The 51617-nt window shown below is 63.4% G+C and carries 45 protein-coding genes; 19 read left to right on the top strand and 26 right to left on the bottom strand.

Annotation, left to right across the window (positions count from 1 at the left end):
- Positions 1–256: 256 nt before the first annotated feature.
- Positions 257–1840: a peptide chain release factor 3 gene (locus ACSVIK_RS20995; protein ID WP_442446150.1), complete on the bottom strand. Its 1584-nt coding sequence runs from the start codon at positions 1838–1840 to the stop codon at positions 257–259.
- Between the two features lie 368 nt (positions 1841–2208).
- Between ACSVIK_RS20995 and ACSVIK_RS20990 the strand changes: the two genes are divergently transcribed.
- From ACSVIK_RS20990 to ACSVIK_RS20980, 3 genes are all read left to right on the top strand, one after another.
- Positions 2209–4734 carry a PepSY domain-containing protein gene (locus tag ACSVIK_RS20990; RefSeq protein ID WP_442446149.1) on the top strand — a complete coding sequence of 842 codons (2526 nt, stop codon included), beginning with the start codon at positions 2209–2211 and terminating at the stop codon, positions 4732–4734.
- Between the two features lie 445 nt (positions 4735–5179).
- Positions 5180–6343 (top strand): type III PLP-dependent enzyme, encoded by a 1164-nt coding sequence (locus tag ACSVIK_RS20985; protein ID WP_442446148.1) that lies wholly within the window; start codon positions 5180–5182, stop codon positions 6341–6343.
- Between the two features lie 187 nt (positions 6344–6530).
- The gene (locus ACSVIK_RS20980) at positions 6531–7418 is read left to right on the top strand and encodes a PA4780 family RIO1-like protein kinase (protein WP_442446147.1); all 888 of its coding nucleotides are present in this window, start codon (positions 6531–6533) and stop codon (positions 7416–7418) included.
- Between the two features lie 1070 nt (positions 7419–8488).
- Here the strand turns inward: ACSVIK_RS20980 and ACSVIK_RS20975 are convergent.
- From ACSVIK_RS20975 to yaaA, 17 genes are all read right to left on the bottom strand, one after another.
- Positions 8489–9670: an AAA family ATPase gene (locus ACSVIK_RS20975; protein ID WP_442446146.1), complete on the bottom strand. Its 1182-nt coding sequence runs from the start codon at positions 9668–9670 to the stop codon at positions 8489–8491.
- Between the two features lie 24 nt (positions 9671–9694).
- Complete coding sequence (locus ACSVIK_RS20970; RefSeq protein ID WP_442446145.1) at positions 9695–10063, bottom strand: hypothetical protein; 369 nt, start codon at positions 10061–10063, stop codon at positions 9695–9697.
- On the bottom strand, positions 10060–10893 hold the full coding sequence (locus ACSVIK_RS20965; RefSeq protein WP_442446144.1) for an SDR family oxidoreductase: 834 nt from the start codon (positions 10891–10893) through the stop codon (positions 10060–10062). Before ACSVIK_RS20965 ends, ACSVIK_RS20970 begins: the two co-directional genes overlap by 4 nt.
- 237 nt (positions 10894–11130) lie before the next feature.
- Positions 11131–11595, bottom strand: coding sequence for a multidrug transporter (locus tag ACSVIK_RS20960; RefSeq protein WP_442446143.1), 465 nt, complete (start codon positions 11593–11595; stop codon positions 11131–11133).
- Positions 11596–11734: 139 nt separating this feature from the next.
- Positions 11735–13171 carry a mannose-1-phosphate guanylyltransferase/mannose-6-phosphate isomerase gene (locus ACSVIK_RS20955; RefSeq protein ID WP_442446142.1) on the bottom strand — a complete coding sequence of 479 codons (1437 nt, stop codon included), beginning with the start codon at positions 13169–13171 and terminating at the stop codon, positions 11735–11737.
- A 97-nt stretch (positions 13172–13268) separates the two neighbouring features.
- On the bottom strand, positions 13269–13916 hold the full coding sequence (locus tag ACSVIK_RS20950) for an alginate O-acetyltransferase AlgF (protein ID WP_442446141.1): 648 nt from the start codon (positions 13914–13916) through the stop codon (positions 13269–13271).
- Positions 13917–13938: 22 nt separating this feature from the next.
- Entirely contained in the window at positions 13939–15072 is a 1134-nt protein-coding gene (locus ACSVIK_RS20945; RefSeq protein ID WP_442446140.1) for an alginate O-acetyltransferase, read from the bottom strand.
- A gap of 14 nt (positions 15073–15086) precedes the next feature.
- Entirely contained in the window at positions 15087–16553 is a 1467-nt protein-coding gene (locus ACSVIK_RS20940; RefSeq protein WP_442446139.1) for an MBOAT family O-acyltransferase, read from the bottom strand.
- Between the two features lie 198 nt (positions 16554–16751).
- Positions 16752–17828: a mannuronate-specific alginate lyase gene (locus tag ACSVIK_RS20935; protein ID WP_442446138.1), complete on the bottom strand. Its 1077-nt coding sequence runs from the start codon at positions 17826–17828 to the stop codon at positions 16752–16754.
- 8 nt (positions 17829–17836) lie between these two features.
- Positions 17837–19267, bottom strand: a complete 1431-nt coding sequence (locus ACSVIK_RS20930; protein WP_442446137.1) for an alginate O-acetyltransferase — start codon at positions 19265–19267, stop codon at positions 17837–17839.
- A 12-nt stretch (positions 19268–19279) separates the two neighbouring features.
- The gene (gene algG, locus ACSVIK_RS20925) at positions 19280–20812 is read right to left on the bottom strand and encodes a mannuronan 5-epimerase AlgG (RefSeq protein WP_442446136.1); all 1533 of its coding nucleotides are present in this window, start codon (positions 20810–20812) and stop codon (positions 19280–19282) included.
- An 11-nt stretch (positions 20813–20823) separates the two neighbouring features.
- The gene (locus ACSVIK_RS20920) at positions 20824–22266 is read right to left on the bottom strand and encodes an alginate export family protein (RefSeq protein WP_442446135.1); all 1443 of its coding nucleotides are present in this window, start codon (positions 22264–22266) and stop codon (positions 20824–20826) included.
- Between the two features lie 14 nt (positions 22267–22280).
- Complete coding sequence (gene algK / locus ACSVIK_RS20915; RefSeq protein ID WP_442446134.1) at positions 22281–23657, bottom strand: alginate biosynthesis TPR repeat lipoprotein AlgK; 1377 nt, start codon at positions 23655–23657, stop codon at positions 22281–22283.
- A 10-nt stretch (positions 23658–23667) separates the two neighbouring features.
- Positions 23668–24831: a PilZ domain-containing protein gene (locus tag ACSVIK_RS20910; protein WP_442446133.1), complete on the bottom strand. Its 1164-nt coding sequence runs from the start codon at positions 24829–24831 to the stop codon at positions 23668–23670.
- A 26-nt stretch (positions 24832–24857) separates the two neighbouring features.
- Positions 24858–26339, bottom strand: a complete 1482-nt coding sequence (gene alg8 / locus ACSVIK_RS20905; RefSeq protein ID WP_442446132.1) for a mannuronan synthase — start codon at positions 26337–26339, stop codon at positions 24858–24860.
- A 52-nt stretch (positions 26340–26391) separates the two neighbouring features.
- Positions 26392–27702 carry a GDP-mannose 6-dehydrogenase gene (algD, locus tag ACSVIK_RS20900; RefSeq protein WP_442446131.1) on the bottom strand — a complete coding sequence of 437 codons (1311 nt, stop codon included), beginning with the start codon at positions 27700–27702 and terminating at the stop codon, positions 26392–26394.
- A gap of 627 nt (positions 27703–28329) precedes the next feature.
- Positions 28330–29109 carry a peroxide stress protein YaaA gene (gene yaaA, locus ACSVIK_RS20895; protein ID WP_442446130.1) on the bottom strand — a complete coding sequence of 260 codons (780 nt, stop codon included), beginning with the start codon at positions 29107–29109 and terminating at the stop codon, positions 28330–28332.
- A gap of 478 nt (positions 29110–29587) precedes the next feature.
- Here yaaA and ACSVIK_RS20890 point away from each other — a divergent pair, with 478 nt between their 5' ends.
- From ACSVIK_RS20890 to moaE, 4 genes are all read left to right on the top strand, one after another.
- Positions 29588–30979, top strand: a complete 1392-nt coding sequence (locus ACSVIK_RS20890; protein WP_268178832.1) for a PhoH family protein — start codon at positions 29588–29590, stop codon at positions 30977–30979.
- A 191-nt stretch (positions 30980–31170) separates the two neighbouring features.
- Entirely contained in the window at positions 31171–31647 is a 477-nt protein-coding gene (moaC, locus tag ACSVIK_RS20885) for a cyclic pyranopterin monophosphate synthase MoaC (protein ID WP_442446129.1), read from the top strand.
- Positions 31644–31886: a MoaD/ThiS family protein gene (locus ACSVIK_RS20880; protein WP_268178830.1), complete on the top strand. Its 243-nt coding sequence runs from the start codon at positions 31644–31646 to the stop codon at positions 31884–31886. Before moaC ends, ACSVIK_RS20880 begins: the two co-directional genes overlap by 4 nt.
- A gap of 28 nt (positions 31887–31914) precedes the next feature.
- On the top strand, positions 31915–32370 hold the full coding sequence (gene moaE, locus ACSVIK_RS20875; RefSeq protein WP_442446128.1) for a molybdopterin synthase catalytic subunit MoaE: 456 nt from the start codon (positions 31915–31917) through the stop codon (positions 32368–32370).
- Between the two features lie 198 nt (positions 32371–32568).
- Here the strand turns inward: moaE and ACSVIK_RS20870 are convergent, their stop codons facing one another.
- Together ACSVIK_RS20870 and ACSVIK_RS20865 are read right to left on the bottom strand one after the other, a co-directional pair.
- Positions 32569–32733 carry a hypothetical protein gene (locus tag ACSVIK_RS20870; protein WP_442446127.1) on the bottom strand — a complete coding sequence of 55 codons (165 nt, stop codon included), beginning with the start codon at positions 32731–32733 and terminating at the stop codon, positions 32569–32571.
- 68 nt (positions 32734–32801) lie between these two features.
- A complete protein-coding gene (locus tag ACSVIK_RS20865; protein ID WP_442446126.1) occupies positions 32802–33125 on the bottom strand; it encodes a Rieske (2Fe-2S) protein in 324 nt (107 codons plus the stop codon).
- 656 nt (positions 33126–33781) lie between these two features.
- Here ACSVIK_RS20865 and ACSVIK_RS20860 point away from each other — a divergent pair.
- From ACSVIK_RS20860 to ACSVIK_RS20850, 3 genes are read left to right on the top strand one after another with little or no spacing between them, the layout of a single operon-like run.
- The gene (locus tag ACSVIK_RS20860; protein ID WP_442446125.1) at positions 33782–34816 is read left to right on the top strand and encodes a FecCD family ABC transporter permease; all 1035 of its coding nucleotides are present in this window, start codon (positions 33782–33784) and stop codon (positions 34814–34816) included.
- Positions 34816–35583, top strand: coding sequence for a heme ABC transporter ATP-binding protein (locus tag ACSVIK_RS20855; protein ID WP_442446124.1), 768 nt, complete (start codon positions 34816–34818; stop codon positions 35581–35583). The genes ACSVIK_RS20860 and ACSVIK_RS20855 overlap by 1 nt, the downstream gene beginning before the upstream one ends.
- A gap of 20 nt (positions 35584–35603) precedes the next feature.
- The gene (locus ACSVIK_RS20850) at positions 35604–36488 is read left to right on the top strand and encodes a ChaN family lipoprotein (protein ID WP_442446123.1); all 885 of its coding nucleotides are present in this window, start codon (positions 35604–35606) and stop codon (positions 36486–36488) included.
- Positions 36489–36752: 264 nt separating this feature from the next.
- On the opposite strand, the gene ACSVIK_RS20845 is transcribed toward ACSVIK_RS20850, so the two are convergent.
- The 4 genes from ACSVIK_RS20845 to ACSVIK_RS20830 form a co-directional block, all read right to left on the bottom strand.
- On the bottom strand, positions 36753–37538 hold the full coding sequence (locus tag ACSVIK_RS20845) for a Crp/Fnr family transcriptional regulator (protein WP_442446122.1): 786 nt from the start codon (positions 37536–37538) through the stop codon (positions 36753–36755).
- Between the two features lie 105 nt (positions 37539–37643).
- On the bottom strand, positions 37644–37916 hold the full coding sequence (locus tag ACSVIK_RS20840; RefSeq protein ID WP_442446121.1) for a TfoX/Sxy family protein: 273 nt from the start codon (positions 37914–37916) through the stop codon (positions 37644–37646).
- A gap of 46 nt (positions 37917–37962) precedes the next feature.
- Complete coding sequence (locus tag ACSVIK_RS20835; protein WP_442446120.1) at positions 37963–38307, bottom strand: pentapeptide repeat-containing protein; 345 nt, start codon at positions 38305–38307, stop codon at positions 37963–37965.
- An 81-nt stretch (positions 38308–38388) separates the two neighbouring features.
- Positions 38389–39951, bottom strand: a complete 1563-nt coding sequence (locus ACSVIK_RS20830) for an AAA family ATPase (RefSeq protein WP_442446119.1) — start codon at positions 39949–39951, stop codon at positions 38389–38391.
- 114 nt (positions 39952–40065) lie between these two features.
- Between ACSVIK_RS20830 and mrcB the strand changes: the two genes are divergently transcribed.
- Genes mrcB through ACSVIK_RS20815 form a run of 3 tightly spaced genes read left to right on the top strand, consistent with a single transcriptional unit; the run spans position 40066 to position 43443 of the window.
- Positions 40066–42384 carry a penicillin-binding protein 1B gene (gene mrcB / locus ACSVIK_RS20825; RefSeq protein WP_442446118.1) on the top strand — a complete coding sequence of 773 codons (2319 nt, stop codon included), beginning with the start codon at positions 40066–40068 and terminating at the stop codon, positions 42382–42384.
- A 40-nt stretch (positions 42385–42424) separates the two neighbouring features.
- Entirely contained in the window at positions 42425–43117 is a 693-nt protein-coding gene (locus ACSVIK_RS20820; protein WP_442446117.1) for a tetratricopeptide repeat protein, read from the top strand.
- Positions 43117–43443 (top strand): YqcC family protein, encoded by a 327-nt coding sequence (locus ACSVIK_RS20815; protein ID WP_442446116.1) that lies wholly within the window; start codon positions 43117–43119, stop codon positions 43441–43443. Before ACSVIK_RS20820 ends, ACSVIK_RS20815 begins: the two co-directional genes overlap by 1 nt.
- A gap of 216 nt (positions 43444–43659) precedes the next feature.
- On the opposite strand, the gene ACSVIK_RS20810 is transcribed toward ACSVIK_RS20815, so the two are convergent.
- Positions 43660–44091 carry a DUF4124 domain-containing protein gene (locus ACSVIK_RS20810; protein ID WP_442446115.1) on the bottom strand — a complete coding sequence of 144 codons (432 nt, stop codon included), beginning with the start codon at positions 44089–44091 and terminating at the stop codon, positions 43660–43662.
- A 402-nt stretch (positions 44092–44493) separates the two neighbouring features.
- On the opposite strand from ACSVIK_RS20810, the gene ACSVIK_RS20805 reads away from it, so the two are divergent.
- Both ACSVIK_RS20805 and ilvN read left to right on the top strand, forming a co-directional pair.
- Complete coding sequence (locus ACSVIK_RS20805; RefSeq protein ID WP_442446114.1) at positions 44494–46218, top strand: acetolactate synthase 3 large subunit; 1725 nt, start codon at positions 44494–44496, stop codon at positions 46216–46218.
- A 1-nt stretch (position 46219) separates the two neighbouring features.
- Positions 46220–46711: an acetolactate synthase small subunit gene (gene ilvN, locus ACSVIK_RS20800; protein ID WP_442446113.1), complete on the top strand. Its 492-nt coding sequence runs from the start codon at positions 46220–46222 to the stop codon at positions 46709–46711.
- Positions 46712–46765: 54 nt separating this feature from the next.
- On the opposite strand, the gene ilvY is transcribed toward ilvN, so the two are convergent.
- On the bottom strand, positions 46766–47647 hold the full coding sequence (gene ilvY / locus ACSVIK_RS20795; protein ID WP_442446112.1) for an HTH-type transcriptional activator IlvY: 882 nt from the start codon (positions 47645–47647) through the stop codon (positions 46766–46768).
- A 123-nt stretch (positions 47648–47770) separates the two neighbouring features.
- Here ilvY and ilvC point away from each other — a divergent pair, with 123 nt between their 5' ends.
- The 4 genes from ilvC to msrQ all read left to right on the top strand — a co-directional run bounded on the left by ilvC (position 47771) and on the right by msrQ (position 51443).
- Positions 47771–48787 carry a ketol-acid reductoisomerase gene (gene ilvC, locus ACSVIK_RS20790; RefSeq protein WP_125875246.1) on the top strand — a complete coding sequence of 339 codons (1017 nt, stop codon included), beginning with the start codon at positions 47771–47773 and terminating at the stop codon, positions 48785–48787.
- A gap of 137 nt (positions 48788–48924) precedes the next feature.
- On the top strand, positions 48925–49740 hold the full coding sequence (gene pssA / locus ACSVIK_RS20785) for a CDP-diacylglycerol--serine O-phosphatidyltransferase (RefSeq protein WP_442446111.1): 816 nt from the start codon (positions 48925–48927) through the stop codon (positions 49738–49740).
- A gap of 66 nt (positions 49741–49806) precedes the next feature.
- Complete coding sequence (gene msrP / locus ACSVIK_RS20780) at positions 49807–50817, top strand: protein-methionine-sulfoxide reductase catalytic subunit MsrP (RefSeq protein ID WP_442446110.1); 1011 nt, start codon at positions 49807–49809, stop codon at positions 50815–50817.
- Entirely contained in the window at positions 50817–51443 is a 627-nt protein-coding gene (gene msrQ, locus ACSVIK_RS20775; RefSeq protein ID WP_442446109.1) for a protein-methionine-sulfoxide reductase heme-binding subunit MsrQ, read from the top strand. The genes msrP and msrQ overlap by 1 nt, the downstream gene beginning before the upstream one ends.
- Positions 51444–51617: the final 174 nt, after the last annotated feature.

Genomic DNA, 51617 nt, shown 5'->3' with positions numbered 1-51617 from the left:
ATTCCCGGCAGGTTTGCTTGCCGAAAAGTGTCCACCATGTCCCCGCACACCTGTCCACCATGTGTCCGGTCCATACACCCGTCAAAAGTGACTCGCCCGGGAGGGCGAAACCAAAAACATCAACAAAAACGCGGCAATTCGGAACAGGCATAAGAACAACCAACACCTTATTGCCAAACCGGTATCAACCGGGCATGTAAGGAATCTGAAAAAACGGCCCGGGCTCACCCAGCCTGGCACGACGGGCCGTTTTCTATCAGTGGTGCTCGCGAGTCGCGCGGAATTTCACCTCCGGCCAGCGCTCTTCCATCAGGCTCAGGTTGACCCGGGTCGGCGCCAGGTAGGTGAGGTGACCACCGCCGTCCACGGCCAGGTTCTCGTAGGCCTTGTCCTTGAACTCCTTGAGCTTCTTCTCGTCGCTGCACTCGATCCAGCGCGCCGACCAGACGTTGATCGCCTCGTAGGCACACTCCACCTTGTATTCCTCCTTGAGGCGGCTGGCGACCACGTCGAACTGCAGCACACCCACCGCGCCGAGGACGATGTCGTTGTTGCGCTCGGGGAAGAACACCTGGGTGGCGCCTTCTTCGGCCAGTTCCTGCAGGCCCTGGCGCAGTTGCTTGGATTTCAGCGGATCCTTCAGGCGCACGCGGCGGAACAGTTCCGGGGCGAAGTGCGGGATGCCGGTGAAGCCCAGGCTCTCGCCTTCGGTGAAGGTGTCGCCGATCTGGATGGTGCCGTGGTTGTGCAGGCCGATGATGTCGCCGGCATAGGCTTCGTCCAGGTGCTCACGCTCGCTGGAGAAGAAGGTCAGCGCGTCGCCGACGCGCACGTCCTTGCCCAGGCGTGCGTGGCGCATCTTCATGCCCTGGGTGTACTTGCCCGAGCAGATGCGCATGAAGGCGATGCGGTCGCGGTGCTTGGGGTCCATGTTCGCCTGGATCTTGAACACGAAGCCGGAGAACTTCTCCTCGGTCGGCTCCACGCTGCGCTCGTTGGCCGCACGGGGCAGCGGGCGCGGCGCCCAGTCGACCACGGCGTCGAGTACGTGGTCGACGCCGAAGTTACCCAGCGCGGTGCCGAAGAACACCGGGGTCATCTCGCCCTTGAGGAAGGCCTCGGGTTCGAACTCGTGGCAGGCGCCCTGCACCAGTTCCAGCTCCTCGACGAAGCGCTCGTACATGTCGCCGAGGTGGTTGCGCGCCTCGTCGGAGTCCAGCTTCTGGATGATCCTGGCTTCGGTGCGCTCGTGGCCGTGGCCTGGGGTGTAGACGATGATGTAGTCGCCGGTCAGGTGGTAGACGCCCTTGAAGTCCTTGTAGCAGCCGATCGGCCAGGTGATGGGCGCGGCCTTGATCTTCAGCACCGCCTCGATCTCGTCGAGCAGCTCGATGGGGTCGCGGATATCGCGGTCGAGCTTGTTGATGAAGCTGACGATGGGCGTATCACGCAGGCGGCACACGTCCATCAGGGCGATGGTGCGCGGCTCCACACCCTTGCCGCCGTCGAGCACCATCAACGCGCTGTCCACGGCGGTCAGGGTGCGGTAGGTGTCTTCGGAGAAGTCTTCGTGGCCGGGGGTGTCGAGCAGGTTGATGATGTGCTCGCGGTAAGGGAACTGCATCACCGAGGTGGTGATGGAAATGCCGCGCTGCTTCTCCATCTCCATCCAGTCGGAGGTGGCGTGGCGGTCGGACTTGCGCGACTTCACCGTGCCGGCCACTTCGATGGCCTTGCCCATCAGCAGCAGCTTTTCGGTGATGGTGGTCTTACCGGCGTCCGGGTGGGAAATGATGGCGAAGGTACGGCGCTTGGCGACTTCGGCGGCCTGGGTGGTCATGAATACGTGCCTGGATGGAATCGTTGAGAGCGCCTCAGGTGCTGTACGAAAGATGCCTGCGCTCGGTGAGGCTGCGTTAAAAACAGCCTCAGAATGCTCATTTACAGCACGTAAACTCCGCTTCTTCGCCTGTTTTTGCCTTGCCTGACCTTCGCTCGACGACCTTTCGTACAGAACCTGGCGCCCGGAAAACTGCCGATTATACCGATAACTGCATGCTCTGGCCGAGGGGCGCCGATCGGCTTGCGCAGAAGGCTTTGGCAGGTGACTCGCGATGCGTAAAAAACACGTAAATGAATGGTTATGAAAATTATTCTTATATAGAGTAGCCGCCCGTCGTGGAGGGTCAGGTCGAGGGTGGCTCCGTCGTGTTCAAGAAAATCGTCTTCCAGTTGCACTGGTTGTTTGGCATCAGCGCCGGTCTGGTGCTGGCCATCATGGGTGTCACCGGTGCGCTGTACAGCTTCGAGGGCGAGATCACCCGGGCGCTGAATGCCGAGCACTGGCAGATTCGGCCAAGCGAGCAGGGGCCCCTCGAACCTGCTGAACTGGTGGCGCGGATCGAGGTGGCCAGCGCTGATCGTGTCACCGGGCTATGGCTCGACAACCGCCACGACGGCCCCGGTATCGCGTTCCTGATGCCCCTGCCAGGTGAGCGGCGTGGCCCGCGTGTCACGTTCGATCCATACACCGGGCGGCTGCTGGGCGAGCCTATCGGAGCGCAGTTCTTCGGCTTTGTGCTGCAATTGCATCGTTTCCTGGCCATGGGCGAAGTGGGCAAGCAGATCACCGCTGCCAGCACCCTGGCGCTGCTCTTCTTCTGTTTGTCCGGGCTGTATCTGCGCTGGCCGCGCCAGGCATTGAACTGGCGTACCTGGCTGACCCTGGACTGGAAGAAGAAAGGTCGCAGCTTCAACTGGGATCTGCATGCCGTCGCGGGTACCTGGGTGTTGCTGTTCTACCTCTGCGCCGGGCTTACTGGTCTGTACTGGTCCTATGACTGGTACCGCGAGGGGCTGACGCGAATGCTCGCCGATACGCCGTCGCCACAGCGTGGTAAAGGCCGTGGTGAACGTGAGGCGTCCAACGGCCCCGCCCCCGAAGTCGATTACGACCTGCTTTGGCAGGGTATCCAGCGGGCCGCCGGGCCCAAGCTGGTCGCCTGGAACCTGCGCCTGTCGCCAGTGGCCGGGCAGCCGGCGACCGTCTTCTACATGCTCGATGGCGCCGAGCACGTGCGAGCTTTCAACCAGTTCCTGATCGACCCGCAAACCGGGGCCGTCAGCCAGCACGAGCGCTATGCCGACAAGAGCCTCAAGGCGCAGTTGTTGACCAGCGTTTATTCACTGCATGTGGGCGAGTATTTCGGCCTGCCAGGGCGCATTCTGATGATGCTGGCCTCGGCAGCCATGCCGCTGTTCTTCATCACCGGCTGGCTGCTCTATCTGGATCGGCGACGCAAGAAGCGTGCGGTACTGGCGGCTCGCGCCGGGCTGCAGGCGGATGATTCAGGCGAAGGCTGGCTGGTGGGCTTCGCCAGCCAGAGCGGCTTCGCCGAACAACTGGCCTGGCAGAGCGCCGGGCAGTTGCAGGCTGTCGGCATCCCGGTGCGGGTCGAGCCGCTGTCGCGCATCGATGCCGACAGCCTGCGGCAGACGCACAAGGCGCTGTTCGTGGTCAGCACCTTTGGTGACGGCGAGGCGCCGGATGCCGCCCAGGGTTTCGAGCGCAAGGTGCTGGGCGCTGCGCTGCCGCTGGAACAACTGAGCTATGCCGTGCTGGCCCTGGGTGACCGCCAGTACCCGCACTTCTGTGGTTTTGCCCGGCGTATCAACCACTGGCTGGGGTTGCAGGGCGCGCAGCGCCTGTTCGACAGCGTCGAGGTCGATGGCGCCGACCAGGCCGCGCTGCAACGCTGGCAGCAGCACCTGAGCGACTTGACCGGCGCCGCGCCAGTGCGCTTCGAGCAGGCGCCCTGGCAGCACTGGAGCCTGGTCGAGCGCCGTTTGCTCAACCCCGGTAGCCAGGGGGCGCCAGTTTTCCTCATTGGCCTGACGCCGCCGGCGCAGAGCACCTGGCAGGCGGGCGACATCCTGGAGATTCGCCCGCGTCAGGCGCCGGCCACCGTGCAGGCCTGGCTGCAGCACTCCGGCTGCGATGGCTTGGAGCCGGTGACGCTCGATGGCCAGGCGGTGAGCCTGTGCGAAGCCCTGGCCGAGCGCCAGTTGCCAGAAAGCCTGGCGCATCTGGTCGGCCTGCATGCCCAGGCCCTGGTCGATGCCCTGGTGCCGCTGAGCACAAGGGAATATTCCATCGCCTCGGTGGCGGCCGACGGCGCGCTGCAGTTGATCGTGCGCCAGACCCAGCTGGCTGATGGCAGCCTGGGCCTGGGGTCTGGCTGGCTGACCGAGCACCTGGCGGACGGTGGCCACCTGCTGGCGCGGGTACGGCGCAACAGCGGCTTCCATCTGCCGGAGGATGACCGCCCGCTGATTCTGATTGGCAATGGCACCGGCCTAGCCGGGCTGCGCTCGCTGTTGCGCGCCCGCACGCTGGCTGGGCAGGGGCGTAACTGGCTGCTGTTCGGCGAGCGCAACCGCGCCTGCGACTTCTTCTGTGGCGATGAGCTGCAGGCGGCGCTGGCCGCAGGCGAGCTGCAGCATCTGGATCTGGCCTTCTCCCGCGATCAGGCGAGCAAGCGCTACGTGCAGGATCTGCTGCGCGAGCAGCAGCAGCGCCTGCGCGCCTGGCTGGCCGAAGGCGCGGCGATCTACGTCTGCGGCAGTCTGCAGGGCATGGCCGGCGGTGTGGATACGGCGCTGCGCGAATTGCTGGGTGAACAGGTGCTGCAGGCGTTGGTCGAGGACGGGCGTTATCGCCGTGACGTGTATTGATCGCGCTGGCCCGGCCTGTGTTCAGGGCGGGGCGATGCGTTGGCTGAAACGGCACTGCAATGGCAATGAAACACGGCTGCGCCAAACTGGCTGAAAGCCCCGCCTGTTCAGCATTCCAGGGCATTTCGTGCGATATCCGGAACGATGTGAAATTAGCGGGAATTTCCGGTTGATCTGAGGGGCGCATGGTCTTAAAGTCCGCGCCCGAACGTCCATGCTGGAAACGATCCATCCGGCTCAAGTACTGACGACGAGAGATCGCAGGTGGCTCACCGCGATCGGCGATGCTCGGCGACATGCCTTGGGAAGTAGGCGAACCAAAGTGGGGAAACTGTCAGACGTTCAGGCACGCGCGTTGCGCGGCCACCCCCTACACGTAGCGGAACCTGTCAGGCGTTTCGCTGCCCGAATCCATGTGTTCCCGGTTTAGCCAATGGAGTCCCGCATGTCGATCAAGGTCGAAGACTACTACGCACCCGCCACTTTCCAGCGCATGAAGGCGTTCGCCGATCAGCACGAAACCCCCTTCGTGGTGATCGATCGGCAGATCATCGCCGACGCCTATGACCAACTGGGCACCTGCTTCCCGTTCGCCAAGACCTACTACGCGGTCAAGGCCAACCCCGCCATCGAGATCATCGAGCTGCTGCGCGACAAGGGCTCGAACTTCGACATCGCCTCGATCTACGAGCTGGACAAGGTGATGGGTGCCGGTGTCGGCCCCGAGCGCATCAGCTACGGCAACACCATCAAGAAGGCGCGCGACATCCGCTACTTCTATGAGAAGGGCGTGCGCCTGTACGCCACCGATTCCGAGGCCGACCTGCGCAACATCGCCAAGGCCGCGCCGGGCTCGAAGGTGTACGTGCGCATCCTCACCGAAGGCTCCAACAGCGCCGACTGGCCATTGAGCCGCAAGTTCGGCTGCCAGCCGGACATGGCCCTGGATCTGCTGATCCTGGCCAAGCAACTGGGCCTGGTGCCTTACGGCATCTCCTTCCACGTCGGCAGCCAGCAGCGTGACATCGACGTATGGGACGCGGCCATCGCCAAGGTCAAGGTGATCTTCGAGCGCCTCAAGGAAGAAGATGGCATCACCCTGCAGATGATCAACATGGGCGGCGGCTTCCCGGCCAACTACATCCAGCGCACCAACGACCTGGAAACCTACGCGGCGGAAATCACCCGCTTCCTCAAGGAAGACTTCGGCGACGACCTGCCGGAGATCATCCTCGAGCCGGGCCGTTCGCTGATCGCCAACGCCGGTGTGCTGGTGTCCGAAGTGGTGCTGGTGGCGCGCAAGTCGCGTACTGCCGTGGAGCGCTGGGTGTATGCCGACGTGGGCAAGTTCAGCGGCCTGATCGAAACCATGGACGAGTCGATCAAGTTCCCCATCTGGACCGAGAAGAAGGGCGAGATGGAAGAGGTGGTGATCGCCGGCCCCACCTGCGACAGCGCCGACATCATGTACGAGCACTACAAGTACGGCCTGCCGCTGAACCTGGCCAGCGGTGACCGCCTGTACTGGCTGTCCACCGGCGCCTACACCACCAGCTACAGTGCGGTGGAGTTCAATGGTTTTCCGCCGCTGAAGTCCTACTACCTGTAACACCTTGCAGGTCAGCGACGCCCACCTCGTGTGGGCGTTCGTGTTTCTGCCTGTAGCTGTTCGCCGTGCGGCTCCGGCTGTAGTCGGGGTGCTCATGCAGATCGAGGGTCGGCATCGCCTTCATGCTGTGAGACGATGGCAACCAGCCTTTACGCTTTTCGCCACGCAGGAGCCACGATTCACACCGATGAAGACGCCCAAACGAATCGAACCCCTGGTCGAGGATGGCCTGGTGGATGAAGTGCTACGCCCGCTGATGAGCGGCAAGGAAGCCGCAGTTTATGTGGTGCGCTGTGGCGACGAGTTACGTTGCGCCAAGGTTTACAAAGAGGCCAACAAGCGCAGCTTCCGCCAGGCTTCCGAATATCAGGAAGGGCGCAAGGTACGTGGCAGCCGCCAGGCGCGGGCCATGGCCAAGGGCAGCAAGTACGGGCGCAAGGAGCAGGAGCAGGCCTGGCAGAACGCCGAGGTGGCCGCCTTGTTCCGCTTGGCCAATGCCGGCGTACGAGTACCCAAGCCCTACGACTTTCTCGACGGCGTATTGCTGATGGAGCTTGTCGACGATGGCGAAGGCGATGTGGCGCCGCGCCTCAACGATGTCGAACTGCACCCGGACGACGCCCGCGAATTCCATGCCTTCATGATCCAGGAGATCGTCAAGATGCTCTGCGCCGGCCTGGTGCATGGCGACCTCTCCGAATTCAATGTGCTGCTCGGCGCTGAAGGCCCGGTGATCATCGACCTGCCCCAGGCGGTGGATGCTGCCGCCAACAACCATGCTTTCGCCATGCTCGAGCGCGACGTGCGCAACATGGCCGAATACTTCGGCCAGTTCGCCCCGGAGCTCAGGTACACCAAGTACGCCAAGGAAATGTGGGCGCTCTACGAGGCCGGCAAACTGCAGCCCGATAGCCAGCTCACCGGCGAATTCGCCGAGCCAGAGGATGCCGCGGATATCGACGCGGTGATGCGCGAGATCAAGGCCGCGCTGGCCGAGGAAGCCCGGCGCAAGGCGCTGCTCGATGCCGAGGACGCGCCCAAGGACGCCGAGCCCACGCCGCCCTGGATGCGCTGAGCCTGGCAGGCTGCTGAAAAACGTAGGCGACGACTGCATGGATGCAGGAGGTAGAGCGAAGCAGGAAGCCCGAGCCGACGACTGCATGGATGCAGGGAGCGAAGCAGGAAGCTCGAGCTGAGGTAGCCAGTGCAATACCGGACTGACAAGTTTGTGTGTTGTTTTCGGTGTTCAAGCTGCTTATCGGCGTTCTGCTGATATCTCCCGTTTCGCCCCCCGGCGACCTTCTTTTGTCAAACGCCACAAAAGAAGGCAAAAAGGCTTGGCCCCGCCATCCGGCCCCGGCTGCGCCGGGGTTCGTTCGCTCCATCGCCGCTCCGAGGGTCGGCGTACATGGGCCATCCCTGGCCCATTACGCCTCTCGCGGCATCCATGCCGCTCGCCCCTCTACGCAACGATTCCGCTCACCCTCCTGAAGGGGCCATTCGCGCGCCTGAACGAACGGGCATTTCAGGGTATGCACAGTGTGTTCTGGTAGTAGTGGAACCACGACGTGGCCGTCGGGTTAAACCGAAACTTTCATTCGCGTAGGGCGTACTCGCGAAGCAGTACGCCGTTGGTGGGAGTATTGGGCGTGAGCCGTGGTGCCGAACTTGGCATGGCCCGGCGGACTGTTCGCTGGCGCTCCTGAGTCCGCCCTACGGCTGCCCTCATCAAGCACGCAGAGTCACTGGGAATAACCGTAGTTTCAGGCGCGTGCAGAGCCCGCCCAGGAGGGCGAACGGAGTCGTCGTGGAAGAGGTTGAGCGGCATGGATGCCGCGAGAGCCGCGATGGGCCATGGATGGCCCACCGCGGCGGGCCTCTGGAACGGCGATGGAGTGAGCGAACCCTCGCGTAGCGAGGGCCGGATGATCGGGCGGAGGGTTTTGGTTACTTTTGCCCGCAAAAGTGACTCGCCCGGGAGGGCGAAACCAGAAACATCAGCAAAAACGCGGCAATCCGGAACAGACACCGAGAACAACCCACACCGTATTGCCAGTCCGGTGTCAACCAAGCATTCCCCCTGAAAATGCCAAGAACCTGTTTTTAACGCAGCAATGGCAAGGTAGGTAGCTTTTCAACGGCCTGCTAATCCGGCCAGTGCCAGGCAGGCTCATCCAGTATGCCCTGGCCGCGAATGCAGGTCTGTCCCAGTGGCTTGTCCAGCTCCAGGGTGTTGCATTCGGGGCTTTCCTTGAGCGTGGCGATCAGGCGGCTGGCATGGGACACCACCCACACCTGGGTGCGCTGCGAGGCGGCGATGATCAGGCGTCCCAGCGCCGGCAGCAGATCCGGGTGCAGGCTGGTTTCCGGTTCGTTGAGCACCATCAGCGAGGGTGGCCTGGGCGTGAGCAAAGCCGCCACCAGCAGCAGATAGCGCAGGGTGCCGTCGGACAGCTCGGCGGCGCTCAAGGGGCGCAGCAATCCTTCCTGATGCAACTCGACGACGAAACGGCCACCGGCCTGGAAGGCGATGCGCAGGCGGCTGCCGGGAAAGGCGTCGTCGATGGCAGCGTCCAGCGCGGCACCGTCGCCGATTTCACGAATGGTCTGCAATGCGGCGGCCAGGTCGCGGCCATCGTGATGCAGCACCGGCGTGCGCGTGCCCAGTTGCGGCTGGCGCGCGGGGGCGTCGGCGTCGCTGCGAAAGTGATCGTAGAAGCGCCAGCGGCGGATGGTTTCTCGTAGCTGGAAGACTTCCGGGCAATTGGGGTCGTTGCCGATCTGGTCGAACAGGCTGTCGTAGTTCGGCACGTGCTGGGCCAGCACCTGCCAACTGCGCCCTTCGCGCATGCGCACCAGAGGCCCGGCGCGATCCACCAGCAACGACGCAGGGCGATAGCTGGCGCCAGCCCAGATGCATTCGCGCTTGATCTCCGGGTCGAGGGCAAAGGCGCTGGGCGTTTCGCGATCCTCCCCGGAGTTCGAGTCGGGTAGGCCAAGGGCGATGGCATAGCCGAAATCCTCACCGGCAAAGCCCAGACGCAGGCGCATCGCCTTCTGCCGCGGGCCGCCCTGCACGGGCACCTCGCCCTTGAGCATGCGCCGGGAAATCTTCTCCGGCCCTGCCCAGAAACTCGATTCCAGCCCGCCTTCACGGGCCAGCGCGTTGACCACACCGCCCTGCGCGGTTTCCGCCAGCAGGCGCAGGGCGCGGTAGAGATTGGATTTGCCGCTGCCGTTGGCGCCAGTGATCAGGTTGAGCCGGCCCAGCGGCAGGATCAGGTTGTTGATCGAGCGGTAGTTGGCAACGGCGAGGATGTGCAGCATGCAAATGTCGTCCTGACGGCTGGTTTAGCGGCCATGGCGTGGCGAGAAGGCCAGCCAGGCCAGCACGGGGTAGCAGAGGTAGTGCAGGCTGAACAACAACAGGCCCATGGGGCTGGGCGTGTCCTGCAGGGCCATCATGCCCAGCAGGCCCAGATAGAGCAAACCCAACACGCCACCGTAGAGCAGGGTCAAGCGCCAGCGTTCGGCCCTGCTCGGTGCGCGGCCCTGGCGCCAGTGGAACACCAGGGCCAGTCCGGCGGCGATGGCAGCGGCGATCAGCAGGGTGGTGAACACCCCGCCCAGACGCACGAAGGTGCGCAGCAGCAGGTTCAGCAGCACGGCCGCGATCACCCCGGCCAGGGCGTAATGGCGCACCTGCACCGCTGCGGTCATAGCGTGCGCGCCAGGCCGAAGCGTTTGCGCAGTATCCGTTCCAGCAGGGCCTTGGGCACCAGGGTGGCGGTCAGCGGCAGGGCACGGCTGCCATTGCCCAGGCGCAGCAGGCGCGGGCGTTTGTCACGCTGCACGGCGGCCAGAAGCTGCGCGGCGAAATCGCTGGCCGGGGTGGGTTTGTCCTGCGAGGCGTTGGCGCGGGCGCGGATACCTTCGCGCAGCGGCCACCAGGGCGAGTCCTGGCGGATCAGCGCCTCGGCCTGCTGGGTGGCGTTGCTGCCGAAGCTGGAGGCGATGGCCCCCGGCTGCACTTCCATGACGTCGATGGAGAAGGGGGCCAGCTCCATGCGCAGGGCATCGCTCAAGGCATGCACAGCGGCCTTGGAGGCGCAGTAGGCGCCGGCGAAGGGGGTGACCAGTACTGCCGAGACGCTGCCGATATTCACCACCAGGCCACGGCTGCGGCGCAGCAGCGGGAAGAAGGCGCGGGTCACGCCGACGATGGAGAACACGTTGGTCTCGAACTGCTGGCGCATGCCTTCCACGCCGCCATCGAGTAGCGGCCCCATGGCGCCGTAGCCGGCATTGTTGATCAGCACGTCGAGGCCGCCGATTTCTCCTTCCAGGCGCTTGGCCAGGGCTTGCGCGGCCTCGGCGTCGTTGACGTCCAGGTGCAGCGCATGGAAGCCGGCCTGCTGCAGGTTGGCCAGATCCGCCTCCTTGCGTGCGGTGGCCCAGACAGCGTAGCCGGCTGCCTTGAAGGCATCGGCCAGGGCGCGACCGATGCCGCTGGAGCAGCCGGTGATGAGGACATTGGGTTGATCAGCCATGCGCAAGACTCCTGGAAAAGTGATGGACGATCAGCTTAGCAGGCCGCTTGGGTCGCGAAGTGAAAAATGAGAAAAGACTCAACTTTAGCTGGCAGGCCTCGGGCGTATGCGGGATTGGCTAGCCCCTGGGCAGGTAGGAGCGAGCTCTGCTCGCGAGCGCAGATCACACCGCAAGCATCGCGAGCAGAGCTCGCTCCTACAGGGGGACGAATCCGCTTGGCGGGCGTTCAGCATGGATCAGCGGACGAACCTGCCTTGCAGGCGTTCGGCACGGAACTCCAGGGTTTGCGGGCGGTAGCCGCTGCGCAGGTCGGGTAGCGGCAGGCAGTCTTCCCAGGTTTCACCCGGCAGCAGGTCGCCAGGGCCGTCATAGCGCGGCGATTCGTACAGGCGTTGGGCCAGGTTGGTGCTGGTACCGGGACGGTAGGCAGCCACCTCCCAGTGCAGCTCCTGCAGGGCGGCGTCGCTGCCGTTCTTCAGCTCCACGGCCAGGGGCAGATCGGCCGGGCATCGCTCGGGTGCATAGCGCAGGCGCAGTTCGAGATGGGCGAGGTCGCGGGCCTCGCGGCTTTCCTCCCAGATCACCCAGGTGGCCACTAGGCCCAGGCCGATGAGCACCGCTGCGGAAACGGGCAGGGCCTTGGTCGGGTAGCGGATCAGCAGGATCAGCCAGGTGATGACGAGTACGGCACCGAAGAGCATGAGCAATAACCTTGATAGGCGTCTGGGGTCATCCTACACAAGGTGGCTGCGAGCAGGGAGCGGCGGGGTGTTTCAGGACGTAGCCCGGATGCAATCCGGGGCCGAAATCGCCCCTGATCGCACCCAGACCACGAACCGCTCAGTGCGCGGCGCCGACGGCTAGCGCATCGCTGCGGCCATAGACGTCCTCCAGGCGCTCGATGTCGTCCTCGCCCAGGTAGGTGCCCGACTGCACTTCGATGATTTCCAGCGGGATCTTGCCCGGGTTGGCCAGGCGGTGCACCGAGGTCATCGGGATGTAGCAGGACTGGTTCTCGGTGAGCAGGAACTCACGGTCATCGCAGGTCACCTTGGCCGTGCCGGACACCACGATCCAGTGCTCGGCGCGGTGGTGGTGCATCTGCAGGGAGAGCTGCGCACCCGGCTTGACGGTGATGTGCTTGACCTGGAAGCGCCCGCCCATGTCCACCGAGTCGTACGAGCCCCAGGGGCGGTACACCTCGCAGTGGTTCTGGGTTTCGCAGCGGCCCTGGGCGTCGAGCTTGCTGACCAGCTTCTTGACGTCCTGTACGCGATCCTTGTGCGCCACCATCATGGCGTCCTTGGTTTCCACCACCACTATGTCTTCCAGGCCGAGCACCGACACCAGCTTGCCGTTGCCATGGATCAGGCAGTTGCGGCTGTCTTCGACCACCACGTCGCCCTTGGTGACGTTGCCGGCGGCGTCCTTGTCGTGCACGTCCCAGATCGACGACCAGCTACCGACATCGTTCCAGCCAGCGGCCAGCGGCACCACGCAGGCGCGGCTGGTCTTTTCCATCACCGCGTAGTCGATGGAGTTGTCCGGGCAGCAGGCGAAGGTGGCCGGGTCGACGGCGATCTCCAGATCCTTGCGCTGGCTGCGCTCCAGGGCCAGCAGGCAGTTGTCGTAGATGTCCACGTCGTGCTGCTTGAGCTCTTCCAGGAAGCGGCTGGCGCGGAACAGGAACATGCCGCTGTTCCAGAAGTAGTCGCCGCTCTGCACGTACTCGGTGGCGCGCTGAGCGTCGGGTTTCTCGACGAAGCTGGCGACGCGCGCCACGCCCTCCGGCAGTTCGCCGTCGGCCTGGCCGCGAATGTAGCCGTAGCCGGTTTCCGGGCGATTGGCCGGTACGCCGAACAGCACCATCTCGCCCTTTTCGGCGGCCACGGTGGCCAGGGCCAGGGCCTGACGGAAGGCCTGCTGATCATCCAGCACGTGGTCGGCCGGCAGTACCAGCATCAGCTCGTCACGGCCTTCGGCCAGCAGTTGCAGGGCGGCCATGGCCACCGCCGGTGCGGTGTTGCGGCCGAAGGGTTCGAGCAGCAGCAGTTGCGCTTGCTGGCCGATCTGCTCCAGTTGCTCCTGGACGATGAAGCGGTGCTCCTGGTTGGCCACCAGCACCGGCGGCTGCATGCCCTCGATGGACAGGCGCTGCAGGGTTTGCTGGAACAGGGTGTGCTCGCCGGTGAGGGCGAGGAACTGCTTGGGATACAGCTTGCGCGAAAGGGGCCAGAGTCGCGAGCCGCTGCCACCGGAAAGGATGATGGGGGTCATGGTGTGTCTCTCCTTAACGTTCATTACGAGGTGGATGCCCGTGTCGTGTCGGTGCGGCGTGTACCCGCCGTTTTCCTTGTTCTACAAACGCACTGCTTCAGCCGTCGATGGGGCGCTTGACCCACACCGGCGACAACTTGCCCTGGCCGCCGGTGACGAACAGGCTGACCACTTCGCCGCGTTCGAGGGTGACCGGCTTGAGGTCGGTGATCTTCTTGTCACCGGCAAACAGCGCCAGGCCGACCTTGACCGGGTTGATCTCGCGCTCACCGCGACCGTTGGGCGCCACGTCGGCGACCACCGGGGTCTTGCCGTCGGCGGTCTTCACGCTGAGCTTGCTGTCGCTGAGGTTCTGCACGCGCAGCATGGCTTTCTGCTTGTTGCTGAAGGCCGGCTCTTCCACCAGGCGCGGCGCGCTGCCGGTCTGGTTGACCAGGGTGTAGTAGTGCGCGGCCTCCAGCTTCACCGGCATGGCGTTGCTGCCGACCTGAGCCTGGTAGCTGCCCGCGGGCAGGAACTTGAAGTCGCTGGAGCCCAGCGGCGCGACCTGCTTGAGCTGCACCTCGCCGACCTTGACGTCCAGCTCGGCATTGCCAGCGTTGTAGGCGCGGACGAAGGCCGAGCCCTTGGGCGCCTTCGGCCCGTACAGCGCGCCATCGTCGGCCTGGGCCTGAAGCATGCCCAGGCCGAGGGCCAGGGCGCAGGCACCGAGGGTGAAGCGGCGCAGGGTGGTTTGAGTCTTCATGGGTAGTCCTCCTTGGGGTGGATCAGCGATTGGCCGCAGCCAGCTTTTGCTGCTCGCCGTTTGCCTTGAGGGCGGCGAGCCAGTTCGGGTCGAAATCTTTCAGGTCACCGGCCATGGGCAGGTAGCGCTCGGGGAACTCCCAGATCACCAACTGCGGCGGGTCGTTCTTCAGCTCATCGCTCTGCAGGTACTTGAGCATCGGCACCAGCGGGCCCTGGCCTTCCTCGGCGTGGTTGACCAGGTCGCGCTGCAGGTACTGGCGCAGGGCACCGGCGAAGTTCCAGTTGGGGTTGGCGCTGTAGCTGGTGCCGACCAGTGCCACCGGCAGGTCGCTGTCGCCGAACAGATCACCGCCGCTGGCCTGGGCGGCGTGGGTTTCGCGCTGCTGCAGACGGTCGGCGCGCGGCATCAGGCTGTCGAACAGCGGCGCCAGCGGCAGGAAGCGGGTGAGGTCGCCCTGGTGTTCGCGGGTTGCCACGGTTTCGGTGACGAACTGCTGCGGCTCGCCACGCAGTGGCACGGCGCTGCGGATCACCTGGCTGAGGGTGCGGGCGGCCACCTCGGCACCCTGCGGCGTCCAGTGGGTATCGGTACGCAGGAACACCTGTTCGTTCTGTTTGGCCGCCTGCAGCGGGCCGAGCAGATCCGGCGCGGCGATGCCGGCGGCCTGCACGGCCTGATGGAAGCGCGGGTAGAGGCTGCGCTGCAGGGTGCTGGGCTGATGGCTGCCGGTGTGCTCCGGGTACAGGCGGGTCTTGGCCGGGACGATGGCCAGCAGCAGATGGATGTCGCGCTGCTCGAGCTGATGCTGCACACCGCGGATCAACGCCAGGTTGTCACGCATCTGGCGTTGGCCGTCGGCCACCGCGTCGAACTCCTCATCGGAGTACAGCCAGCCGTCCTCGCCGATCACCAGGCCGGCGCGGCCTTCGCCGAAGGCCAGGTATTGCAGGGCGGCCCAGAGGTTGATGCCGAACTGTTTGAGGGGAAACTGCTCGTCGTAGTAATGCTCGAAGTTGCGCGTCAGCTCACCATCGAGCAGATCCGGGTTTTTCGGAGCGCTGTAGCCACCCAGTTTGGCCAGCGCGACCAGGCTGGTGAGCAGCATGATGACGATGAACAGGGCGACGTACAGGGTCTTGAAGGAACGCGTCATGACAGTGCCTCCGCTCAGAACTGGAAGTAGAGGAAGGGGGAGTAGCTCTGCGCCGAGAGCTTGAGCAGCGAGGCGCAGAACAGCAGGAGCAGGGCGCCTTGCAGCAGCAGGGTGCGGTGGTGCACGCGGCTCATCACTCCGGCCCCGCTGGGCAGCCACTGCACGGGCGCGCCATTGCCGGTCTGCGTTTGGTGCTGCTTGAGGAACTGCAGCGCGCCATTGACCGCGATCACCGCCCAGGCCAGGGCCAGGGTGGCCATCTGCAGGTTGCTGATCTGCGCCAGGGTCAGCTCGCTCAGGTGCCAGTCGCCGAAGGCGAACAGGGCGGCGTACATGCGCCCGGCCACGTCCAGGTTCTCGGCGCGGAAGATCACCCAGCCGAGCATCACCAGCAGCAGGGTGAAGGCCCATTTCAGCGGGTTGAACACAGTCGGTGCAGCCTTCACCCCCAGGGCGCGCTCGATGGCCAGCCAGGTGCCATGCCAGGCGCCCCAGATCAGGAAGGTCCAGTTGGCGCCGTGCCAGAAGCCGCCCAGCAGCATGGTCAGAAACAGGTTGCGGTAGGTGTTGAAGGTACCGTGGCGGTTACCGCCCAGGGGCACGTAGAGGTAGTCGCGCAGCCAGGTGGACAGGCTGATGTGCCAGCGCCGCCAGAACTCGGTGATCGACTGGCTGATATAGGGCTGGTTGAAGTTCTCCATGAAGCGAAAGCCCATCATCAGGCCCAGGCCGATGGCCATGTCGCTGTAGCCGGAGAAGTCGAAATAGAGCTGCGCGGTGTAGGCGATCATGCCCAGCCAGGCGTCGCCGGTGCTGGGGTTCTGCAGAGCGAAGCAGTGATCCACCAGCGGCGCCAGGCTGTCGGCGATGAACACCTTCTTGACGAAGCCCTGCATGAAGCGCGTGGCGCCTTCGCTGAACTTGTCCAGGCTGTGGGTGCGGTCGGTGAACTGGTCGGCCAGATCCTTGTAGCGCAGCACCGGGCCGGCGATCAGTTGCGGGAACAGGGCGATGAAGGCGGCGAAGTTGATCAGGTTGCGGGTCGGCTCGGTGTCCTTGCGGTAGACGTCGATCAGGTAGCTGATGGACTGGAAGATGTAGAAGGAAATGCCGATCGGCAGGATCACCGAGGTCAGCACGAAGGGCTCCATGCCCATGGACTCGAGCAGGGCGTTGATGTTGGCCACGCCGAAGTTGGCGTACTTGAAGTAGCCCAGCGTGGCCAGGTTGCCGACCACCCCGGCCACCACCCAGCGCCGCGCCGTCTGGGTGCCGGCGTTGGCGTGGATGCACAGGCCGAAGACGTAGTTCCACAGCGTCACGGCGACGAATAGCAGGAGGAAGTCCACCCGCCACCAGGCGTAGAAGGCGTAGCTGCCGATCAGGATCAGCAGGTTGCGCCCGCGATTCGGGCACAGGTAGTACAGGCCGAGAAAGATCGGCAGGAACAGGAACAAAAAGACGTTGGATGAAAAGACCATCCCAGCTTCTCCATGAAGACTCGGGGCAGCGCCCCCCTTTCCCCCCGCGAGCGGAGGGTTGTTTTTGCCCTGCTGACAGAGCGCGGGGAGTGGTTCTTACCCTCTCCCCAACCCTCTCCCATAAATGGGAGAGGGCGCTTGAACGGTGTGCCGCTTTCTCCCCTCGCCCGCTTGCGGAAGAGGGGGCGGGGGAGAGGGTCAGCCGCCCCCGCCGAACACCTGGGTCACCTCGCCACCGAGGCGGAAGCTGTTGAACGGCCCCATTTCCTGGTTCAGTTCGCGGGCTTGCGGGCTGCAGTCGTAGAGGCTGCAGTAGGGCGCCAGCCAGGCGTACTTGTAGTCCTTGCGCAGTTCGCCCATGTCCTGCTTGGCGCCGCTGCGCTGGGCGAAGGCCTGTGGGTTCTTAGCGCCCTGCATGACCCGCTCGGCCAGACGCTGCAGGGCGCCATGGTTCTCGCCGCGCAGGTCGACACCGTTGGCCTGGGCGAAGGCGGCGATCATCGCCAGCGGCGGCAGGGCGTAGTTGTGGTAGGCCAGGGCGCGCTGGCGGCGGCGTATCTCGTTGGGCAAGAAGCCCTGGTCGTCCACCTGGTTGGCGGCGACGCGGAACTGCGCGACGGACCAGTCGAACAGGTCTTGGCGATCGCTGACCACCGCCACCGCCATCACCGACCAGGCGGCCCAGTAGCTGTGGTTGTTGATCTTCTTCAGCGGCAGGCCGCTCCACTCGCGCACCGTGTGCTCGGCCAGGTTGACGAACCAGCGCTCGATGCGCTCGCGCTGCTGCGGGTAGTCCTTCAGCGGCTGCGACTCGGAGAACTGCAGGCGCAGCCAGGCGCCGGCCAGACTGCCCAGCGCCCATTTGCGCATGGACTTGCCGGTGTGGTTGAACTGCTCGGACTCCATGGCATCGGCACTGGCCCAGCGATCGATCCACTCGATGGCGCAGTCCAGGCGTTCCTTCTGGCCAGTGCGCATGTAGCCGGTGATCATCCGCCCGGCTTCTTTCTCCAGGCGGGTGATGTCGGCGGTCTGCTGGCGGAAGCTCTGTTCCGCACGGACGTTGAGCGTCGCCCGTGCACTGTCGGAGCCGGCGTACTTGCTGGTGAACTGCATCTGCCCGACATAGGGCTGAGGCACCGCCGGGCAGGCCGGTGCGTGCCCCTGGCGCTGCTCCACGGGTGCGCGGTAACCGACTGGCGGCTGCAGTGCGGCGTGCGCCGCGCCGCTGAGCAGCAGGGCGCTGAACAGGGCTAGGGGCGAGAGTCTGTGCATGGCGAACCTCAACTGTCGGTGGCGTTGTGGGCGACCTGCTGGCCGGGGCCGGATGGGCGTTGGCACAGGCTGGCCTGCACCTTGACGTCGTCGTCGCTGTCCTCGGGCTTCTGCACTTCCAGGGCGAAGAAGTTCTCCTGGCCCCAGCCCGGCCCGTCACGCAGCTCGAAGGTGAAACGCCCGTCGGTGTCGACGGTGTTGGGCTTTTCCAACTTGAGCTGTTCGCGCTGGCCGTTGAGGTACCAGATGGTCGCGTCGATGCGTTTGATCGAGGTGTCGCTGAAGCGCAGGTCGAGCTGGTGGCGGTTGCCGGGCAGGGTCAGCAGTTTCTTCTCGCCGTTGACGAGGATTTCGTTGCTGCCCGGATGCAGGCGCGTTTCCTTGGCGAGCAGCGCGGTCTGGCCGCTGCAGCCATTGTTCAGGGCGGCCATGAGCTGGCGGTGGATCTTGTCCGAGGCCAGGTCATAGAGCGGCGAGAACTCCCAGACGATGATCTTCGGCGGGTTGTTCTGGAAGGTATCGCTGGCCAGGTATTCGAGCATCGCCCCTTCCAGGCCGCCGCCGGGGAAGGCGGCGTTGAGCACGTCGGTGCCCAGGTACTGTTCGAGGAAACCACCGAAGTTGTAGTTCTTGCCGCTGTGGCTGGTGCCGATCAAGGCGATTTCCGGGCTGCTCTCGTCACCGAACAGGGCGTCGCCGCTGCTGGCATTCTTCGGTTCGGTGAGGAACTGGTCGACGTACTGCACCGCGTAGCCGGTGCCGCACAGTTGGCTGGCGACGTTCTGCATGGTGCCGGTCTTGCCCATCAGGCCGATGCGCTGGGTGACGAACTCCTTCTGCGGGATGTCGGCGAAACCGGGAATACGCTTGACCGTCTCGGCCACCAGGCGTGCGGTGCGCTCGGCGCCGTAAGGCGTCCAGTGCTGGTCGCGGCGGAAGTAGAATTCCTTGTCCTGTTCTTCGTCGGTCAGCCCGCTCAGATCCGGTACCCAGATCCCCAGTTGCTCGAAGCGCGCCAGAGTCTGGCGGTAGTTGCGCAGGGCCTTGTCGTAGTCGAAGCGCTGGTACTCCTCGGGGGAGAGCTTTTCCCGATTGACCAGGCCACGGGTCGGTTGATAGACCACCACCAGTTCCACACCGCGCTGCTTGAGGCCATCACGCAGCTCCTTGAGGTAGCGATAGCCGGTCTCGTCGGTGCCGAACTCGGTGCGCAGGTCTTCCACACTGCGGAACAGCCAGCCTTCACGGGCGTCGAGCAGGGTGATGAAGTTCTTCATGTAGTTGGTGGTGTAGTTGCTGGCATCGTGTGCGGCCGGGCACAGCGAGCAGCAGTCCTCCACCTGGTATTGCGGGGCCGGGTTCTCGGCCGCCTGCAACAGGCTGCCATAGGCGGCGCAGGTCACCGCCAGGGCCAGGGTCTTGAGTTTGGATACGCTCATGAGTGGGCCTCGTCAGTTGGTCATCTGCGTGGGGCCGACCGGGTCGATCAGCACGGGCTGGCGCTTGCGCAGCAGCAGGTCGAGGATTTCGTCCTGTTTCTCGCCGAGAATGCCGGCCAGCTGGATGCCGGTGCTCTTGCTCGGGGCGAGCATCTTCACGCGGTACAGCTCTACCGACAGCGGCGAGTCGATGTTGATGGGGCTGGAGCCGTTGCCGGCCAGGGTGCCGCCGACGATGATCATGGAGATCTTGGCGTCATAGGGGTCGAGCGTCAGGTCACGGTCGGTGTCGGACAGATCCTTGATATGGCCGTAGACGCCGGTGAGCTGGTTGAGTGCGGCGACGTTCTCGTACAGGCGGATGTTCTCGCTGTTACGAATGCGGATGCCGTGGCGCTGGTTGCCCAGCACCTGGTTGCCCCACAGCAGGTTGTCGCCGCTTTCGTACAGGGTGATGCCATCGGAGTGGTTTTCGTACGTCTTGTTGTAGGCGATTACATTGCGCACGCTGTCACGGTCGATGACGATGCCGGAGAGCTTGTTGTCATGGCTCTCGTTGTTGATGATCCAGCTGTCGTTGACCTCACGGGAAATGATGATGCCGTGCTTCTTCTTGGTGCCGAACACCTTGTTCTCGGCGATGATCAGGCCATGCGAACGGTCGTGCGGGTCGATGCCGTAAACGATGTTGTCGCGGTAGGTGTTGCCCTTGAGCACCACGTTCTGCGCCTCGTAGCAGTAGAAGCCGTACCAGTGGTCGACGAACTCCGAGTCGATCAGCCAGCCAGTCGGCTCGGGGCGCTGCAGGATCTTGTGTTGGTTCGGCGTGTACTGGGTGATCGAGACCCCGTAGGACTTGGAGTTGTCGTAACCCAGACTGGTGATCACGCTGCTGGCGATGTACAGCTCGCTGCCGCCCCAGGACACCAGGAAGGGGCGGAACTCCTTGGGATCGCGGAAGGTGGCCGGGCCGTTGTCGGCCTCGCGCCAGGCGGTGACGCGGGTGTCGGTGATGAACATCAGGCCGTCGTTGACCAGGAACGCGCCGCGCTCCTGCGACAGGCGCAGCTCGCGGGTCTCCTTGCCGACGTGCAGCGCCGCACCCTGGGCCACGACTATGGGCAGGCGGGCCAGGTACACGCCCGGCGCCTGCTCGGCGAACTGGCTGTCGGGCAGCGCCTTGGCCAGATCCTGCGCGGTGACCAGGCCGTCTTCGATGAAGATCGCCTGGGGCATGCCTTGCTGGCGTTTGATCCATTCGCGCAGGCGCTCGTTGCCGCCGGTGAAGTCTTTCAGCGCGTCCTGGCGCAGCATGCGCCGCACCACCACCTTGCCTTGGCGTTCGTGCGGGATCTTGGCCAGCACGGCCTCCTTGGTGTAACCGGACAGATCCGGCAGCTTGGGCGCTTGCAGGTGCAGCTCTTCTGCCGGGGCGCTGCGCACGCGGTAGTCGAACTGTTGCTGCTCGGGGTTGGCCTGGGCCAGCGGCGCGCTGAGGCACAGCGCGCCGAGCAGCAGGGGTAGGGCTAAGCCGTTGGGTTGCATGATCCGATCCCTCAGAAGCGCCAGATGAAATCGACGAAGGCGCGGTGCATCACCGAATCGGTGCCGCTGCCATAGGCGTCGCCCGGGCGGAATACGCCGGCACGCAGGCGTACCAGGGCGGAGCGCTCGTCCAGTTGTTCGGCCACCGCCGCCGGTAGCAGGCCCTGCTTGAAGTAGCGGGTCAGCACCAGGTCGACCTCCTGGCCGAGGTCTTTCTCGCCCGCCACCAGGGGCGCGCTGATGCCGCTGTCACCGACGTCCTGATCACCGTCGACGCGCCAGAAGCGGTGGTAGACCAGGCTGGCGTCGTAGTCCTCGTTCAGCTCCCAGGAACTGAACGCGCTGGCCACCTGCAGGTTGGAGAGTTCGCCGCGGAAGGCCTCGCCGTAGCGGTGCAGGCGCGACTGGACACCGGTGAAATTGGCGCGGTTGCTCTCCAGGCCGGTCTGCATGAACTGATGCGACTCGTTGTCGTCGCCACCGCCGCTGCCACGGGAGTAGGCGGCGCCCACCTTCCAGTGGTCGTCGAGGTCGTAGCGCAGGCCCAGATCCACGGCCCAGGCGTCGACATCCTGGCTGCGCGAGCCGCTGGCCAGGCGTTCGTCGCCCACCACCTGCTGCTGCAGTTGATCGGTGTCGCCCTTGAGCCAGGTGAATTGCGCCCAGTAGGCGAGGCGATTGCGCGAGTCGCGCTCGAAGAAGCCACCATCGGCATGCAGGCCGAACCAGGTCAGGTCGCCGGTGTAGCGCTTGCTCAGCTCGTCGATGCGTTCACCGGGGCGCGCCAGGTGACCGTCGTCACGGCTGTGATGCAGGTTGGCGCCGATGCGATGGCCAGGCGTCCACTGGTAGTCGAGGCCGGCGAAATAGTGACGGCGATCCTCGTCCTCGGGATCCAGGTCGTCGAGGTCGGTGCGGTAGTCGGAGAAGCGCTCGGCAACACCGACCTTGGCGCTTAACAGGGTGGTGTCGAACTGCCATTGAATCGCTTCGATGTTGCTGTCCATCCAGGCGCCGTCGGTGCTGCGCAGACGCTGGCGACCCACGCGCAGATGCTCGCCGGGGTAGGCGGTGAGGCCGGCGTAGTCGACCCAGAACTCGCGCATGGCCAGGTAGCTCTTGTCTGGCTGACGGGCGTCGCTGCGTTGCGTGCTGTCTTCGCCGTCATCCTGCAAGGGGTCGGTTTCGATGGTGTCGGTGGCGGTGACCGCCTGGCCCATGGCGAAGGCGCTCCAGTCGCCACGCTGGCCATAGACCCAGGGGCGCAGGTCGAGGCCGAGACCGTTGACGTCGCCACCCTCGCGGGTGCCGAGGTCGCGGTCGTCTTCCGATTGCGCGGTGATCTTCACATCCAGGCCGAAATGCTTCGGCGCATCCGCCGCCCAGGCAGCGCTGGCGGCGACCAGCAGGCTGGCACTCAGGCCCAGTTGGCTGACGATCCTGTTTAGCTGCATGCAGAAATCCTTGTTCATGGCTGGCTGACCTGCAGGGCGGCCTGCTGCTGCAGGGCAATGCCGCGCGCCTCACGTTCCTCGCGCAGCAGGCGCTGACCTTCGGCCAGTTGCGCCGGGGTCAGGCTGGCGGCGATGGCGTCGGCCAGCTCCTGGGTCTGCGGGGTATCGCGGGGCAGCGCCAGTTGGCTGAAGACATAGGCATTGACCGGGTCGGGCTGGATGCCACGCTTCTGGCTGTACATCTGCGCCAGGGCGAAATCGGCGCTGAGCTGGCCGGCGCGGGCAGCGCTGAGCAGGTGGTCGAGGGCTTTCTGCGCATAGACCTCGCCGAGGTAGCCGCGCAGGTAGATCTGCCCCAGGTAGTAATTGGCGCTGGGTTCGCTGGGGGCGGCCTTGCGCAGGTGCTCTTCGGCCTTGTGCGGCTGCTTGGGCAGCAGCTTGCCTTCGTAGTACAGGCGCCCGAGCAGCAGTTCGGCGCGCGGCAGGGCGGCTTCGCGGCCCTTGTCCAGGTAGCCGAGCAGAGTCTCGGTATCGCCCTGCTGCGGGTAGTCGTAGAGCAGCCGCGCCAGGCTGACCCAGGCGGCGGGGTAATCCGGAGCGATGGCTTCCAGCAGTTCCTGGGCGCGTTGCGGTTGCGGCTGGCCCAGTTCGGCGTCGCTGAGCACCTCGGCCACGGCTTCGACCTGATTGGGCGACACACGCCCGGCGCGGTAGCCGGCCAGCAGGCGTTCGGTCAGCGCCTGACGGGCGTCTTCGCGGTTCTGCTTCTGGTACACGGTGGCCAGTTCGGCGTAGCAGGCTTCTTCCTGGGCCAGGCGCTGCTGGCAGATGCGTTCGATCTCGCCGAGATGCTGATCGTAGGAGCCTTCGCTACGGTACAGGAGAATCTGCGCCAGCTCGGCTTGCGGCCGACCTTCCTGGCGCCAGTCATGGATACGCTGGGCAACGTTCATGGTGGGGAAGTCCTGTGGGTAGAACAGGTAGAGTTCGGTCAGCGGCAGCAGGGCGCTGGGCTCGCCGGCGCGCAGGGCGCCTTCCAGCCGCTCGGCCGCCTCGCGACGTTCGGCCAGGGTGCTGCCGGGCTTGCGCGCCAGCAGCTTGCCCAGGCGCGCTTCGGCGCGCGGCGAGCCGTCCAGGGCCTGGCGATAGATGCGCTCGGCCTCATGCAGATCCTGGTTCTGGCCGCTGGCTGCGTAGATGTCGGCCAGGCCGATCTGTGCGTCGCTGTAGCCCATCTCGGCAAGCTGGCGGAAATGCCATTCGGCCGTCTGCGTATCGCCGCTGTGCAGCGCTTCGCGGGCCAGGCGTTCGTCCGGCAGGCCAGCGCAGCCAGCCAGCGTGGCGCCGACGGCCAGGCCGAGCAGGGCAGGGCGAAGTAGGGGCATGCTCACGGCGATCTCCTTATCGGCCTGCCGCGACGGCTTGATCGACCAGGCCAAACAGCGACGGGCCACGGTCGATGACCACGTCCACCGGCTGCCCGGCGAGGCTGGCCGGCAGCACATCCTGCGGCTTGATCACCACACGGATGTCCGAACTCAGGCCGCCGTCGTGCAGGCTGGTGCTGACGATCTGGCCGTGGCGGGCCTCGTCCTCACCGGCCACCTTGAAGCTCACCGGCGTGCCAGGGCGCGCCTGCTCCAGGTTGCGGTAGGGGAAGCTGGCGCTGACGGTGGCCACGCCGTCTTGCGGTACCAGCTCGAAGATCACGTCGCCCTTGCTGGCGAATTGGCCGTCGGCCACCAGTTGGCGGGCGATCTTGCAGTTGCACGGGCTGGTCAGGGTGCCTTGCATTTCGCGAGAGAACAGCGCCTCGATCTGGCTCGGTTCGAGCTGGCCGTCGCCCAGGTGGCCCTTGAGCATCTCCAGCATGCTGGTGGTGAAGGTGGCGATGGGCGCGCCTTTTTCCACCACGCCATCGGGCTGTACCAGCGCTTGCACGCTGCCTTCACGGGGCATGGTGACCTGCAGTGCGGGCAGGCTGATCTGCGCCGACTTGGCATGGGTGACGAAGTACAGGCCATACACCGACTTGCCGATGTAGCCGAACGCCGCCAGGCCGATGAGGAAGATGGCGCCACTGAAGGTCACCGCGCGCAGGCGGCCGAGCATGCTCATGCCGCCACCGGCGCCGTTCTTGCGCGCCTTGGTGAAGTTGTCGCGCTGCAGGATGTGCAGCACCTCGCCGACGTTGATCAGCTCACCGGCCAGGTGCGCGCTGATCAGGTGGCGCAGGGCCGCCGCTTCACGCGCGCCGAGGTTATGGAACTGGCAGCCGACACGATTATGTTCGGCCTGCACGGCGTTGACCTGGAATTCCACGTCCAGCCCCAGTACCAGGCCATCGAGCTGGAACTGCAATTGGCCACGGTGATAGTCACCGACCTTGTGCGAGGTTTTATCGCTGGTGAAGCTGAAACCGCCGGCAGAGACATCCTGCAGGCGCGCATCGACGCGCTCGCCCTTGGCGGTGGTGTAGCGCAGGCGCCCGGGCAGCTTGACACGGGCGTGCTGGCGCTGGGCTTCGGACTCATGGACGACGTTGAGATTGGCGACGGAGTTCATGGTGGCTAATTCCTATTCGAGTTCGGTCATACCAGCGCCAGCAGCGCGGCGATGAATACACAGGAGGCAGAGAAGGTCATGGCGCGTGACGACCAGCTGTTGAACCAGCTAGCGAAATTGGATAGGCCACGGTTCAGCTTGGTCGGTTGGCGGGTCCAGGACTGCTGGTCGAGGCGGAAGAACACATAGATTTTCACCAGCGCCCCGACGATCTGGTTGTAATAGAGCAGCACCGGGTAGGCCGGGCCGATGCGGTGCCCGGAGAGCATCAGCAGCAGGGTCAGGATCAGGCGAGTCAGGCCGATCCACAGCAGGTAGACCAGCAGGTACATCACGCTGTACTTGATGCTGGCGATGATCGCCACGCACAGGCCGAGGATGCAGGTCCACATCGACACGCGCTGGTCGAACAGCACCAGGCTGGTGAAGGCACCGAGGCGACCCATGCCCAGACGCAGGGCGCGCGAGTTCTGCCGCAGGTTGTTGCCGTACCAGCGGAACATCAGCTTGCGGCTGGCCTTGATGAAGCTCTTCTCCGGCGGGTGCTCGACCGTGTTGATCGCTGCATCCGGCACGTAGAAGGTGTCGTAGCCCAGGCGCATCAGGCTGAACCAGCTAGATTTGTCGTCGCCGGTGAGGAAGCGGAAACGCCCCAGGCGCCAGTGCTCCAGGTGGTCGGCTTCGACGTCGTTGATGAACTCGGGGTTGGTCACCACGCTGGCGCGGAATACCGACATGCGCCCGGTCATGGTCAGCACACGCTTGGAGAGTGCCATCGAGCACATGTTGAGGTGGCGTTGGGCGAAGCGCAGCTTGTGCCACTCACTCATCAGGTAGCTGCCGCGTACCTCGCAGAACTCGTTGGTGGTCAGGCCGCCGACGTTGGGGAAGAGCTTGAACCAGGGCACGGTCTTCTTCACCACATCGGCTTCGAGCACGGTGTCGCCGTCGATCACCGCCACCACCGCATCGCGATCCGGCATCTGCCGGGAGATGGCGCGGAAGCCGTGGGCCAAGCCGTCACGCTTGCCGGTGCCGGGAATGCGCACGATGTCCAGACTGACGTGCGCTGGTGGCTGGGCTTGGGCCCAGAGGTTCTTGATCAACAGCTCGTCGGAGAGCTCGACGATGGAGCAGACCACAGTGGTCGGGTAGCCGCAGTCGATCGCTTCGCGGATCACCGAGCGGTAGACCATGGCGGTGGTCAGCGCCTCGATGCGGAAGCTGGTGACCATCAGAAATACATGAGAGGGGTCGGCGTCCTTGCCGAGTTTTTGCACCTTGCGGCGATACCAGGGGTACACCAGGTAAAGGAACAGGCAGCCGCGCACGAAGTGCATGGCGCCCATGGAATAACGCCAGATGCCGACGATACCGATGAGCAGGAGGAAATTCCGCGAATCGGGGTCGAACACCGTACGCGGCAGAGCCAGTGCCAGGAGCATCAGCAGGCTGAGATAGAGCATCCAGCCGCTGGCCTGATTGAGGCCGTTCTTGAGCTTGTCCATATGCGTCTCCGGCTATCGCCCGGCGCTTACCGGGCGATAGCTCACGGCCCTGTTACCAGCAGATGCCTTCGGCCACGCCATTGCTGGCGTGAGGCATGAAGCCGACCAGGTCGATCACCCGCTTGCCGCTCGGTGCCTGCTCGGCGAGCTTGGCGAAGCGTTCGTCGCTGTTGCCCAGGACGATGATGTCGGCCTTGGCCACCACCTCTTCCAGGTCGCTGTTGAGCAGCGAGGAAACGTGCGGAATCTTCGACTCGATGTAGTCCTTGTTGGCGCCATGGACGCGGGCGTACTCGACGTTGCGGTCGTAGATGCTCAGGTCGAAACCCTTGCCGATGAGCATTTCCGCCAGTTCCACCTGCGGGCTTTCGCGCAGGTCATCGGTGCCGGCCTTGAAGCTCAGGCCGAGCAGGGCGACCTTACGCGAATGGTGGCTGGCGATGATGTCGAAGGCCTTCTGCACCTGGGCGGCGTTACTGCGCATCAGCGAGCCGATCAGCGGGGCTTCCACGTCCAGGCTGCTGGCGCGGTAGTTCAGGGCGCGCACGTCCTTGGGCAGGCAGGAACCGCCGAAGGCGAAGCCGGGTTTCATGTAGTACTTGGAGAGGTTGAGCTTGTTGTCCTGGCAGACCACATCCATCACCTCGCGACCATCGACGCCGACCGCCTTGGCGATGTTGCCGATCTCGTTGGCGAAGGTGACCTTGGCCGCGTGCCAGACGTTGCAGGTGTACTTGATCATCTCCGCGACTTCGATGTCCTTGCGGATGATCGGCGCGTCCAGCTCGCTGTAGATGCTTTCCAGCAGGTCGCCGGAAGCTTTGTCCAGCTCACCGATGACGGTCATCGGCGGGAAGTCGTAGTCCTTGATCGCGGTGCTCTCGCGGAGAAACTCGGGGTTCACCGCCAGGCCGAAATCGACGCCGGCCTTCTTGCCCGAGCAGTCTTCGAGAATCGGCAGTACCACATTCTTCGCGGTGCCCGGCAGCACGGTGCTGCGTACCACCACGGTGTGGCGCTCGGTCTTGTCGCGCAGCGCGAGGCCGATCTCGCGGCACACGCCTTCGATGTAGTTCAGTTCCAGATCGCCGTTCTTCTTGCTCGGCGTGCCGACGCAGATGAACGACACATCACTTTCCAGTACGGCTGTGATGACATCGGTCGTACCGCGCAGGCGACCCTGGCGCAGACCCTGTTGCAGCAGTTCTTCCAGGCCCGGCTCGACGATGGGCGATTTGCCGTTGTTGATCAGGTCGATCTTGTTCGCGGATATATCCACACCGATTACGTCATGGCCGCGAGCCGACAAACAGCCGGCACACACTGCGCCCACATAACCCAAACCGAAGATACTGATACGCATGGTTTTCACCTCGTCCGTTTGATGCAATTTAAAAACTGGCCACTTTATTTAGGCCAAGCGAGTCCTTGAACTTGCTGTACGGCAGGCAGCGAGTTCGTTTAGGCATAAGTAGAGTGTGGCGCTGGATGGGGCGCCAGAATGGGGCCTTTATACTGAGTGATGGCCCTTGGATATTGTTTCGATTGCCCTTCTGAAGGGCTCTATATCAATGTTCTGCAGTACTTCGGTCTCTCCCTTATGCGCAGTTGAAGTTGGCTCGGTTGTAAATTTCGATATCACCTTAATAGCGTTTTGCTGTTCAGGCGTAACGAGAAGTTACGAGCGATCATGGTGTGCGCTGTATGAGTTCGGGGCTTCCTTGATAGTTCCGACCGTTCGTCAAAATGCTGAACCGGAGCTGAACGGTAGTGGCTATTAAAATAATGGCATTATTGCAGCTTGCATGATGGCAACTTTGCAAGTTGCATGATGGCACGTGCCTTATTAATGCCTTGGCTGTTATCGGATAAAACCCGTGCGGATAAGTTCTATGTTTGGGAAGTTAAAGCTGAAAGTGTGAAGTAGTGCGGAGTTTGAGCGCAGAGGGGAGGGACGTGCCGCAGGGACGCGGCACGAGGAGGGAAATGGTCAGTCTTCGGGATGATCGCGCAGGAATACCAGGCTGTCGGCTTTCGAGTGTTCGGCCGAATAGCGATAGCCCTGATAGGTGAAGTCCTTGAGGCCAGCAGGATCGCGCAGGCGTTCCTTGATCACGTAACGCGCCATCAGGCCACGGGCCTTCTTGGCGTAGAAGCTGATGATCTTGTACTGGCCGTTCTTCAGATCCTTGAACTCGGTGTCGATGATGCGTGCATTGAGCGCCTTGCGCTTGACCGCGCCGAAGTACTCGTTGGAGGCCAGGTTGAGCAGCACGTCATCGCCCTGTGCGGCCAGCGCCTCGTTCAGCCAGGCGCTGATGCGCTCACCCCAGAAGGCATAGAGATCCTTGCCGCGCGGGTTGGCCAGTTTGGTGCCCATTTCCAGGCGGTAGGGCTGCATCAGATCCAGCGGACGCAACACGCCATACAGGCCGGAGAGCATGCGCAGGTGCGCCTGGGCGAAGTCGAAGTCTGCCTCGGAGAAATCCTCGGCATTCAAGCCGGTATAGACATCGCCCTTGAAGGCCAGCAAGGCCTGCTTGGCGTTCTCTGGCGTGAATTCGGGGTGCCAACTGCCGAAGCGTGCGGCATTGAGGCCGGCGAGCTTGTCCGACAGGCCCATCAACTCGGCAATCTGCGCCGGGCTGAAGTCGCGTAGCTGTGCGATCAGTTCCTGGGCGTGGTCGAGGTGTTCGGGTTGGGTGAAGCGCGGGGTTGCCGGCGGCGTCTCGTAGTCGAGGGTCTTGGCCGGTGAAATCACCATCAGCATATGCAGGTCTCCAGAAAACGTGACGGCGATTCTAGAGGCGGGGGATCGGCAAGACCACCTATCGGCGCGATTGAGCAAGGCTTTGTAGGCGCGAGCTCTGCTCGCGAAGTCGCTGGCACCGCGCTGGGCAAAGCCCCTCTGCACCCGATTGGCGCGGCGTGCTGCATGTGGGGGCGGGTAAGCGAAGCGAACTGCAGCGGGTAGGACTTCGGACTGTAACCCCGCCACCTGGGGTCGCCAAGCGCTTTTCGTCGAGAAGAAAAATAAAGTTCAAAAAGCTGAAAAGTTCTTTTGCCTGTCATCTTTTTTGGAGTATCTAAAAAGCAAGACCGCCGAAACCTGCAGACAGGTGGCGGCCATTGGCCCTCACCTTGCTTGCCACCTTTCGGCCCCGATCTGAAAAATCGGCGGTCTCTGTCCGGCGCAGCACCGCCCCAGGTATTGCGTCGCCCGGCTACGACAAGAAGGTGACCGACGTATGGATGACCACGGACGCTCCAAGCCCACCGCTCCAACCCTCTACGCCCTCGACACCAACGTCCTGATCCACGACCCCAATGCCCTGCTGAACTTCGAGGAACACCACGTCGCCATTCCGATGACGGTGCTGGAGGAACTCGACAAACTGAAATCCGGCAAACATGGCGTCGCCGCCGAATGCCGCCAGGCGATCCGCCTGATCGATCAGATCCTCGCTGGCGCCGAACCCGAAGACGTCGAGTTCGGTGTACCCATCCAGCGCGGCAAGAGCGGCCCTTGCGGCAGCCTGTCGATCCTCATGAGCAAGAGTGCCTCGCCGGTGACCTGGCTGCCGGAGAACCTCAACGACAACAAGATCATCAACCAGCTCGTCGAGCTGAAGACGCGCAATCCCGGTCTGTCCGTGGTGCTGGTGACCAAGGACATCAACATGCGCCTCAAGGCTCGCGCCTGTGGCATCGATGCGGAGGACTACCACACCGACCAGTTGGTGGACGATGTTTCGCTGCTGTCCAAGGGCTATCACGATCTGCCCGGCTCCTTCTGGGATCGCGTCAGCAAGGTGGAGACGCGCCAGGATCACGGCCGCACCTGGCATCGAGTGCAGCTCACCGACAACCTGCCGGCGGTGCACGTCAACGAGTTCATCCTCGATGAGCAGGGGTTCGTCGGCTGGATCAAGGCGATCAAGGGCGATGAACTGGTGATCCTCGACATGCACCAGGAGCCGCTGCTGCATCAGGAGGCCTGGGGCCTGAAACCGCGCGACATCCATCAGGCGCTGGCGCTGTTCGCCCTGCTCGACCCGGACATCCACCTGGTCAACCTGTCCGGCGCCGCCGGTTCCGGCAAGACCATCCTGGCGCTGGCCGCAGCCATCGAACAGACCATGGTCAGCAAGCGTTACCGGCGCATCATCGCCACCCGCAGCGTGCAGGGGCTGGATCAGGAGATCGGCTTTCTGCCCGGCACCGAAGCGGAGAAGATGGAGCCCTGGCTCGGCGCCATCACCGACAACCTCGAAGCGCTGCACATGGACGACGAGAGCACCCATGGCAGTGTCGACTACATCCTGCAGAAGGTGCCGCTGCAGTTCAAATCGCTCAACTACATCCGTGGGCGCAGCTTCCAGCAGAGCCTGATCCTCATCGACGAGTGCCAGAACCTCACCCCCCACCAGATGAAGACCATCATCACCCGCGCTGGCAGCGGCTCGAAGGTGGTGTGCCTGGGTAACCTGGCGCAGATCGACACCCCTTACCTGTCGGCGCCCAGCTCGGGCCTGACCTACCTCACCGAACGCTTCAAGGATTTCCCCCACGGCGTTCACATCACTCTGCAGGGCGTACCGCGCTCGATCCTCGCCGAATACGCTGAAAGCCACATGTAGCTTCAAGCTGCAAGCCTCAAGCTGCAAGTAAAAGACCCGGAGCCTTCGCAGGCTCCGGGTCTTCGTTTTCAGCCTGTAGCCCGGATGAAATCCGGGGGCGCTTGGTACCCCAATTCCCGGATTGCATCCGGGCTACGGTTCTTGCCGCCTGCTATTGCTACAATCGGCCGATTCCCGTCAGGAGTTTTACCGTGCTGACCCATCTCGATTCCCAAGGCCGCGCGCATATGGTCGATGTCACCGACAAGGCGACCACCTTTCGCGAGGCCAGCGCCGAAGCGCTTGTGCGCATGCTGCCCGCTACCCTGAAGATGATCGTCGCAGGCGAACACCCCAAGGGTGATGTGTTCGCCGTGGCGCGTATCGCCGGCATCCAGGCGGCGAAGAAAACCAGCGACCTGATTCCCCTGTGCCACCCGCTGATGCTTACCGGGGTCAAGGTGGAGCTGAGCGCCGAAGGCGATGACTGCGTGCACATCATCGCGCGCTGCAAACTGTCCGGGCAGACCGGGGTCGAAATGGAAGCGCTGACGGCCGCCAGTGTCGCCGCGCTGACCATCTACGACATGTGCAAGGCAGTGGATCGTGGCATGGTCATCGAGCAAGTACGCCTGCTGGAGAAGCTCGGCGGCAAGAGCGGTCACTACAAGCTGGAGGAGCAAGCATGATCCGCGTGCAGTATTTCGCCCGTTACCGTGAAGCCCTGGGCCGTGATGAGGAGCAGGTCAGCGGTGACTTCGTCACCCTCGACGATCTGCGTCTGCACCTGCTGGCCCGTGGCGGTGAGTGGGAGGTGCTCAGCGAGCAGAACCTGATGTGCGCGCGCAATCAGGAGCTGTGCAGCCTCGACGAGCCGCTGGCCGAGGGTGACGAGGTGGCCTTCTTCCCCACCGTTACCGGCGGTTGAGCCGCAATTTTTTCGAGAGCGCCCGTACATGTCCATTCGCGTACAAACCCAGCCCTTCGATCCCGGCAGCGAGCTCAATGCCCTGCATGCCGCCAACCTCGGCATCGGCGCGGTGGTCAGCTTCGTCGGCTATGTGCGCGACTTCAACGCGGGGCGCGAAGTCGGCGGCATGTTCCTCGAGCACTTCCCCGGCATGACCGAAAAGGCCTTGGCCAAGATTGCCGAGCAAGCGCGCGAGCGCTGGCCGCTGCTGGGTATGGAGATCATTCACCGTATCGGTCGCCTGGAGCCGGGCGAGCCCATCGTCTTCGTCGGCGTCAGCAGCGCTCACCGGCAGGCCGCGTTCGACGCCTGCAACTTCGTCATGGACTACCTCAAGACCCGCGCGCCGTTCTGGAAGAAGGAGGACACCGCCGAGGGGCCACGCTGGGTGGAAGGGCGCGACAGCGATCAGGCTGCCGCCGAGCGCTGGCACCGGTCGTAGGGTGCGCTGCGCGCACCGGCTCTTCGCAACGCCATGCCCGTATGAATAGCGAAGCCATCGACATTGCTCGGTGCGCATGGCGCACCCTACGGTGATCTGCGCGTAGCCCGGATGCAATCCGGGGATGCTTTCGCCACTCCAATCCCGGATCTTTCGCCGCCCGGCCGCGGTTTTCATCCGGGCTTCAGGCTGCTGATTTCAAGCCAGTGCCAGGTGCACTCGCAGGGCAATGGGCACCAGCATGATCAGCACGCCGAAACCCAGCAGGCGCACGCCCCACTCGTGCTCGCGAAAGTTGAACCCCACACCCAGCAGCAGAAAGCCGCCGAGTAGCAGTGCCAGCATCAGATGATAGTGATCCATTGCCCGTCTCCCGTGCGATGACCCTGATTGCAGTCTAGTCGCTTGGCTGAGCTCAAGCCTGACAGGGATCAAGATTCGCTGAGCAGCCAGATGCTGCCGGCTTCCTCGCGGCAGGGCAGGGGCTGCAGTGCCTGCCCGGCACAGGGGCCGGCGACGCATTCACCGGAGTCGATGAGAAACAGTGCGCCATGGGTGGCGCAACGAATCAGGCTGGCGCTGTCGTCGAGAAAGGCATCCGGCTGCCATTGCAAGGACACGCCACGATGCGGGCAGCGGTTGCGGTAGGCATGCACCTGACCGTCCTTGCGCACCACGAACAGATGCAGGTCATCGAGGTTGAAGCCACGGCTCCGGCTTTCGGCCAGTTCTTCCGAGGCACATAGGCGGATCATGCTGACCTCCTAGGATCTGTTGACGTTTCGGCGCGAACCGCGTTGCTGCGCCAAATTGCGCCAAGCTAGGCGCAGGATGCGGGTAATGGTCGTTCCCTTGCCAAATCCTGCAACGACGCATGGCGCAATTTGCCGCGCAACCCGGAGGGACGGGCCGGTTTTTGCGTGGTGCGTCGTTGCTCGACGGCTCATTTGGGCGACCAAACTTCGCGCCTCGCGCCTAGCCCCACGCAAAAACTGGCTCCGTCGCGGCCGCGAGCGAAACGTCAACAGACCCTAGGCTGGCAGCGGATTATGGCGCAGGTGTCGCCGGTCGGTCAGCAGTCCTGGGTGCAATGCGAGCGTATCTGGCTTTCAGGCTTCGGGTTCGTACCTGGCCATCATCTCGAATAAACTCTGCCGCAGCGTTTAAAGCAGGCTCGTGCGTGGGCGCCCCCATCAAAACGCTCATTTACAAAGCGTAAACTACGCTTTTTTCGCCTGTTTTGCGGGGCCGCCATCGGTATTGCGCTGGCCGCCTCGCCTAGGTTTTTAGAAGGACTCTGGAGAGATGGGATGACCCTCATGCTGGAACCTGTGCCGTTCGGCCACGACACCTTGCCGCAGCGCCTGGCGCAACTGGCGGCCTCGTGCCATCCCCATGACGGCGGTCGTTGATGCCGTCGTGTCGACCGCGCACCTTGTTGCTGGCGCTGAGCGCGTTGTTGCTTCTGAGCATCTGGTTGTCGCTGACCCTGGGAGCGGTGAGCCTGCCCTTGGCGGACACGGTTCTGGCCCTGTTGCGCCTGCTCGGTGTGCCGCTAGGCCAGGAGGGCTCGCAGCAGGCTGCGCTGATCGTCGCGCAGATTCGCCTGCCACGTACCTTGCTGGGGCTTTGCGTTGGTGCCGTGCTGGCGTTGACCGGGGTGGCCATGCAGGGGCTGTTTCGTAACCCGCTGGCCGATCCGGGGCTGGTCGGGGTTTCGGGTGGTGCTGCGCTGGGGGCGGCGTTCGCCATCGTTGGCGGCAGCATGCTGGGAGGCTTCTCTCCCGCCTGGGCCCCTTATGTCTTGTCGTTGTGTGCCTTTCTCGGTGGCCTGCTGGTCACGGCGCTGGTCTATCGCCTGGGCCGACGCGATGGCCAGACCCAGGTGGCCACCATGCTCCTGGCCGGCGTGGCGATGACCGCCCTGGCCGGCGCTGGTGTCGGCTTGTTCACCTACCTGGCCGATGATGCCACCTTGCGCAGCCTGACCTTCTGGAATCTGGGCAGCCTCAACGGCGCCAGTTATTCGCGCTTGTGGCCGCTGTTGCTGGTCGCTGTCGGCGTGACCTGCTGGCTGCCGCGCCGCGCGGCGGCGCTCAATGCCCTGCTGCTGGGGGAGTCGGAAGCCCGCCACCTGGGCTTCGAGGTCGAGCGTCTGAAGCTTGAGTTGGTCTTGTGCACTGCATTGGGTGTCGGGGCGGCGGTGGCGGCAGCCGGGTTGATCGGTTTCGTCGGCCTGGTGGTGCCGCATCTGATGCGCCTGCTGGTGGGGCCGGATCACCGCGTGCTGCTGCCCGCGTCGTTGCTGGCGGGCGCTAGCCTGTTGCTGCTGGCCGATCTGCTGGCGCGTATGCTGCTGGCGCCCGCCGAGTTGCCGATCGGCATCGTCACCGCACTGATCGGTGCGCCGTTCTTTCTCTATTTACTGGTGCGGGGGCGGGCCTGATGCTGCGGGCGGACAATCTTGGCGTGCGCCGTGGCGACACCCTGGTGCTGCAGGGCATCGATCTGCAAGTGCAGCCGGGTGCCGTGCTCGGAGTACTTGGCCCCAATGGCGCCGGCAAGAGCACGCTGCTGGCGGCTCTGAGCGGCGAAGTGGCGGCGTGCCAGGGCAGCGTCCGCCTGGACGGGCAGCCCTTGGCCAGTTGGCCAGGGCAGGCGCGGGCGCGACGCCTGGCGGTCTTGCCGCAAAGCTCCAGCCTGAGTTTCGCCTTTGCCGTGCGTGAGGTGGTGGCCATGGGCCGTCTGCCGCATGCCAGCGGCCGCCAGCGCGACGCCGAGATCGTGTCTCAGGCCCTGGCTGCCGCCGATGCCGAGCACCTGGCTTCGCGCAGCTATCTGACGCTTTCCGGCGGCGAACGCCAGCGCGTGCATCTGGCCCGCGTGCTGGCGCAGGCATGGCCGGGTGAGCAGGGCAGCAGCCTGCTGCTCGATGAGCCGACCTCGGCGCTCGACCCCCTGCATCAGCACACCACCCTGACGGCGATTCGCGCGTTCGCCCAGCGTGGCGCGGCCGTGCTGGTGATCCTGCATGACCTCAATCTGGCCGCGCGTTACTGCGATCACCTGGTGCTCCTGCATCAGGGCCGCGCGCAGGCGCAGGGTTCGCCCGATCAGGTGCTGCGGGCCGACCTGCTGCATAGCGTGTTCGGGCTGGACGTCTTGATCCAACGCCATCCCGAGCGTGATCATCCGCTGATCGTTGTGCGTTGAAACCTGCTGGAGCCTGCCTCATGCGCATCCTTTCCCTGTGCAGCCTGTTGTTGCTGGCTGCTTGTCAGTCGCAGGCGATCCTGCCGCCACCACAACCTTTGGCGCCTCTGGGGCGTGAACATGCCGAATTCGGGCAGATTCGCGATCTGCGCACGGGCGAGCGGATCTCCCCGGAGCGTTTGCTCGAACGTCTGGCCAGGGTGCAACGGGTATTGGTGGGCGAACGGCACGACAACCCGGATCACCATGCCTTGCAGCTCTGGTTGTCGCGTGGCCTGGCCGCGTACCGAGCGCAAGGCAGCGTGCTGATGGAGATGATCGATCCGGATCAGCAGGCGCGTGTCATCCAGGCGCAACGCGATAGCCGTGCCGGCATGCCGCCGCAGGATCCCATCGCGGCACTGGCCTGGCAGCCCGGTTGGAGCTGGTCGCTGTACGGGCCGTTGGTGATGCACGAACTGCGTCAGCCTTATCCGCTGCTGGCCGCCAACCTGGATCGCGACGAGATTCGCCGCATCTACAGGCAGAGGCCGAGGCTGCTCGGCGAACGCTCCAATGCCATGCAGGTGCAACAGCGCTTGCTGCAGGACATCCGCCGGGCCCATTGCGACATGCTGCCGCAAAGCCAGTTGCCTGCCATGCTTGCCGTGCAGCAGCAGCGTGATCGGCGCATGGCCGAGGCGCTGCTGGCGGCGCCGCAGCCAAGCCTGTTGCTGGCTGGCGCCTTCCATGTGCGCAAGGATCTCGGCGTGCCGCTGCACCTGGCGGATCTGCAGGCAGCGGACAGCCAGGCGGTGTTGCTGCTGGCCGAGGTGGGCCAGCAGGTGGATGCGCAGATGGCCGATTACGTCTGGTACACGGCGCGCATGCCGCAAGAGGATTTCTGCGCTCGCTTCAAGCGATGAGCAGGGCGCTGTTTTTCTGCAGGCAAAAAAAGACCCGGCGAGAGCCGGGTCAATAACCGTGATTAGCCTGATGAGGAGATAATCTGAAGAGTCCGACTGAATGGTCTCTTTAGCTTATCGGCTGATCTCGCGACCAGTTGAGATAATAATAACAATTCTCATTCTGGAGTCAACGCCTTTTTGAGAATTTTTCTCAACTTTCCCCAGGCCCTAAAAATAAAGAGCCCCGGCGCATGGCCGGGGCTCTGTCGTGCAGGCGGCGAGCTAGCTACGCAACTGAGTGACTTCCTTGTTCAGCAGGTCGATGCGCCGGGCCATGCTCTCGATCAGACTGTGGGCGATGCGTGGGTTGCTCTGCATCAGGCCGAGGAACTGATCCTTGGGAATCACCATGACCGTGCACGGCTCGCTGGCCACCACGGTGGCGCTGCGTTTCTCGCGGGTGAAGACGGCCATGGCACCGAAGATTTCGTCCTTCTGTACGTCGCCCACCCTCTGCCCATCGACATAGGCTTCGGCATGGCCTTCGATGATGATGAACACATGGTCAGCGTCGTCGCCCTGATGAATCAGTTCCTCGCCGGCGGCGAAATGCTGGAAGCCGGTGGCGGGACGAATTTCCGGCTGCTTGAGGCGTACCAGGGCATCGGAGAGCAGGGCCGTGTGACCGATGAGGTAATGGATGAACTGTTCCTGGCGCTGTTCGTCGGCATGGATGTGCTGGAACACTTCGCTGCGCGAGTAAGGCATCAGGCTCAGCGGCTCTTCGCTACTGTAACGGCAAGTGGGTAGCTCGATGCCCTGGCGCAAACCGACCAGGTCGCCTTCCTGCAGATAGAACAGCGGACGATCGTCGACCTGCGCATGGAGCAGGCCACTCTCTATGATGAAGAGCTGGTTGCCTGGCAGAACCTTGGCCAGATCGTCCGTACGCTCGATGAGCAGCGGTTCGCCTATGGGTTTCAGCCCGTCCAGCAGTTGAGCGGGGATGCTCTGTAGGCGACTGATCAACTGATTGGCGTAGGCCGGTTGCTCCCCGAGTAAATACATGACGGTAATTCCTTGAACTGGCTGGGCTGGCTGAACGGACGGGCGTCCCTGAAACAATAGGCGGTGGCGCTTGCCTCGGCAATCCTTGTTCTCAGGTGTTGTGAGCTAACTCTTGTTGTTTGGCGGGGATTCTTGCAATTCGCCGTTGAGCGCCGCTTTGTGTGTCGCTGACAACTCGCTCCAGTGAATGTCGAGCAGGGCGCCTTCGATGGCGTAGAGCAACACTTTCGAGGCGCGAAAGCCCCTGGAGCGTACCGCCCGATAGGCGCCCACGGCACCGTGGCGGCGCAGGTCGCCAGCGGTGTGGATACCGACCGCATGCAGCCATTGGGCAGATGTCTTGCCGAGGTTCTTCAGACCTTGCAGTTCGTCGTTCACCGGGCCTCCCTGCGTCTATGCGCTGTTGCGGGTAGAGTCTATGCCGCTATTTGGTGCGATAACGCAGGCGTGTGCCGAAGTTCACCGACATGAGAATCTCATCGGCAGTCAGTTCGACGGGGAAATAAGTGCCGGAAATCTGCGCATGGGCCAGGCTGGCGCCCTCTATCTTGGTATGGCGAAAGTCCAGGCCGCGCAGATCGGCGCCGCGGAAGTAGGCGTCGGTGAAGTTGACCCCTTCGGTATCCATGTTGCGCAGATCGAGGCCACGGAAGTCTCCGCCCGACAGATCGACCTCCACATCCTTGGGTTTCTGGGCATTGAAACCTTTGATGTCGTCGTTGTGCAGCAGACGATAGAGCGGATGATCGAGCTGGCGTGGCTGGTTCATGGCATGTACCGATTGCGGGCTTACCGCCAGTATAGAAGGTGCCGCACACTTTGCCTGGTGTGCAGCGCCAGTGGTCGGGGGTCAGATGCCTGGCAGTTTCTGACGAATGCGCTCGAGCAGACCGTCCAGGCTGGCGCTGTCGTGGGTGTCGACATGACCGGTGTGCTGCAGCTCCTCGGCATCGAGTGGCTCGCGACTGGCCTGCTGAGCCTGGATCACTTCCAGGGTGGCGTCGGATGGATCCTGGCCTTCGCTCTGGCGCTGGCTTAGCCAGCTGGCGATCACGGCCTCCGGTGCCTGGCAGTCGAGGATGAGGAAGGGCGTGCCGGTGCTTTCCGCCACCTGCCAGGCCGCCTGGCGTTGCGCTGCCTTCAGATAGGTGGCATCGATGACCACGGCGAAACCGGCCTGCAATGCCTGTTGCGCCAGTTGGCGCAGGCGCTCGTAGGTGGCCTGGCTGGCATCGGCGCTGTAGATGCCGCCCTGCAGTTGGCCTTGCTGGGCGGCCTGCTGCTGACCGAACAGGCGTTTACGTTCGACATCCGAGCGCAGGCGGATGGCACCCAGGGCTTCCACCAGACGCATGGCGACATGGCTCTTGCCAACGGCCGAGACGCCGTGGGTGATGGCCAGGAAGGGTGTGGGAATGGCGCTGTAGCTTTCCGCCAGGGCGGCATAGGCGCGGTACTGGCGCAGGATCACCGCTCGCTGCACCGAGTCCTGCTCCTGGCTCAGGCGGAACAGCGCTACCTTGCCGCGCACCATGGCGCGATAGGCCTTGTAGAAGTTGAGCAGTTGCAGGGCCTGGTAGTCGCCGGTCTGTTCCAGCCAGGCGCTGATGAAGCGGCGTGCCATGCACTTGAGGCCACGATCTTCGAGATCCATGGCCAGGAAGGCGGCATCCGAGGCGATGTCGATCAGGCGGAACGGCTCGTTGAATTCGATGCAGTCGAACAGCACCACCTGGCCATCGATCTGGGCGACGTTGCCCAGGTGAATGTCGCCGTGGCATTCGCGGATGAACCCCTGTGCCTTGCGCTCGGCCAGCAAGGGTTGCAGGCGCTCATAGCTGGACTGCGCCCAGGCCTCCAGGGCGTCGAGCTGCAACAGGTCGTTCTTGTCGCTGAGCAGCGGGCGAATCTGCTCGAAATTCTGTTGCACCGGCGCCATCACCGCCTCCGGCGTGCCCAGTGGATGATCCTGGGCGACCTGCGGGGCGTTGAGGTGGAAGTGCGCGATCTGGCCGGCCAGGGCATCGATATGCCCCACACCCAGCTCGCCGCGCTCCTGAATGGCGCTGAGCAGCTGGCTTTGCGGGAACTGACGCATCTTCAGCGCATATTCGATGGCAGGCCCTTCGCCGCCCAGGGTGGGTGCCTGTTCGCTACCATTGATCGGCAGTACCTCCAGGTAAAGCCCTTGGGTCAGGCGCTGGTTGAGGCGCAGTTCTTCCGCGCAGAAATGTTGCCGTGCGGACAGCTCGGTAAAGTCGAGAAAACCGAAGTTGACCGGCTTTTTGATCTTGTACGCATAGGGGCCCGTGAGCAAAACCCAGGAAATGTGTGTCTCAATCACGCGAAACTCTTCCACCGGGTGTGGATAGAGGGCTGGGTTCTGTAGCGCGGCAATCAGGCTTTGGCTCACGTTCGTTCCTTGTCTTTACGCTGTTCGAGCTGGGCATTATGGCCGCTGTGAACGGCCATGCAAACCATTCGGCCAGTCCTGCTGGCCCCTGTGTAAAGTGCGTATAATCCCGCCATGACTCGAAAACGCTCCCCTCGCTCCAGCAAGAAAACCCGTTCTTCCGGCCTGCGTCCTTGGCTTGCCTGGGGCTTCAAGCTGGGCCTCGTCGGCCTGGTGATCCTCGCCGGCTTCGCCGTTTACCTCGATGCCGTGGTGCAGGAGAAATTCTCCGGCAAGCGCTGGACCGTGCCGGCCAAGGTCTATGCCAGGCCGCTGGAGCTGTTCGTCGGACAGAAGCTGAGCAAGGACGACTTTCTGCGCGAACTCGACGCCCTCGGCTACCGCCGCCAGAGCAGTGCCGACGGCCCCGGTGCGGTGGCCGTTGCCGGCAATACCATCGACATGTACAGCCGGGGGTTCCAGTTCTACGAGGGCGCCGAGCCTGCCCGGCAGATTCGTGTGCGCTTCTCCGGTGACTACGTGGCTGGCCTGACCCAGGCCGGTGGTGCCAACCTGGCGGTGGCGCGGCTCGAACCTCTGCTGATCGGCGGTCTGTACCCGGCGCATCAGGAGGATCGCATCCTGATCAAGATCGATCAGGTGCCGGCCTATCTCATCGATGCCCTGGTAGCCGTCGAGGATCGTGACTATTTCGAGCACTTCGGTGTGTCGCCCAAGGGCATCGCCCGTGCCATCTGGATCAACGCCACCTCCGGGCGCCTGGTGCAGGGGGGCAGTACCCTGACCCAGCAGTTGGTCAAGAACTTCTACCTGACCAACGAGCGCACTCTGCTGCGCAAGGCCACCGAAGCCATGATGGCGGTGCTGCTGGAGCTGCACTACGACAAGCGCGAGATTCTCGAGGCCTACCTCAACGAAGTCTTCCTCGGTCAGGACGGCCAGCGCGCCATTCATGGCTTCGGTCTGGCCAGCCAGTATTTCTTCAGTCAGCCGATTTCCGAACTCAAGCTGGAGCAGGTCGCGTTGCTGGTGGGCATGGTCAAGGGGCCGACCTATTTCAACCCCCGGCGCCATCCCGAGCGGGCGCTGACACGGCGCAATCTGGTGCTCGATCTGCTCGCCGAGCAGGGCTCGATTACCCCCGAGGAAGCCGCTGCCGCCAAGCAGAAGCCCCTGGGCGTGACGCAACGCGGGCGCATGGCCGACAGCTCCTTCCCGGCCTTCCTCGACCTGGTCAAGCGCCAGTTGCGCGAGGATTACCGCGAGCAGGATCTGACCGAGGAAGGGCTGCGCATCTTCACCAGTTTCGACCCCATCCTGCAGCTCAAGGCCGAGGAGGCTCTGGCCGATACGATGAAGCGCCTGGCCGGCCGCAAGGGTGTGGATGAGGTGCAGGCCGGCATGGTCGTGACCAATCCGGAAACCGGTGAGATCCAGGCACTGATCGGCAGTCGTCAGCCGCGTTTCGCCGGCTTCAACCGTGCGCTGGACGCGGTACGGCCGATCGGCTCGTTGGTCAAACCGGCCATCTATCTGTCGGCGCTGGAGCGCCCGAGTCAATACACCCTGACCAGTTGGCTCGAGGACGAGCCCTTCTCCGTGAAGGGGCAGGACGGTCAGGTGTGGACGCCGCAGAACTACGACCGCAAGGCCCATGGCAATATCTTCCTGTATCAGGGCTTGGCCAACTCCTACAACCTGTCGACCGCCAAGCTCGGCCTGGAGATCGGTGTGCCCAAGGTGCTCAAGACCCTCGAGCGCCTGGGGGTGAAACGGCAGTGGCCGGCCTATCCGTCGATGTTGCTGGGGGCGGGTGCACTGACGCCGATGGAAGTCACGGAGATGTACCAGACCCTGGCCAATGGCGGCTTCAACACGCCGCTGCGTGGTATTCGCAGCGTACTGACCGCCGATGGCCAACCACTGGGCCGTTACCCGTTCAAGATCCAGCAGCGCTTCGATCCGGGTGCCATCTATCTGGTGCAGAACGCCATGCAGCGCGTCATGCGTGAGGGTACCGGGCGTTCGGTCTACAGCCAGTTGCCCAGCTCGCTGAATCTGGCCGGCAAGACCGGCACCAGCAACGACTCGCGCGATAGCTGGTTCGCCGGTTTCAGCCAGGATCTGCTGGCAGTGGTCTGGCTCGGCCGTGACGACAACGGCCCGACCCCGCTGACTGGCGCCTCCGGGGCATTGCAGGTGTGGACGGGCTTCATGCGCAAGGCCGACCCCCTGCCGCTGGACATGCCCCTGCCGGATAACGTGACCATGGCCTGGGTCGACCGAACCACCGGGCAGGGCTCCGCCTCCGGCTGCCCGAATGCCATGCAGATGCCTTATATTCGCGGCAGTGAACCGACACCCGGCCCCGGTTGTGGCATTCAGGCACCGGTCGACTCGGTGATGGACTGGGTACGTGGCTGGCTGCAATGATCGGTCTGGCTGTTTTCACGCTTACTGAAGAGGACTGGATGTGAACAAGAAGTGGCTTCTCGCCTTGCTGACAGCGGCCCTGGGTGGTTGCAGCAGCGTGCCGCAGGGCTCGATTCCCGTAGTCGACGCCGGTACGCCCCTGTCGGCTGGGCGTATTGCCGGTGCCAGCGCGCCAGCACCGGCGCGGGCACAAACCCAGCAGATCGAAGAAGATTCCGGTGTGGTGGTGATGGTGCCGCAGGGCGCCGCTTCCACGCCCTTGCAGACTGGCCCGCAGGCTGCCCCCTCCAGCGGTGGGCTGACCTTCGACGAACCGCCGGTCAGCGCTCCGCAGGGCAATGTCTACAGCCCGGCGCCCAGTGCGCCGAGCGGCATTCCCAGTGGTGGCGGGCTGGCGGCGGACGAACAGCTCGATGGCCCGGTACTGGCCTTGCTGACCACCGCTCAGCAGCAGCAGGGCAGTGGCGACCTCAATGGTGCCTCCTCCAGTCTCGAGCGCGCCCAGCGTATCGCCCCGCGCGAGCCGCAGGTGCTCTATCGTCTGGCCGAGGTGCGCCTGGCCCAGGGCGATGCGGCGCAGGCCGAGCAGTTCGCGCGCCGTGGTCTGACCTACGCCTCGGGGCGCCCGGCCTTGCAGGCCAGCCTGTGGAACCTCATCGCCCAGGCTCGCGAGCGTCAGGGCGACCCGGCAGGCGCCGCCAAGGCGCGTGAGCAAGCGCGGGTCACCCTGTGATGGATGAACGAACCGCTCAGGTCGCCGAGCAACTGCTGTTGATCGAGCGCGAGTTGCGCCAGTTGGGCTGGTGGCAGAGCGAGGCGCCCAGTGCCGAAGCGTTGGCCAGCCAGGCGCCGTTCTGCGTCGATACCCTGGCCTTCGAGCAATGGTTGCAGTGGATCTTTCTACCGCGCATGAAAATGCTGCTGGAAAGCGCCAGCCCGTTGCCGAGGGCGTCGGGGATCAAGGAAATGGCCGAGATGGCCTATCGCGAGCAGCCGCAGCGAGCGCGCGGGTTGCTCGAATTGCTGGGGGAGTTCGACCGTCTGCTGACACGCGCCTGATTCAGGCGCATGCCGATGGCCGCCTTACTCAGACTGTGTGAAAACTACTGCGCTTGCTCATGCTGCGTTAAAAAAACGGCTCGGGCGCGAGTCCGAGCTAGGCGCCCCCATCAAAAATGCTCATTTACAGCGCGTAAACCCGAATGCGGGCCCAGTGCTTTTTTCGCCGTTTTTTGCCTTGCCTGACCTGCGCTCGCTACGTTTTCACACGGTCTGTTACTGGCGGCAGTTCTCGTCGATGGATTTCTTCAGTTCGGCGATGCTCTCCTGGCGCTCGTCTTCACCAATGCGGCGCAACTCGCCGTCGTCGCCCTCGATGCGGACGCGCGGGTTGTTTTCCAGTTGCGCAAGGTTGGTGCGAGCGTTCTCGCAGTATTTCTTGCGCTCGGCTTCCTGCTTGGCCACCTGATCCTTCACCTTCTCATCGATTGCCTGCTGCTGTTTGTCGACCTCCGGGGCCGGCTCGGCAGGGGCGACGGAATGCGGTGGTGGGTTGGCCGTGTTGATGGTGGTGGCCTCCTGGCCTTGCGGCGGCTGCGCGCCGAAGTGCGTCACGCCCTTGTCGTCGACCCACTTGTACACCTGGCTGGCCAGGGTCGAGGTGCTCAGGGCGAGCAACAGACTGCCGGTAAGAATCATGAGGCGCATGCGTTTTCCTTTATCGAGCACTGCGGTACTGCTGGTTACTATAACCAAAAGCGCTGATTGTTCATCCTGCGCTGCGTCACAGGCGAGATTGAAGATATCGCCACGCATCGCTTGACTTGCCAGCGGCTAACCCGAACAATCGGCCTTCCATCGTAGTGGAGTCCGCCGCAAGCGTCCTCCAGCTCGGTGCAAAGAGGCGCTACCCGCGCCGAACCGTGACACCCGCAACGCGTTACCTCGCGCTGGGAGGTTCAGCCCCGCAAGACCATGGGCTGTTCCGTTACTCGTCTAGCAGATGTTCCGAATCCACGATCACCGTCGTGCATGTCCGCTGACAGTAAGACCTACTTAAAGGGCCGCTCGTCTGTCGGGTGGCACACTGGCGTTCAAGAGGTGAAAAACGTGGAGCTCTTATCTGGCGCTGAAATGGTCGTCCGCTTCCTGCGTGACGAAGGCGTTAAGTACATCTATGGGTACCCGGGTGGTGCCCTCCTGCATATCTACGATGCCCTGTTCAAGGAACCGGAAGTGACTCACGTCCTGGTTCGCCACGAGCAGGCCGCGACCCACATGGCCGACGGCTATGCCCGCGCCACCGGCAAGGCCGGCGTGGTGCTGGTGACTTCCGGCCCGGGTGCGACCAATGCCATCACCGGTATCGCCACGGCGTACATGGACTCGATTCCCATGGTGGTGATCTCCGGTCAGGTACCGAGCAACATGGTCGGTACCGATGCCTTCCAGGAAACCGACATGGTCGGTATCTCCCGGCCGATCGTGAAGCACAGCTTCATCATCAAGCACCCGGCAGAAATTCCCGAGGTGCTGAAGAAGGCGTTCTACCTCGCCGAGTCCGGCCGTCCCGGCCCGGTGGTGGTCGACATTCCCAAGGACATGGGCGATCCGACCCAGAAGTTCGAGTACGTCTATCCGAAGAAGGTCAAGCTGCGCTCCTACAGCCCGGCGGTACGTGGCCATTCCGGGCAGATCCGCAAGGCAGCCGAGATGGTGCTGGCGGCCAAGCGCCCGGTGCTGTACTCCGGTGGTGGCGTGATCATGGGCAATGCCTCCGCGCCGCTAACCGAGCTGGCGCAGATGCTCAACCTGCCGGTGACCAATACCCTGATGGGCCTGGGCGGTTACCCCGGCACCGATCGCCAGTTCCTCGGCATGCTCGGCATGCACGGCAGCTACACCGCCAACCTGGCGATGCACCACGCCGACGTGATCCTGGCCGTGGGTGCGCGCTTCGATGACCGTGTGATCAACGGCGCGGCCAAGTTCTGCCCGAATGCCAAGATCATCCACATCGACATCGATCCGGCCTCGATTTCCAAGACCATCAAGGCCGACATCCCGATCGTTGGCCCGGTCGATAGCGTGCTGACCGAGATGGTTGCCATCCTCAAGGAAATCGGCGAAACCCCGAACAAGGACACCGTTGCCAGCTGGTGGAAGCAGATCGACGAATGGCGCGGCAGTGGCCGTCTGTTCCCCTACAACGAGGGTGACGGTTCGATCATCAAGCCGCAGGCCGTGATCGAAGCCCTGTGCGAAGTGACCAAAGGCGATGCCTTCATCACCTCCGACGTGGGCCAGCACCAGATGTTCGCGGCGCAGTACTACCGCTTCAACAAGCCCAATCGCTGGATCAACTCCGGTGGCCTGGGCACCATGGGCTTCGGTTTCCCAGCCGCGATGGGCGTCAAGATGAACTTCCCGGAGGCCGATGTGGCCTGCGTGACCGGCGAAGGCAGCATCCAGATGAACATTCAGGAGCTGTCGACTTGCCTGCAGTACGACCTGCCGGTGAAGATCGTCAACCTGAACAACGGCGCGCTGGGCATGGTTCGCCAGTGGCAGGACATGCAGTACAGCAGCCGTTATTCGCACTCCTACATGGAGTCGCTGCCGGACTTCGTCAAGCTGGCCGAGGCCTATGGGCATGTGGGCATGCGCATCACCGAGCTGAAAGATCTCAAGCCGGGTCTCGAAGAGGCCTTCGCACTGAAGAATCGCCTGGTGTTCCTCGATATCGCGGTGGATACCAGCGAGCACGTCTACCCCATGCAGATTCGGGATGGCGCAATGCGTGACATGTGGCTGAGCAAGACGGAGCGGACCTAACATGCGACATATCATTTCCCTGCTGTTGGAAAACGAGCCGGGTGCACTGTCCCGCGTGGTCGGTCTGTTCTCCCAGCGCAACTACAACATCGAAAGCCTCACCGTTGCACCGACCGAGGATCCGACGCTGTCGCGTCTGACGCTGACCACGGTCGGCCATGACGAGGTGATCGAGCAGATCACCAAGAACCTCAACAAGCTGGTCGAGGTGGTCAAGCTGGTCAACCTGTCGGAAAGCGCCCATATCGAGCGCGAGCTGATGCTGGTGAAGATCAAGGCCACCGGCGCTCAGCGCGCCGAGGTCAAGCGCACCACCGACATCTTCCGCGGCCAGATCGTGGATGTGACCAGCAGCGTCTACACCGTGCAGCTGACCGGTACCAGCGACAAGCTGGACAGCTTCATCCAGGCCATCGGCACTGCATCCATCCTGGAAACCGTGCGCAGTGGTGTCACTGGCATCGCTCGCGGTGACAAGGTACTGAGTGTCTGATCGCTGTCGTCATGCAGAGCCCCGCCTGGCGCGGGGCTTTTTATTGTCTGAAAGTCAGCGCTGGCGATTCCAGAAAGCCGCGATCAGCGGATCCTTGAGGCGCTTTTCCAGCGCGAACAGGCCGATGTCGTAAGCGGTCAGCGGTGGCTGGATGTCGTAGATGCGGATGCGTGCGGTCAGCGGGCTGTTGTCCAGCACGATCTGTGGCACCACGCCGATGCCGAAGCCCAGGCTGACCATGCTGACGATGGCTTCGTTGCCGCTGACCTGAGCGTAGATCCGCGGCTTGATGTTGTGGTGCTTGAGCCAGCGATCGGTGCGCACGCGGGCCAGGCCTTCTTCCGAAAGGATCATCGGCACATCCCGCCAGCTTTCCGTTGTCGGCTGCCGAAGTTGCTCCTCGCTCAATAGTTGAGGCGTCTGGGGGCCGATAAAGCGCAGTTCCGAGCGGGTGATCGACTGAAACTCCACGCCGGCTGGCAGGCTGTCGGGGAGGGCGCCAATGGCCAGATCTTCCAGGCCCTGCTGCACGCGCTCGACGGCTTTCGCCGGATCGCCGGTGTGCAGCTTCATTTCGATGCGTGGGTAGTCCTGGCGGAAGCTGCTGAGGATGTCATAGAGGAAGCTGTAGCTCGCGGTCACCGAGCAATACAGCGACAGCTCGCCATGCAGATTCAACTGATCCTGCATGAAGGTCTGGCGAATGGCTTGCCAGCCGTTCAGCACCTCGCTCGCGTATTCGCGAAACTGCTGGCCCTCGCGGGTCAGGCGAACCGAGCGGTTGTCGCGGACGAACAGGACGGCGCCCAATTCTTCCTCGAGCTGCTTGATGCTGCGGCTCAGCGCGGAAGGGCTGACGTGCTGTTCGCGGCTGGTTCTGCCGAAGTGCAGGTTGTCGGCCAGGGAGAGAAAGAGTCTGAGGGAGTGACTGTCCATTATGTTTCATATATCGGCATGTCGTATTGCAAATATATCATTTTACGCAATGGTTCAGATCACATAAGGTGCTTGCGTCGTGGTGCTTGCACCCATCCCTTTCGATTCAGAAGAGCCAGAAACATGAAAGTTTATTACGACAAAGATTGCGACCTCTCCATCATCCAGGGCAAGAAAGTCGCCATCATCGGTTATGGCTCCCAGGGCCACGCCCAGGCCTGCAACCTGAAGGATTCCGGCGTTGACGTCACCGTTGGCCTGCGTAAGGGGTCCGCTACCGTTGCCAAGGCCGAAGCCCATGGCCTGAAAGTGGCCGACGTTGCCACGGCCGTTGCCGCTGCTGACCTGGTCATGATCCTGACCCCGGACGAATTCCAGGGCCAGCTGTACAAGAACGAGATCGAGCCGAACATCAAGAAGGGCGCCACCCTGGCCTTCTCCCACGGCTTCGCCATCCACTACAACCAGGTCGTACCGCGTGCCGACCTCGACGTGATCATGATCGCGCCGAAGGCCCCGGGCCACACCGTACGTACCGAGTTCGTCAAGGGCGGCGGCATCCCTGATCTGATCGCCGTTTACCAGGACGCCTCCGGCAACGCCAAGAACGTCGCCCTGTCCTACGCCTCGGGTGTTGGTGGCGGCCGTACTGGCATCATCGAAACCACCTTCAAGGACGAGACCGAAACCGACCTGTTCGGTGAGCAGGCCGTTCTCTGCGGCGGTACCGTCGAGCTGGTCAAGGCGGGTTTCGAGACCTTGGTCGAAGCTGGCTACGCGCCGGAAATGGCCTACTTCGAGTGCCTGCACGAGCTGAAGCTGATCGTCGACCTGATGTTCGAGGGCGGCATCGCCAACATGAACTACTCGATCTCCAACAACGCCGAGTACGGTGAGTACGTCACCGGTCCGGAAGTGATCAACGCCGAATCCCGTGCTGCCATGCGTAACGCTCTGAAGCGCATCCAGAACGGCGAATACGCCAAGATGTTCATCACCGAGGGTGCCGCCAACTACCCGTCGATGACTGCCTATCGCCGCAACAATGCCGCTCACGGCATCGAAGTGGTTGGTGAGAAGCTGCGTGCGATGATGCCGTGGATCGCGGCCAACAAGATCGTCGACAAGACCAAGAACTAAGGTCTGCGATGTGCGAAAGAACGCGGCTTTATGCCGCGTTTTTTCATTCTGCGGCAAGGCTCTGGTATAAAGCCTGGGCGTCGGGGCTGCTGCAAGGGTCGCCGGCCATTCTTCAAATCCGTAGCAAGGTGTTGTTCATGAGTGAAGGTCACGAAGAGCCGAAGCGGTCGGGCGAGGATATCGAAAGCCTGCTGCCCATCGACGAGCATGTGGAAGAAGGGCAGGACGCTGAGGGACGCAAGGTGCGCCATCGCGGTATCTATCTGCTGCCGAACCTGTTCACCACGGCCAATCTGTTCGCCGGTTTCTACTCCATCATCAATTCGATGAACGGCAACTTCTATGTCGCCGCCGCCACTGTTTTCGTGGCCATGGTGCTGGACAGCCTGGATGGGCGTGTCGCGCGTCTGACCAACACGCAAAGCGCGTTCGGTGCCGAATACGATTCGCTGTCCGACATGGTCGCCTTCGGCGTCGCGCCAGCCTTGCTCGCCTTCGAGTGGGCGTTGGGTAGCCTGGGCAAGGTGGGCTGGATGGTTGCCTTCATCTACGTGGCTGGCGCTGCCTTGCGCCTGGCGCGTTTCAATACCCAGATCGGTAGCGTCGACAAGCGCTATTTCATCGGCCTGGCCAGCCCGGCGGCGGCCGGTGTGGTTGCCGGCACCGTGTGGGCGTTCAGCGATTTCGGCATCCAGGGCTCCAACATGGCCTTCCTCGTTGCGCTGCTGGTCGCCGCTGCAGGCTGCCTGATGGTCAGCAACATCAAGTACTACAGCTTCAAGGATCTCGACCTGAAAGGCCGTGTGCCTTTCGTGGCCATCCTGGTGGTGGTGCTGGTCTTTGCCGTGGTGTTCAGTGATCCGCCGCGTATCCTGCTGCTGATCTTCATGGCCTATGCCATCTCAGGACCTATTCAGTACTTGCTGCAGCTACGTCGCCGTAAAACCCGGTGACCTTGTAATTTCTTCCGCGCTCCGTGGTCTACAGTTCGTTTCTCCAACTGTAGACGCGGAGTTGCCATGCTCATCCGAGTTCCTTCCTCCTCCCGGGCGCACGAATCCGAAGTCACCCCCGAGTCCGTCTATCTCTCCCGGCGCAAGCTGATGCAGGGCTCGCTGGCCTTGGCTGGGTTGGCTGCCATGCCGGGTTGGGTGCGCGCCGATACGCCGGGAACCTATGCCGATGTGGAGCCTGCCAAGGCGCCTGACTGGTTCCAGAACAAGCTGGCAGGTACGCACTGGCAGGCGGTCACGGCGCAAGGGGAGAGCATCACGCCTTTCAGGGATGCGACGCACTACAACAACTTTTACGAGTTCGGTACGGGCAAGGGTGACCCCGCGGCCAATGCCGGCAAGCTGCAGGTCGAGCCCTGGACGGTAATGGTCGATGGTGAAGTGGCCAAGCCGGGGCGCTATGCCATCGAGGATCTGGTCAAACCCCATGCCTTCGAGGAGCGCATCTACCGGCTGCGCTGCGTCGAGGCCTGGTCCATGGTCATTCCCTGGCTGGGTTTTCCCTTGGCTGACCTGCTCAAGCAGGTCGAGCCTACTTCGGCGGCGCGCTACGTGCGCTTCGAGACGCTGGTGGATGCCGAGCACATGCCTGGGCAGCGCTCGGGCTTCTCTCTGATCGACTGGCCCTACGTGGAAGGCTTGCGCCTGGATGAGGCCATGCACCCGCTGGCTTTCATGGCGGTGGGCATGTACGGGCGCGTGCTGCCCAACCAGAACGGCGCCCCGCTGCGCCTGGTGGTGCCGTGGAAATACGGCTTCAAGAGCATCAAGTCCATCGTTCGTATCAGCCTGGTGGATGAGGCGCCCAAGACGACCTGGGAGCGCATCGCGCCGAACGAGTATGGCTTCTATGCCAACGTTAATCCCAAGGTGGATCATCCGCGCTGGTCACAGGCCACCGAGCGGCGCTTGCCCAGCGGTCTGTTCAGCCCGAACGTCATCGATACCCGAATGTTCAATGGCTACGACGAAGTCGCAGAGCTTTATGCGGGCATGGATCTGAGGAAGTACTACTGATGCGTTATCCGTTGTGGCGTATCGCTGTGTTCGTGGCGGCCCTGCTGCCGCCAGCGTACTGGTTGTATCGCGCCATGTTCGGGCTCCTCGGGCCTGATCCAGGCAAGACGCTGGTGGATAACCTGGGGCTGGGCGCCCTCATTCTTCTGCTGATCACTCTGGCCATGACGCCGCTGCAGCAGCTAACCCGCTGGAGCGGTTGGATTGCCGTGCGGCGACAGTTGGGGCTGTGGTGTTTCACTTATGTCGCCCTGCATCTGTCGGGGTACCTGCTGTTCATCGCCGGGCTGCGTTTGGATTCGGTGTTGCGTGACCTGACCGAGCGTCCCTATATCATCGTGGGGGCGTTGGCCTTTATCGGTTTGTTGGTATTGGCGGTGACCTCCAACCGCTTCAGCATCAGGAAGCTGGGGCGCAAGTGGAAGGCATTGCACCGTCTGGTCTACGTGATTCTGCTGTTGGCGTTGCTGCACATGCTCTGGGTAGTGCGCGCAGACCTGGGTGAGTGGCTCGTCTATGCGTTGCTGGGCGGCGCCTTGCTACTGATGCGCCTGCCGGTCGTGGCAAGTGGAATGCAGCGACTCGGCAGTGCCTGGCGAGATAGTGCAAAGAAAATCGCAATTTAAGCTTGACGCGCATGCTGCTGGATGTAGAATGCGCGCCACTTCAGTGCTGAAGCACTTCAAAAACTTCTTGTTAATCAATAAGTTAAGTTGAATGAATGGCTTGCAAAGCTGAATCTGGCGTGTAGAATGCGCGTCGGTCGGCAGGGTGGTGGTTGAGCTCTGTTGGTGATTCGG

This window comes from Pseudomonas sp. NCHU5216, from assembly GCF_052156495.1.
In the GTDB taxonomy this organism is placed as follows: Bacteria; Pseudomonadota; Gammaproteobacteria; order Pseudomonadales; family Pseudomonadaceae; genus Aquipseudomonas.
Note: the sequence above shows the minus strand (reverse complement) of the source record. Positions and strands in the feature narration are given on the sequence as shown.

Excerpts from the sequence above, each read along its gene's own strand:
- ACSVIK_RS20995 (WP_442446150.1), bottom strand. The coding sequence starts at position 1,840 with ATGACCACCCAGGCCGCCGAAGTCGCCAAGCGCCGTACCTTCGCCATC.
- ACSVIK_RS20985 (WP_442446148.1), top strand. The coding sequence starts at position 5,180 with ATGTCGATCAAGGTCGAAGACTACTACGCACCCGCCACTTTCCAGCGC.
- ACSVIK_RS20980 (WP_442446147.1), top strand. The coding sequence starts at position 6,531 with ATGAAGACGCCCAAACGAATCGAACCCCTGGTCGAGGATGGCCTGGTG.
- ACSVIK_RS20975 (WP_442446146.1), bottom strand. The coding sequence starts at position 9,670 with ATGCTGCACATCCTCGCCGTTGCCAACTACCGCTCGATCAACAACCTG.
- ACSVIK_RS20970 (WP_442446145.1), bottom strand. The coding sequence starts at position 10,063 with ATGACCGCAGCGGTGCAGGTGCGCCATTACGCCCTGGCCGGGGTGATC.
- ACSVIK_RS20965 (WP_442446144.1), bottom strand. The coding sequence starts at position 10,893 with ATGGCTGATCAACCCAATGTCCTCATCACCGGCTGCTCCAGCGGCATC.
- ACSVIK_RS20960 (WP_442446143.1), bottom strand. The coding sequence starts at position 11,595 with ATGCTCTTCGGTGCCGTACTCGTCATCACCTGGCTGATCCTGCTGATC.
- ACSVIK_RS20955 (WP_442446142.1), bottom strand. The coding sequence starts at position 13,171 with ATGACCCCCATCATCCTTTCCGGTGGCAGCGGCTCGCGACTCTGGCCC.
- ACSVIK_RS20950 (WP_442446141.1), bottom strand. The coding sequence starts at position 13,916 with ATGAAGACTCAAACCACCCTGCGCCGCTTCACCCTCGGTGCCTGCGCC.
- ACSVIK_RS20945 (WP_442446140.1), bottom strand. The coding sequence starts at position 15,072 with ATGACGCGTTCCTTCAAGACCCTGTACGTCGCCCTGTTCATCGTCATC.
- ACSVIK_RS20940 (WP_442446139.1), bottom strand. The coding sequence starts at position 16,553 with ATGGTCTTTTCATCCAACGTCTTTTTGTTCCTGTTCCTGCCGATCTTT.
- ACSVIK_RS20935 (WP_442446138.1), bottom strand. The coding sequence starts at position 17,828 with ATGCACAGACTCTCGCCCCTAGCCCTGTTCAGCGCCCTGCTGCTCAGC.
- ACSVIK_RS20930 (WP_442446137.1), bottom strand. The coding sequence starts at position 19,267 with ATGAGCGTATCCAAACTCAAGACCCTGGCCCTGGCGGTGACCTGCGCC.
- algG (WP_442446136.1), bottom strand. The coding sequence starts at position 20,812 with ATGCAACCCAACGGCTTAGCCCTACCCCTGCTGCTCGGCGCGCTGTGC.
- ACSVIK_RS20920 (WP_442446135.1), bottom strand. The coding sequence starts at position 22,266 with ATGCAGCTAAACAGGATCGTCAGCCAACTGGGCCTGAGTGCCAGCCTG.
- ACSVIK_RS20910 (WP_442446133.1), bottom strand. The coding sequence starts at position 24,831 with ATGAACTCCGTCGCCAATCTCAACGTCGTCCATGAGTCCGAAGCCCAG.
- alg8 (WP_442446132.1), bottom strand. The coding sequence starts at position 26,339 with ATGGACAAGCTCAAGAACGGCCTCAATCAGGCCAGCGGCTGGATGCTC.
- algD (WP_442446131.1), bottom strand. The coding sequence starts at position 27,702 with ATGCGTATCAGTATCTTCGGTTTGGGTTATGTGGGCGCAGTGTGTGCC.
- yaaA (WP_442446130.1), bottom strand. The coding sequence starts at position 29,109 with ATGCTGATGGTGATTTCACCGGCCAAGACCCTCGACTACGAGACGCCG.
- ACSVIK_RS20890 (WP_268178832.1), top strand. The coding sequence starts at position 29,588 with ATGGATGACCACGGACGCTCCAAGCCCACCGCTCCAACCCTCTACGCC.
- ACSVIK_RS20880 (WP_268178830.1), top strand. The coding sequence starts at position 31,644 with ATGATCCGCGTGCAGTATTTCGCCCGTTACCGTGAAGCCCTGGGCCGT.
- moaE (WP_442446128.1), top strand. The coding sequence starts at position 31,915 with ATGTCCATTCGCGTACAAACCCAGCCCTTCGATCCCGGCAGCGAGCTC.
- ACSVIK_RS20870 (WP_442446127.1), bottom strand. The coding sequence starts at position 32,733 with ATGGATCACTATCATCTGATGCTGGCACTGCTACTCGGCGGCTTTCTG.
- ACSVIK_RS20865 (WP_442446126.1), bottom strand. The coding sequence starts at position 33,125 with ATGATCCGCCTATGTGCCTCGGAAGAACTGGCCGAAAGCCGGAGCCGT.
- ACSVIK_RS20860 (WP_442446125.1), top strand. The coding sequence starts at position 33,782 with ATGCCGTCGTGTCGACCGCGCACCTTGTTGCTGGCGCTGAGCGCGTTG.
- ACSVIK_RS20855 (WP_442446124.1), top strand. The coding sequence starts at position 34,816 with ATGCTGCGGGCGGACAATCTTGGCGTGCGCCGTGGCGACACCCTGGTG.
- ACSVIK_RS20850 (WP_442446123.1), top strand. The coding sequence starts at position 35,604 with ATGCGCATCCTTTCCCTGTGCAGCCTGTTGTTGCTGGCTGCTTGTCAG.
- ACSVIK_RS20845 (WP_442446122.1), bottom strand. The coding sequence starts at position 37,538 with ATGTATTTACTCGGGGAGCAACCGGCCTACGCCAATCAGTTGATCAGT.
- ACSVIK_RS20835 (WP_442446120.1), bottom strand. The coding sequence starts at position 38,307 with ATGAACCAGCCACGCCAGCTCGATCATCCGCTCTATCGTCTGCTGCAC.
- mrcB (WP_442446118.1), top strand. The coding sequence starts at position 40,066 with ATGACTCGAAAACGCTCCCCTCGCTCCAGCAAGAAAACCCGTTCTTCC.
- ACSVIK_RS20815 (WP_442446116.1), top strand. The coding sequence starts at position 43,117 with ATGGATGAACGAACCGCTCAGGTCGCCGAGCAACTGCTGTTGATCGAG.
- ACSVIK_RS20810 (WP_442446115.1), bottom strand. The coding sequence starts at position 44,091 with ATGCGCCTCATGATTCTTACCGGCAGTCTGTTGCTCGCCCTGAGCACC.
- ilvN (WP_442446113.1), top strand. The coding sequence starts at position 46,220 with ATGCGACATATCATTTCCCTGCTGTTGGAAAACGAGCCGGGTGCACTG.
- ilvY (WP_442446112.1), bottom strand. The coding sequence starts at position 47,647 with ATGGACAGTCACTCCCTCAGACTCTTTCTCTCCCTGGCCGACAACCTG.
- ilvC (WP_125875246.1), top strand. The coding sequence starts at position 47,771 with ATGAAAGTTTATTACGACAAAGATTGCGACCTCTCCATCATCCAGGGC.
- pssA (WP_442446111.1), top strand. The coding sequence starts at position 48,925 with ATGAGTGAAGGTCACGAAGAGCCGAAGCGGTCGGGCGAGGATATCGAA.
- msrP (WP_442446110.1), top strand. The coding sequence starts at position 49,807 with ATGCTCATCCGAGTTCCTTCCTCCTCCCGGGCGCACGAATCCGAAGTC.
- msrQ (WP_442446109.1), top strand. The coding sequence starts at position 50,817 with ATGCGTTATCCGTTGTGGCGTATCGCTGTGTTCGTGGCGGCCCTGCTG.